This window comes from Bradyrhizobium sp. HKCCYLS1011, from assembly GCF_051167795.1.
Lineage (GTDB): Bacteria > Pseudomonadota > Alphaproteobacteria > Rhizobiales > Xanthobacteraceae > Bradyrhizobium.
Genome location: NZ_JBNPTT010000006.1, coordinates 229794 through 287074, shown reverse-complemented (window position 1 = coordinate 287074; position 57281 = coordinate 229794). Strand labels below are relative to the sequence as shown.

Annotated in this window: 50 protein-coding genes (2 of these 50 cut by a window edge); 28 read left to right on the top strand and 22 right to left on the bottom strand. The window is 63.1% G+C overall.

What is annotated here, in order from left to right:
• Positions 1–112, top strand: partial view of a hypothetical protein gene (locus ACQR1W_RS21795; RefSeq protein ID WP_008974541.1) — the 3' portion only. It extends 167 nt beyond the left edge of the window; 112 of the gene's 279 nt are visible here — the last part of the coding sequence; its start codon lies off the left edge, out of view; its stop codon occupies positions 110–112.
• Between the two features lie 557 nt (positions 113–669).
• Here ACQR1W_RS21795 and ACQR1W_RS21790 read toward each other — a convergent pair.
• Complete coding sequence (locus ACQR1W_RS21790) at positions 670–1104, bottom strand: cupin domain-containing protein (RefSeq protein ID WP_434852716.1); 435 nt, start codon at positions 1102–1104, stop codon at positions 670–672.
• Positions 1105–1391: 287 nt separating this feature from the next.
• The gene (locus ACQR1W_RS21785) at positions 1392–2045 is read right to left on the bottom strand and encodes a glutathione S-transferase family protein (protein WP_434852715.1); all 654 of its coding nucleotides are present in this window, start codon (positions 2043–2045) and stop codon (positions 1392–1394) included.
• A gap of 199 nt (positions 2046–2244) precedes the next feature.
• Between ACQR1W_RS21785 and ACQR1W_RS21780 the strand changes: the two genes are divergently transcribed.
• Positions 2245–3465, top strand: coding sequence for a polyhydroxyalkanoate depolymerase (locus ACQR1W_RS21780; RefSeq protein ID WP_434852980.1), 1221 nt, complete (start codon positions 2245–2247; stop codon positions 3463–3465).
• Here the strand turns inward: ACQR1W_RS21780 and ACQR1W_RS21775 are convergent.
• Positions 3455–4522 carry an AraC family transcriptional regulator gene (locus ACQR1W_RS21775; protein WP_434852714.1) on the bottom strand — a complete coding sequence of 356 codons (1068 nt, stop codon included), beginning with the start codon at positions 4520–4522 and terminating at the stop codon, positions 3455–3457. The two genes, ACQR1W_RS21780 and ACQR1W_RS21775, sit on opposite strands and share 11 nt — an antisense overlap.
• Before the next feature lie 123 nt (positions 4523–4645).
• On the opposite strand from ACQR1W_RS21775, the gene ACQR1W_RS21770 reads away from it, so the two are divergent.
• From ACQR1W_RS21770 to ACQR1W_RS21760, 3 genes are all read left to right on the top strand, one after another.
• Complete coding sequence (locus ACQR1W_RS21770) at positions 4646–5095, top strand: cupin domain-containing protein (protein WP_434852713.1); 450 nt, start codon at positions 4646–4648, stop codon at positions 5093–5095.
• 268 nt (positions 5096–5363) lie between these two features.
• Complete coding sequence (locus ACQR1W_RS21765; RefSeq protein WP_434852712.1) at positions 5364–6857, top strand: flavin-containing monooxygenase; 1494 nt, start codon at positions 5364–5366, stop codon at positions 6855–6857.
• Positions 6858–7059: 202 nt separating this feature from the next.
• Positions 7060–7854, top strand: a complete 795-nt coding sequence (locus ACQR1W_RS21760) for a substrate-binding domain-containing protein (RefSeq protein WP_434852711.1) — start codon at positions 7060–7062, stop codon at positions 7852–7854.
• On the opposite strand, the gene ACQR1W_RS21755 is transcribed toward ACQR1W_RS21760, so the two are convergent.
• The 3 genes from ACQR1W_RS21755 to ACQR1W_RS21745 form a co-directional block, all read right to left on the bottom strand.
• Positions 7855–8652: a transporter substrate-binding domain-containing protein gene (locus tag ACQR1W_RS21755; protein ID WP_434852979.1), complete on the bottom strand. Its 798-nt coding sequence runs from the start codon at positions 8650–8652 to the stop codon at positions 7855–7857.
• Positions 8653–8810: 158 nt separating this feature from the next.
• Positions 8811–9035, bottom strand: coding sequence for a hypothetical protein (locus ACQR1W_RS21750; RefSeq protein WP_434852710.1), 225 nt, complete (start codon positions 9033–9035; stop codon positions 8811–8813).
• A gap of 147 nt (positions 9036–9182) precedes the next feature.
• Positions 9183–10022, bottom strand: coding sequence for a cysteine rich repeat-containing protein (locus ACQR1W_RS21745; protein WP_434852709.1), 840 nt, complete (start codon positions 10020–10022; stop codon positions 9183–9185).
• Positions 10023–10425: 403 nt separating this feature from the next.
• Here ACQR1W_RS21745 and ACQR1W_RS21740 point away from each other — a divergent pair, with 403 nt between their 5' ends.
• The 3 genes from ACQR1W_RS21740 to ACQR1W_RS21730 are packed head-to-tail and all read left to right on the top strand — an operon-like array spanning position 10426 to position 15539.
• Positions 10426–11607 (top strand): efflux RND transporter periplasmic adaptor subunit, encoded by a 1182-nt coding sequence (locus ACQR1W_RS21740; protein ID WP_434852708.1) that lies wholly within the window; start codon positions 10426–10428, stop codon positions 11605–11607.
• A gap of 3 nt (positions 11608–11610) precedes the next feature.
• Complete coding sequence (locus ACQR1W_RS21735; protein WP_434852707.1) at positions 11611–14769, top strand: efflux RND transporter permease subunit; 3159 nt, start codon at positions 11611–11613, stop codon at positions 14767–14769.
• A complete protein-coding gene (locus ACQR1W_RS21730) occupies positions 14766–15539 on the top strand; it encodes a hypothetical protein (RefSeq protein ID WP_434852706.1) in 774 nt (257 codons plus the stop codon). The genes ACQR1W_RS21735 and ACQR1W_RS21730 overlap by 4 nt, the downstream gene beginning before the upstream one ends.
• A gap of 64 nt (positions 15540–15603) precedes the next feature.
• On the opposite strand, the gene ACQR1W_RS21725 is transcribed toward ACQR1W_RS21730, so the two are convergent.
• Positions 15604–16401 (bottom strand): ABC transporter substrate-binding protein, encoded by a 798-nt coding sequence (locus ACQR1W_RS21725; RefSeq protein ID WP_434852705.1) that lies wholly within the window; start codon positions 16399–16401, stop codon positions 15604–15606.
• A gap of 139 nt (positions 16402–16540) precedes the next feature.
• On the bottom strand, positions 16541–17734 hold the full coding sequence (locus ACQR1W_RS21720; RefSeq protein WP_434852704.1) for an MFS transporter: 1194 nt from the start codon (positions 17732–17734) through the stop codon (positions 16541–16543).
• A gap of 63 nt (positions 17735–17797) precedes the next feature.
• Between ACQR1W_RS21720 and ACQR1W_RS21715 the strand changes: the two genes are divergently transcribed.
• Together ACQR1W_RS21715 and ACQR1W_RS21710 are read left to right on the top strand one after the other, a co-directional pair.
• Complete coding sequence (locus tag ACQR1W_RS21715) at positions 17798–18598, top strand: helix-turn-helix domain-containing protein (RefSeq protein ID WP_434852703.1); 801 nt, start codon at positions 17798–17800, stop codon at positions 18596–18598.
• 82 nt (positions 18599–18680) lie between these two features.
• Positions 18681–20027: a malonyl-CoA decarboxylase gene (locus ACQR1W_RS21710; protein WP_008974669.1), complete on the top strand. Its 1347-nt coding sequence runs from the start codon at positions 18681–18683 to the stop codon at positions 20025–20027.
• A 743-nt stretch (positions 20028–20770) separates the two neighbouring features.
• Here the strand turns inward: ACQR1W_RS21710 and ACQR1W_RS21705 are convergent.
• The 7 genes from ACQR1W_RS21705 to ACQR1W_RS21675 all read right to left on the bottom strand — a co-directional run bounded on the left by ACQR1W_RS21705 (position 20771) and on the right by ACQR1W_RS21675 (position 28246).
• Positions 20771–21532, bottom strand: a complete 762-nt coding sequence (locus tag ACQR1W_RS21705; protein ID WP_434852702.1) for a sugar phosphate isomerase/epimerase family protein — start codon at positions 21530–21532, stop codon at positions 20771–20773.
• A 107-nt stretch (positions 21533–21639) separates the two neighbouring features.
• Positions 21640–22407 (bottom strand): transporter substrate-binding domain-containing protein, encoded by a 768-nt coding sequence (locus ACQR1W_RS21700; RefSeq protein ID WP_434852978.1) that lies wholly within the window; start codon positions 22405–22407, stop codon positions 21640–21642.
• Positions 22408–22434: 27 nt separating this feature from the next.
• The gene (locus tag ACQR1W_RS21695; protein ID WP_434852701.1) at positions 22435–22746 is read right to left on the bottom strand and encodes a c-type cytochrome; all 312 of its coding nucleotides are present in this window, start codon (positions 22744–22746) and stop codon (positions 22435–22437) included.
• Between the two features lie 138 nt (positions 22747–22884).
• Complete coding sequence (locus ACQR1W_RS21690; protein WP_008974664.1) at positions 22885–24603, bottom strand: pyrroloquinoline quinone-dependent dehydrogenase; 1719 nt, start codon at positions 24601–24603, stop codon at positions 22885–22887.
• A 1508-nt stretch (positions 24604–26111) separates the two neighbouring features.
• Positions 26112–26378 carry a DUF3297 family protein gene (locus ACQR1W_RS21685; RefSeq protein ID WP_434852700.1) on the bottom strand — a complete coding sequence of 89 codons (267 nt, stop codon included), beginning with the start codon at positions 26376–26378 and terminating at the stop codon, positions 26112–26114.
• Positions 26375–26854 (bottom strand): glutathione peroxidase, encoded by a 480-nt coding sequence (locus tag ACQR1W_RS21680; RefSeq protein WP_434852699.1) that lies wholly within the window; start codon positions 26852–26854, stop codon positions 26375–26377. The genes ACQR1W_RS21685 and ACQR1W_RS21680 overlap by 4 nt, the downstream gene beginning before the upstream one ends.
• A complete protein-coding gene (locus ACQR1W_RS21675; protein WP_434852698.1) occupies positions 26855–28246 on the bottom strand; it encodes an amidase family protein in 1392 nt (463 codons plus the stop codon).
• A 229-nt stretch (positions 28247–28475) separates the two neighbouring features.
• On the opposite strand from ACQR1W_RS21675, the gene ACQR1W_RS21670 reads away from it, so the two are divergent.
• Together ACQR1W_RS21670 and ACQR1W_RS21665 are read left to right on the top strand one after the other, a co-directional pair.
• On the top strand, positions 28476–29582 hold the full coding sequence (locus ACQR1W_RS21670) for a lactonase family protein (protein WP_434852697.1): 1107 nt from the start codon (positions 28476–28478) through the stop codon (positions 29580–29582).
• Positions 29583–29698: 116 nt separating this feature from the next.
• Positions 29699–30136, top strand: a complete 438-nt coding sequence (locus ACQR1W_RS21665) for a group III truncated hemoglobin (protein ID WP_434852696.1) — start codon at positions 29699–29701, stop codon at positions 30134–30136.
• 39 nt (positions 30137–30175) lie between these two features.
• Here the strand turns inward: ACQR1W_RS21665 and ACQR1W_RS21660 are convergent, their stop codons facing one another.
• Positions 30176–30433, bottom strand: coding sequence for a DUF6894 family protein (locus tag ACQR1W_RS21660; RefSeq protein WP_008974656.1), 258 nt, complete (start codon positions 30431–30433; stop codon positions 30176–30178).
• A gap of 303 nt (positions 30434–30736) precedes the next feature.
• Between ACQR1W_RS21660 and pqqA the strand changes: the two genes are divergently transcribed.
• From pqqA to ACQR1W_RS21610, 10 genes are all read left to right on the top strand, one after another.
• Positions 30737–30817: a pyrroloquinoline quinone precursor peptide PqqA gene (pqqA, locus tag ACQR1W_RS21655; RefSeq protein WP_012029362.1), complete on the top strand. Its 81-nt coding sequence runs from the start codon at positions 30737–30739 to the stop codon at positions 30815–30817.
• A 173-nt stretch (positions 30818–30990) separates the two neighbouring features.
• Positions 30991–31920 carry a pyrroloquinoline quinone biosynthesis protein PqqB gene (pqqB, locus tag ACQR1W_RS21650; protein ID WP_434852695.1) on the top strand — a complete coding sequence of 310 codons (930 nt, stop codon included), beginning with the start codon at positions 30991–30993 and terminating at the stop codon, positions 31918–31920.
• Positions 31921–31940: 20 nt separating this feature from the next.
• Entirely contained in the window at positions 31941–32696 is a 756-nt protein-coding gene (pqqC, locus tag ACQR1W_RS21645) for a pyrroloquinoline-quinone synthase PqqC (protein WP_434852977.1), read from the top strand.
• Positions 32697–32702: 6 nt separating this feature from the next.
• Complete coding sequence (pqqD, locus tag ACQR1W_RS21640; protein ID WP_434852694.1) at positions 32703–33014, top strand: pyrroloquinoline quinone biosynthesis peptide chaperone PqqD; 312 nt, start codon at positions 32703–32705, stop codon at positions 33012–33014.
• Positions 33011–34237, top strand: a complete 1227-nt coding sequence (gene pqqE / locus ACQR1W_RS21635; RefSeq protein WP_434852693.1) for a pyrroloquinoline quinone biosynthesis protein PqqE — start codon at positions 33011–33013, stop codon at positions 34235–34237. Before pqqD ends, pqqE begins: the two co-directional genes overlap by 4 nt.
• A complete protein-coding gene (gene pip / locus ACQR1W_RS21630) occupies positions 34230–35240 on the top strand; it encodes a prolyl aminopeptidase (RefSeq protein WP_434852692.1) in 1011 nt (336 codons plus the stop codon). Before pqqE ends, pip begins: the two co-directional genes overlap by 8 nt.
• A gap of 192 nt (positions 35241–35432) precedes the next feature.
• Positions 35433–36101, top strand: coding sequence for a hypothetical protein (locus ACQR1W_RS21625; RefSeq protein WP_434852691.1), 669 nt, complete (start codon positions 35433–35435; stop codon positions 36099–36101).
• Between the two features lie 345 nt (positions 36102–36446).
• Positions 36447–38246: an FAD-dependent oxidoreductase gene (locus ACQR1W_RS21620; protein ID WP_434852690.1), complete on the top strand. Its 1800-nt coding sequence runs from the start codon at positions 36447–36449 to the stop codon at positions 38244–38246.
• The gene (locus tag ACQR1W_RS21615; RefSeq protein WP_434852689.1) at positions 38216–40066 is read left to right on the top strand and encodes a 2-oxoacid:acceptor oxidoreductase subunit alpha; all 1851 of its coding nucleotides are present in this window, start codon (positions 38216–38218) and stop codon (positions 40064–40066) included. Before ACQR1W_RS21620 ends, ACQR1W_RS21615 begins: the two co-directional genes overlap by 31 nt.
• Positions 40063–41118 carry a 2-oxoacid:ferredoxin oxidoreductase subunit beta gene (locus ACQR1W_RS21610; protein ID WP_434852688.1) on the top strand — a complete coding sequence of 352 codons (1056 nt, stop codon included), beginning with the start codon at positions 40063–40065 and terminating at the stop codon, positions 41116–41118. Before ACQR1W_RS21615 ends, ACQR1W_RS21610 begins: the two co-directional genes overlap by 4 nt.
• A gap of 7 nt (positions 41119–41125) precedes the next feature.
• Here ACQR1W_RS21610 and ACQR1W_RS21605 read toward each other — a convergent pair whose 3' ends face one another.
• The 3 genes from ACQR1W_RS21605 to ACQR1W_RS21595 form a co-directional block, all read right to left on the bottom strand.
• Positions 41126–42451 carry a glycosyltransferase gene (locus tag ACQR1W_RS21605; protein ID WP_434852687.1) on the bottom strand — a complete coding sequence of 442 codons (1326 nt, stop codon included), beginning with the start codon at positions 42449–42451 and terminating at the stop codon, positions 41126–41128.
• Positions 42452–42821: 370 nt separating this feature from the next.
• Positions 42822–43775 carry an alpha/beta fold hydrolase gene (locus ACQR1W_RS21600; protein WP_434852686.1) on the bottom strand — a complete coding sequence of 318 codons (954 nt, stop codon included), beginning with the start codon at positions 43773–43775 and terminating at the stop codon, positions 42822–42824.
• 294 nt (positions 43776–44069) lie between these two features.
• Positions 44070–45356 (bottom strand): TMEM143 family protein, encoded by a 1287-nt coding sequence (locus ACQR1W_RS21595; RefSeq protein WP_434852685.1) that lies wholly within the window; start codon positions 45354–45356, stop codon positions 44070–44072.
• A gap of 163 nt (positions 45357–45519) precedes the next feature.
• Between ACQR1W_RS21595 and ACQR1W_RS21590 the strand changes: the two genes are divergently transcribed.
• Positions 45520–45933, top strand: coding sequence for a VOC family protein (locus ACQR1W_RS21590; protein WP_434852684.1), 414 nt, complete (start codon positions 45520–45522; stop codon positions 45931–45933).
• A gap of 176 nt (positions 45934–46109) precedes the next feature.
• Here ACQR1W_RS21590 and ACQR1W_RS21585 read toward each other — a convergent pair whose 3' ends face one another.
• The 3 genes from ACQR1W_RS21585 to ACQR1W_RS21575 form a co-directional block, all read right to left on the bottom strand.
• Positions 46110–47648: a SpoVR family protein gene (locus tag ACQR1W_RS21585; protein ID WP_008967735.1), complete on the bottom strand. Its 1539-nt coding sequence runs from the start codon at positions 47646–47648 to the stop codon at positions 46110–46112.
• Positions 47645–48919, bottom strand: coding sequence for a YeaH/YhbH family protein (locus ACQR1W_RS21580; RefSeq protein WP_008967736.1), 1275 nt, complete (start codon positions 48917–48919; stop codon positions 47645–47647). The genes ACQR1W_RS21585 and ACQR1W_RS21580 overlap by 4 nt, the downstream gene beginning before the upstream one ends.
• Positions 48920–49134: 215 nt before the next feature.
• The gene (locus ACQR1W_RS21575; RefSeq protein ID WP_434852683.1) at positions 49135–51078 is read right to left on the bottom strand and encodes a PrkA family serine protein kinase; all 1944 of its coding nucleotides are present in this window, start codon (positions 51076–51078) and stop codon (positions 49135–49137) included.
• A gap of 458 nt (positions 51079–51536) precedes the next feature.
• Here ACQR1W_RS21575 and ACQR1W_RS21570 point away from each other — a divergent pair, with 458 nt between their 5' ends.
• The 5 genes from ACQR1W_RS21570 to zwf all read left to right on the top strand — a co-directional run.
• Entirely contained in the window at positions 51537–52193 is a 657-nt protein-coding gene (locus ACQR1W_RS21570) for a hypothetical protein (protein WP_434852682.1), read from the top strand.
• A 56-nt stretch (positions 52194–52249) separates the two neighbouring features.
• Positions 52250–52699 carry a DsrE family protein gene (locus ACQR1W_RS21565; protein WP_434852681.1) on the top strand — a complete coding sequence of 150 codons (450 nt, stop codon included), beginning with the start codon at positions 52250–52252 and terminating at the stop codon, positions 52697–52699.
• A gap of 192 nt (positions 52700–52891) precedes the next feature.
• Positions 52892–55738 carry a bifunctional transaldolase/phosoglucose isomerase gene (locus ACQR1W_RS21560; protein ID WP_434852680.1) on the top strand — a complete coding sequence of 949 codons (2847 nt, stop codon included), beginning with the start codon at positions 52892–52894 and terminating at the stop codon, positions 55736–55738.
• Positions 55739–55885: 147 nt separating this feature from the next.
• Entirely contained in the window at positions 55886–56914 is a 1029-nt protein-coding gene (gene gnd / locus ACQR1W_RS21555) for a phosphogluconate dehydrogenase (NAD(+)-dependent, decarboxylating) (protein WP_434852679.1), read from the top strand.
• Between the two features lie 3 nt (positions 56915–56917).
• Positions 56918–57281: the start of a glucose-6-phosphate dehydrogenase gene (zwf, locus tag ACQR1W_RS21550; RefSeq protein ID WP_434852678.1), read on the top strand. It continues 1151 nt past the right edge of the window; 364 of the gene's 1515 nt are visible here — the first part of the coding sequence; its start codon is at positions 56918–56920; the stop codon falls past the right edge of the window.

Below are 57281 nucleotides of genomic sequence, written 5' to 3'. Positions count from 1 at the left end.
GGAGGCGACTGTCGTCGCCTGGCGCTTTCCGCGCATGGGCTTTGATTCGCGCCATGGACGGTCGGAGCGCACCAATGGCACGTTCGCGTCCGCTCGCGCATCATCCTATTGATTGAATCCGCGTCCCTGAGCGTCGCTCGGGGACGGTCTTGCCGAAAATATGGTTTTGAACGCAGGTTGGGCATCACGACGGGATAGGCCTAAAGCGCGATGAGATTGGGATGAACCGCCATCGCGCTTTAGGTTATTGTTTGAGCATGATCTCCGCGCAAACGCGTTCCGCGTTTGTGACGAGGGAAAACCGCTTCGCACTTTTCCGGATCATGCTCTAGCAGCGCCAATCATACCAGCTGACGCCGGCCATCCCGCCGTCAAATCCTGCCAATCGAAGACGCGATATCGACCATCGCTGCCGCAGCCACCACCGACACGATCGCGCGCCTGCGCACAGCCTGTCTCAAAACGCGACGCCGGGCTTGTCCGGCTTAATGTTTGGAACGCGGCCGGAACGAAACGCGGCCGAATCAGCTGCGACGCGCGGTACGAGACCTGTTCACGGCTAGATGTCGTGCCGATCTGCCGCGGCCTACCACATGCGGTCCACATCACGCCGATCGCGGGCTCGCGACCGGCGTCAAAGGTTAATCGCGATGAAGCATCGTCGACGCGCTAGCTCCACGGCGTCACGGGCGGCACCTTGTCGGTGGCGGGCGGCATCTCGACCGTCTTGAAATCGGCGGGGCTGACGATCTCCAGATATTCCATGTCGGGCGAGTAATCGAACAGGTAGTGCACGATGCCCGGCCGCTGGTGGACGACGTCGCCGGCCTGAACGAGGGTCGGCTTGTCCTCGTACATGAAGCGGGCCCAGCCCTTCATCATGATCACGATCTGGAAGTCGCAATCATGCCGGTGCCAGCCGGTGCCGTCGGTCGGAGGACAGCCGGGATTGGCCTTCACCAGATGGCAGATCACCTGGCCGCCGGTTGCATCGGCAATGCCGAGATCGCGGTAAAGGAAGAATTCGCGCAGGCCTCCGCCCGTGTAGTCGGTATCATCAGGCTTCACATGCGAGAACTTGGACAGCACGGCATGCTGATTCATCACGGCCTCCTCCGGTTGATACACGGGGACCCGCAGCCGTCGGCGTCCATTTGGATGGGCTGCAGCGGCCACCTCGCCCGAAAGCCTGTTTGCCTATGCGAAAAGTGCGCCAGCGCCGCGCGCACGTGGCGGTCAGCTTGCGAACCGGCGTGAAGCCGCTGATCGGAGAACCGATTTTGTGTTCGATGATCGCATCGGCCGGCCGGGCCGGCGCGGTCCGCGGCCGCGCAGAAAATACGCGGCCGGGTACAAAAATGAGCAGGCCTCTGCTCCGTGTGTAGCCGCGCTTAGTATTCGACCTCGAGCTCCTCGATCTCGGCCGGTTCGGCTTTGGCGGCCTCGATCCATTCCTGCATCTCCGGCATTGCCATGATCATGTCGGCATAGGCCTGAAGCCGCGGCTCGAGCTTGACGTCGTACGTCACGAAGCGGGTGACGACCGGTGCGTACATCGCGTCCGCCATGGTCCGCTCCCCGAACAGGAACGGCCCACCCGACAGCTCCAGACACTCGCGCCAGATCGCCGAGATGCGGTCGATATCGGCCTGCGCCCGCGTCCAGATCTTGAAGCCGGGGAAATGGGCCTTCAGATTAACCGGCAGCGAGGCGCGCAAGGTGGTGAAGCCCGAATGGATTTCGCCACAGATCGAGCGGCAATGGGCGCGCTGGATGCGATCGGCCGGCAGCAGGCCGGCCTCCGGGAAAGTCTCGTTGAGATAGTCGGCGATCGCCAGCGTATCCCAGACCGTCGCACCGTCATGGCGCAGGCACGGCACCAGGATTGAGGACGACAGCAGCAGGATTTCCGCGCGCGCCGACGGGTCGTCGGGCGCCACGACGATCTCGTCGAAGTCGAGGCCCGCGAATTTGGCGAGCAGCCAGCCGCGCAACGACCACGACGAATAATTCTTGCTGCTGATCGTCAACGTCGCTTTTGCCATGCCGCCTACCCTCTTTGTCGTCTTTGGTTCAGGGCCCGGTGGTCGGCTGGACCGACCATCGGCGGACGCCGATGAACGTCCGGAGCCCGATACTCCAGCGATTTCACGCAGCAAGCGACATGCCAGTTTTTGAGGCAGGACTCCCCGGCTCTGGCTCCGATATTGCATGCCAAGACATGAAGTGACGGACCCCGACCCGATGGCGCTGCTGTATCAAGCCTTCCAGAACCACATGGACCTGACCGAGCCCTGGCGCCAGGGGGCATCGGCCGCGCTGCGTTACCTCAACCTGATCCCGCCCGGCCTTTCCCATCGCGCCTGGCGGCGCCTTGGCGCGGCGCTGGAGCTGGTCTCGCGCTCCGCGCTGACCTATGCGCGCCCGGCCTACGGGATCGACAGCGTCATGGTGGGCAACCGCGAACTGCCGGTCAGCGAAGAGGTGACGTTCAAGACCCCGTTCGGCTCGCTCTTGCATTTCAAGAAGGACGGTGCGCCGGAGCAGCCGCGCATCCTGCTGGTGGCGCCGATGTCCGGCCATTTCGCCACGCTGTTGCGCGGCACGGTGAAGACGCTGCTGCAGGACCACGACGTCTATATCACCGACTGGTACAACCCGCGCGACATTCCGCGCGCGCACGGCCGCTTCGGCCTCGACGACTACACCGAGCACCTCATCACCTTCTTAAGCCAGCTCGGGCCGCGCCCGCATATGGTCGCGATCTGCCAGCCCTCGGTGTCCGCGCTCGCCGCCACCGCCATCATGTGCGAGGACAACCATCCGTCACGCCCGGCGACGCTGACCCTGATGGCAGGTCCGATCGACACCCGCGTCCAGCCGACCAAGGTGAACGAATTCGCCAAGAGCAAGCCGATCAAATGGTTCGAGGACCATCTGATCCACTACGTGCCGCTTCAGTGCCAGGGCGCGTTCCGCAAGGTCTATCCGGGCTTCGTGCAGCTCACCGCCTTCGTGTCGATGAATCTCGAACGGCACGTCAAGCAGCACATGGACCTCGCCAACCATCTCGCCAAGGGTGAGACCGAGAAGGCCGAGGTGATCAAGACGTTTTATGATGAGTACTTCGCGGTGATGGACCTGCCGGCCGAATTCTATATCGAGACCGTGCGCGACGTCTTCCAGGAGCATCTGTTGCCGCAGGGCAAGCTGACCTATCGCGGCCGCACGGTGAATCCGGCTGCGGTACGCCGCATGGGCCTGATGACGGTCGAGGGTGAGCGGGACGACATCTGCTCGATCGGGCAGACGCTGGCTGCGCAGGAGCTCTGCACCGGCGTCCGCAACTATCGCCGCGTGCACCACATGCAGGCCGGCGTCGGCCATTACGGCGTCTTCAGCGGCAAGAAGTGGAACAACGAGATCTATCCGCTGCTGCGCGATTTCGTGCACGTCAATTCGTGACGGCCGGCCTCAGCATCGCCGGAGCGTAGGCACGCCGCCGCGTCGCCGAAGGCGTCTCGCCGAACTTCGCCTTGTAGGCACCGGCCATGCGGCCGAGATGGGTGAAGCCGAGATCGAAGGCCATATCGATGATGTGCACCTCCGGTGGGGCATTCATCAATCGCGCATTCAGCTGCGCCAGCCTGAGGTCGAGCAGCATCTCCGAAATCGAGCTGCCGAAATGGCGGCGGAAGCCGCATTGCAGCGCCCGGATGCCGATGCCGACGGTATCAGCGAGGCGCACGAGGTCCAAAGGTTTCGTCGCATGCGCCTGCAGATAGTCCCACGCGCGCTGCAATCGGCGCGGCAACGCTTCTGACCGGCCGGAGAACCGCAGGACTGCATCCGACAGGTTGTGAGTTCGGCGAACGAGCAGGAGGTCGAGCAGCGACTCCCGCCAGTCCGCGGCCGCTACGGCCGACAGGATGCGGTGCGGCCCGATCCGCTCCGCCAAGCCAGCGAGTTCATGGATGCGCGCCGCCAGCATCGATCCGCAGCCTTCGGAGACATCGATTGCGGCATCGAAGGTGATCGGCTGCACCATCTTGCCGGACAAGGCTGCCGCGCGCTGCTCGACCAGCCGGCGGTCGACGAGCAGGATCAGCTGCGCGCAGTCGTCCCAGACCATCCGCGTCGGCAGCGTGGGCGACAACAGCGAGGCGACGTCCGGACGACTCTCGACCTCACGCGATCCTGCCCGGATACCGGCCGCCCCCGATAGGGGGAGCTGCACCAGGAAAAAGCGCTCGAGGCAGCCGGGGTCGATGGTGACGACCCCGCCATAGGCCACGTAGTTGATCGAGAAGCCGTCAAATGCTGCGCAATTGTGCACCGCGCCGAAGTGCTGGGCCGTCCGATCGACCGGCTGCAGCCGATGCGGGCAGAAAATGCGTCCTATCTGTTCGGCCGCCTGGTCGATGTCAGTTGTTGCAACGCGACAGAACTCCGGGAGTCGCGGGCTTGCGAACCCGCTATCAGATCGACCCGCGCCCGCTTCTGCAGACAACATCGCCGCCATCGCCTCTCACACGATCATTTTAAGCCTATAATAATCAGCTGCCGTGGTCGAGGGATTCGTTTTCCGGATAGACAGCGCGCCAACACCGTCCGATCCTCCAGCCGTGCATGAGGGAGACGAGCCATGACACCACTGGAGAAAGGCATCACGGCGGCCGGTACCGGCTATGGCGGCAAGCGCTGGAACATCCTGGGCCAGCTCTATTTTCCGAAGGCCATCACCGATTCCACCTTCGCCTTCGAGACCAACAGCGAACCCGGGCAGTTCGTGCCCGTCCATGTCCATCCTACCCAGGACGAGTTCATCCTGGTGCAGGAGGGCGTCCTCGATCTCAAGCTCGACGGTGTCTGGGTCAAGGCCCATGCCGGCGACCTGGTCCGGATGCCGCGCGGCATTCCGCACGGCTATTTCAATAAGTCCGACAAGCCGGCCCGCGCGCTGTTCTGGGTGTCGCCGATGCAGAAGCTGGAGGCGCTGTTCAACCGGCTGCATGATCTCACTGACCCGGCCGAGGTCGTCAAAATCTCGGCCGAACACGAGGTCGATTTCCTGCCGCCCGAGGCCAACGATTAGCCGACGACGACGCGCTGCGATCGACCTTGGGGGCACGACGTCCAGGTCGATTGCAGGCGTAACCAAAGTTACGTCCACGTGATGAAGGCAAGCGGCTAGATAGGCCGCAGCCTGCATCTGGTACGGCACGCCCTGCCCGTCCAGGCGGACGGGGACGGCCGTAAGCTTCGGTCGCGCCGGGCGGCCTCCGCAGTGCAAATCTCCACCTGCAGCCGCGCGGCAGACGAACGCTGCCAGCGGCCGGCTGCCTTCGATGAGGGTACCTGCCATGATCATTCGGAAGAACGTGTGCGTGATCGGTGCCGGGGTCTCCGGTCTTGCGGCGGCGAAGGCGTTTTCAAAGCGCGGCCACAACGTCACCATCATCGAGAGAAGCGGCGATCTCGGCGGCGTCTGGGAGCCGGCGCGCTCCTATCCCGACGTTCAAACCCAAAGCCCGAAAGAGCTCTACCGCTACACCGACAAGGCGATGCCGGAGTCGTATCCGGAATGGCCCAAAGGACCGCAGGTCCATGCCTATCTCGCCGACTATGCGCGAGACCACGGCCTCGATCGCATGCTGCGGCTGAACACAACCGTCCTGGCCATGCACCGCCGCACCGACGGCAAGCCGGGCTGGACGCTCGATCTCGCGGTTAAGGGCGGAGAGAACAGCCGCGCGGATTTCGACTTCGTCGCCATCTGCATCGGCCAGTTCAACGAACCGCAAACCTTGAGCCTTCCCGGCGAGGAGAGCTTCAAGGCCGCAGGCGGCCAGATCCTGCATTCATCACACTATAACGATGCGGCTCTCGCCAAGGGCCGCAAGGTCGTAGTGCTCGGCGGTTCGAAGTCGGCAACCGACATCGCTGTGAATGCGGTGAAGTCTGGCGCGCGCGAGGTCACAATCATCTATCGCGAGCCGGTCTGGCGCATTCCCTACTTCATCGGCGGCCTGATCAACTTCAAGCGCATTCTCTACATTCGCGCGCAGGAGCAGATGTTCGCAAGCTGGGGCATCGGACCACTCGCGCGGCTCGCGCATGCAATCGCCAAGCCCCTCGTCTGGGCCAATTGGCGCGGCCTGGAGACCCTGCTCAAGGCGCAGCTGAAGCTTGAGAAATGCAAGATGGTCCCCAAGGAGCCGATCGAGGTCGGCATCAACTGCTCGGTGCCGATCGCAACGCCCGATTTCTTCCCGATGGTTGCGGACGGCCGGATCAAGGCCATCCAAGGCACGTTCGACCATTACGAACCGCACACGATCGTGACGAGCGGTGGCGAGCGCGTGTCGGCGGACCTCGCCGTGCTCGCGATCGGCTACAAACTGGGCGTGCCGTTCCTCTCCGGCGCGGATCGCGCCAAGCTCGTCGACGCCGACGGACAATATCGCCTGTATCGGCTGATCGCCAATCCGGACCTGCCCGATCTCGGCTTCGTCGGCTTCAACTCCAGTTTCTGCACCGTGCTGTGTGCCGACATGGCGGCGAACTGGCTGGTGCGCTACGCGGATCGGCAGCTGGCGCATCAGCCGAGCGAACGCGAGATGCGCGACAACATCGAGATGATGCTGCATTTCAAGCGCGTCGAGCGGCCTGCGGCGGGAGTCTATAGCGGCCTGTGCGTGGCGCCATATCATTTCAAGCATTTCGACGAGCTGCTGGCCGATATCGGCACCGCCAAGCGGCACCGCAATCCGCTGGCCGAGATGTTCGCTCCGCCCAATGCCGACGCCTATGCTGCGTATCTCGCGTCGGCGCCCGACTACCGGGTCAATGCATGACAATGGGTGGCCAATTCGGCGAGCGCTGCGCTGGAATCCGGTTGCAGTTCGCCGATCGTGGCAAGTCATAGGCGATTTGATAGGACAAACTGCAAGGCTGACGTCCAAATCCACCCTGGTTCTTTCCCGAGAAGCGGGCTATGCAAATTGCGCGGCGCGATCAATGAACCGCACAGAATGCTTGTCCTCGGGAGGATACCAGATGAAATCACCGGTCCGCTTCCGCGCTCTCGTGCTTGGATTTGCCACTGCGGTCGCCCTCGGCAGCGTGGCGAGCGCCGCAGAGGTGCATGTGATGATCTCGGGCGGGCTGACCGCAGCCTTCAAGGCGCTGGCGCCGGAGTTCGAGCGCACCACCGGCAACAAGGTCACCGTCGCTTACGGGCCCTCGATGGGCACCACGGTCAATGCGATCCCGGTGCGGCTGGAACGCGGCGAGCCGGCCGATGTTCTGATCATGGTCGGCTACGCGCTTGGCGATCTCATCGACAAGGGCAAGGTCGCCGCCGACAGCCGTGTCGATCTGGTGAAGTCGCCGATCGGCGTCGCGGTCAAATCCGGCACGCCCCATCCCGATATTTCGACCGCTGACGCCGTTAAGCGCGCCCTGCTGGCGGCGAAAACGATCGCCTATTCCGACAGCGCCAGCGGCGTCTACGTCTCGACCGAGATGTTCGACAAGCTCGGCATCAAGGACGCGATGAAGGACAAGGCGCGGATGATCCCGGCCACCCCGGTCGGCGAGATCGTCGCCCATGGCGAGGCCGAGATCGGCTTCCAGCAGATCAGCGAGCTGAAGCCGGTGACGGGCATTGATATCGTCGGCCCGCTGCCGGACGAGCTGCAGAAGATCACGGTCTTCTCGGCCGGCATTGCCACCTCGTCGAAGGAGCCGGAGGCCGGCAAGGCGCTGATCAAGTTTCTGACCTCGCCGGCCGCCCGCGACACGATCGTCAAGAGCGGGCTCGATCCGATCACGCCGGCCGCCGGGCACTGATCACTGCGTCCGCAGCGGCGCGTCCTTCAGCCCGTTGTCGTCGAAGGCCTTGCGCAGCGCCCCGTTCGACTTGGCGTCGGTCATGAACTTGGTCACGAAGGCAAGCGCCTGGGGATGCTTCGGCGGCACGGCCACGGCCGTCGACGTCTTGGCGAAGGTCTCGTCGAGCACCTTCGTGCCCGGGAGCTTTTTCGCCATTTCGTTGAGCTGATCGCGCGACAGCGCGAAGGCGTCGACCTCACCTGCGGCGAGCAGGCTGAACGCTTCATCATAGGTCTTGAAGACCGTCACCTTCGCCTTCTTCAGATGCGCCTTCGCGCTGCGCAGGGTGGTGGTGTCCTCGATCGCTGCGACCTCGGTGCCGTCCTGGTCGAGTGTCGCGAAATTAGTCACGGTCGAACCCGACCTGATGATGTAGGTCGCATCGGCGATATCGTAGACCGGGCCGAACGCCAGCTTGCCGTCGCGCTCGGCGTCCTTCGGCAGGAAGGCGACGTCCCAGCCACCTTTGGCGCCCGCATCGGTGATCTCGCCCGAAGTGTGGTACTCGACATATTCGACCGGGACGCCGACCTGTGCAGCCATCGCCTTGCCGAGGTCGACCGGAACGCCGGCGTAGCCGTTCTCCATCCGCGTGCACCAGAACGCACCGCCGGCCGTGCTGGTCGCGATCGCAACCCGCAACTTGCCCGTCGGGGCGATCTCGTCCTTCAAGCTCGCAGCATATGCGCCGTTCGTTGCCGCCACCACGGCAGCAAACGCCAAGACCGCAGCGCCTAGGCCGCGCCACTTCAACAACATGGCCTCTCCCATCAGTTTGCACGGTGGAAACACACCGTCCACCATGGCGAGGGCCTCGTTAAATACAAATTACTTCGGCGACGTAAAGGCAAAAGCAACGCGCAGAATCTGCGCGTTGCCATCTCGAATTCAAATCAACCGATGCAGAAATTCGATTAAACGCAGCGGCGGACCGCGACACCGTTCACGATGACCGTTCTGCACGCCGCGACCGGGGGTCTGCGTACCACGACCGCACCAGCCGGACCGGCGCAGCCGGCACGAACGACGCCCCGCGCGCAGACCACCGCATTGGCGTCGGATGATGAGACCAGGGTCACCAGGGCAACAGCGAAAATACCGCTTAGGATCGAAATAGCCGTACGCACATCTAGCTCCATAATGATTGCTTCTATCCACCCTCGTTGTCGAACATGCGTCGACAGGGACGCACTGACAACTGTGACAAATTGGGTGGATCTCAGTTTCTGAAACACGCTCCGAGGGCAGCGCGGCTGCCGCCCGCGAAGCTCGCAAATTTACGGGGATTATCGTGCTGCGAATTCCGCGAGCATGCTTCTGCAGGCCGGCGACAGCGAGGCCGCATTGGTCGCAAGGCAGCGGGCAATCCGGCCACCGCCGGGCTGAACCGCGCTACATAGTGCCCGCGCGTCCGGCCCGCATGCTGCGTTAACGATCCTGAGCTCCTCGAGCGGCCGCAAGGGCCGCAACACCAGAACGGGTGCCGCAGGTGCCGGTGCGCCGCCGGCAGCCGGCGCGGCTGCGGCCGCTGCAGGTGCCGCGGCACCACCACTCGCAGCCGCCACCGCCTTCTCACAGGCCGGCGACAGCTTCGCCTTGTTCTTCTCAAGGCATTGCAGCGCGGCGGCGCCGCCCGGCGCCACGCCAGCACAGACGCTGGGATAATCGGACCGGCAGGCGCTGCGGATCGCCGCGACCTGCGCCTTGCTCGGCTTGCCGGCCGGCATGGCAGCTGCCGACGACGCCGGCTTCGATGCGGCGGCAGACGGCTTGGCGGGCTCGGTCGGCGCCGCGGTCTCGGCCGCTGCAGGTGCGGCCTCGGCGGGCTTGCCCGCCTCGGTCGCCGCCGGCTTCGTCTCGGATTTGGGTTCGGTCGCGGCGGTCACCGCTCGTACGGCGCTCTGGCATGCTGACGACAGGCCCGACATGTTCTTCTGCAGGCATTGCAGCGCCTCTGCCCCACCGGGGGTCACGCTGGAGCAATGCGCCATGTAGTCCGAACGACACGAGGATTTGATGGCGCTGCGCTGCGCATTGGTCGGTGCCTGTGCGTAGGCTTGAGCCGCGGTGAGCGCGGTAACGACAACCATCGAAAACAGCGAGATGTGTTTGAAGCTATTTGTCATCGAGAAAAATCCTTGCAGTTGAAATTTCCACTCTGCCGGCGATCACGTGAACAAACGGCGGCAGCTAATGAAGCAAACGTTGCACGCATCAGCCCGCGCGGCTGGCGCGAGGCGCCGCGGACATTTGATGCATCATGACCAGTTAAGCTGCGCCCTGCGGCCGCCCTTGGCAACTGTGAAAAAATGGGTGGATTGCTGTCATTTCGGACTCATCGGAAACGTCATGCAGTCCTCATTTGCAGCGATGGGACGTTGCAATGGACACGCAATCCACGATCTGTATCTTTATGTATCATTCTTGCTTTGCGGTTTCGCTGCACGATGATTGTTGCTATTCAGACCGCTGTTTCGATAGTTCATTTCATCGACCTGTCGATGTTCACGACAACCGGATCACGGACTGATGCCGACGCCTTCGCCAGCACGCTCCCACTCCCTCGCGCAACGGCTGTCCCGCGCCGCCTTGTTTGCGCTCACCTCCACACTGCTGGCCGCCTGCGAGCAGAATACCTTCCAGCCGCCACCGCCTCCGAAAGTCGACGTCGCACAGCCGGTCCGGCACGCAGTCACGCGCTATCTCGAAGCCACCGGCAATACCGCACCGGTGAAAAGTGTCGATCTGGTCGCACGCGTACAGGGTTTCCTGCAGTCGATCGACTACAAGGACGGCGAGGCCGTGAAAGACGGTGCCACGCTGTTCACGATCGAGCCGGAGACCTACAAGCTCAAGCTCGACCAGGCGCAAGCCGCCGAGGCCGGAGCGCAGGCCTCGCTGAAGCAGACCGAGGCCGACTTCAGGCGGCAGTCCGATCTGGTGGCGCGGCAGGCGGTGTCGCAGGCGACGCTCGAAAATTCGACATCGGCCCGCGACAACGCGCAGGCCAACCTGCAGCAGGCCCAGGCCAATACCAGGATCGCGCAAGTCAACTACGGGTACACCAAGGTGACGGCGCCGTTCGACGGCGTCGTCAGTGCGCATCTGGTCTCGATCGGCGAGCTTGTCGGCGTCGCCTCGCCGACGCAGCTTGCCACCATCGTCTCGCTCGATCCGATCTATGTGAACTTCAACGTCAACGAGCAGGACGTGCTGCGGATCCGGGCCGAAGCCCGGCAGCGCGGGCTGACGCCATCCGACTTCAGGCAGATCCCGGTGGAAATTGGTCTGCAGACCGAAGACGGCTACCCGCATGAGGGCAGGCTCGACTATGCGGCACCGACCATCAATCAGTCCACCGGCACGCTCGCGGTCCGCGGCATCATCCCGAACCCGAACCGCGTGCTGCTGCCCGGCTATTTCGTCCGCATCCGCGTTCCGGTCGAACGCGTGCCCGATGCGCTTCTCGTGCCGGACACCGCGCTCGGCAGCGACCAAAGCGGCCGGTACGTGCTCGTCGTCACGGGCGACAATACAATCGAGCAGCGCAAGGTGACGATCGGCCAGCGCGATGGCGCGTTGCGCGTCGTCGAAAGCGGGTTGAAGGCGGAGGACCGCGTGGTGATCGCGGGGCTGTTGCGTGCGATCCCCGGCCAGAAGGTCGATCCGCAGCTGAAGACGATCGAGCCACAGGCCTCCGCCGGGAAATAGGCCATGATCTCCAAATTCTTCATCGAGCGTCCGGTCCTCTCCAACGTCATCGCGATCCTGATGATGCTGATCGGCGCGGTCGCGCTGTTCAATCTTGCGATCGCGCAATATCCCGATGTGGTGCCGCCGACCGTGCAGGTCACGACGCGCTATCCCGGCGCGAGCGCAAAGACGCTGATCGATACCGTGGCGTTGCCGATCGAGCAGCAGGTCAATGGCGTCGAGGACATGTTGTACATGCAGTCCTATAGCGGCGCCGACGGCACCTACACGCTGACGGTGACCTTCAAGATCGGCACCGATCTCAACTTCGCGCAGGTGCTGGTGCAGAACCGCGTCTCCAGCGCATTGTCGCAATTGCCGCAGGCGGTGCAGAACCAGGGCGTCACCGTGCAGAAGCGGTCGACCTCGATCCTGCTGTTCGTCACCCTGACGTCTCCGGATGCCAGATACGACAGCCTCTATCTCAGCAACTACGCTACCATCAATCTGAAGGATGAGCTGGCGCGGCTGCCGGGCGTCGGCAACGTGACCGTGTTCGGGTCCGGCCAATATTCGATGCGCATCTGGCTCGATCCGAGCAAGCTGCAGGTGCGCGGCCTGGTGCCGCAGGACGTCATCCAGGCGGTCCAGCAGCAGAGCCAGCAGGTCGCGGCCGGCCAGGTCGGGGCGCCGCCGACGCCGCCCGGCCAGGCCTTCCAATATACGCTCAACGTTGCCGGCCGGCTCGACGATGCCAAGCAGTTCGAGGACATCATCGTCAAGACCGGCAACAATGGTGACGTCACGCGGCTGCGCGATGTCGGCTCGGTCGAGCTCGGCGCACAGACCTACAGCCAGATCTTCTCGCTCAACCGGCAGCCCGCCGCCGGCATCGGCGTATTCCAGTCGCCCGGCGCCAATGCGCTCGAGGTCGAGCAGGCCGTCGAGAAGAAGATGGCCGAGCTCGCCAAGGCGTTCCCGCCGGGCGTCCAATACGACACGCCGTTCGACACCACCAAATTCGTCAGTGCCTCGGTTCACGAGGTCTACAAGACCCTGATCGAGGCCGGCCTATTGGTGCTCGTCGTCATCCTGGTGTTCCTGCAGGACTGGCGGGCGATGCTGGTCCCGACCACGACGGTGCCGGTCACCATCATCGGCGCGTTCGCGGCGATGGCCGCGCTCGGCTTCACCATCAACATGTCGACCCTGTTCGCCATCGTGCTCGCGATCGGCATCGTGGTCGATGACGCGATCGTCGTCGTCGAGGGCGCCGCACACAATATCGAGCGCGGCATGAACGGCCATGACGCCGCGATCCGCGCCATGGATCAGCTATTCGCACCGATCGTCGGCATCACCTTGGTGCTGATCTCGGTGTTCCTGCCGGCGGCGTTCCTGCCCGGACTCACGGGGCGCATCTACGCGCAATTCGCGCTGGTGATCGCGGCGACCGCGCTGCTCTCTGCCATCAATGCCGCGACCCTGAAGCCGACGCAATGCGCGCTGTGGCTGCGCCCGCCGGTACCGCCGGAAAGCCGCAACGTCTTCTACCGCGGCTTCAACAATGTCTATGGGCGGTTGGAACGGCGTTACGCGGCGCTGATCGGCCGGCTGGTCGCGCATAGCAACACCTCCGTAGTCGTCGCACTGATCCTGATCGCGATCGGCGGCTACGGCCTGTCGCGTGTGCCAACCGGCTTCCTGCCGATCGAGGACCAGGGCTATCTGATCGCCGCCGTGCAGCTGCCCGACGGGGCGGCGCTCGAGCGTACGCAAAACGCCTTGGAGAAGGTGAGCGAGATCGCCGGCCAGACGGCGGGCGTGGCGCAGGTCGTTACCATCGCCGGCATTTCCGCGCTCGACAACAGCGCGAGCCTGGCGAATGCCGGCGTTGCCTATATCGTGCTGAAGGACTGGGATTCCCGCGGCAAGGGCGAAGACCTGCGCTCCTTGGTGTACGGACTGAACGACAAGATGGCTGCAGTGACGGAGGCGCGCGTCGTCGTGCTGCCACCGCCGCCGATCCAGGGCATCGGCAATGCCGCGGGCTTTGCGATGCAGGTCGAGCTGCGCGACGGCAACGCCGATTACGCCAAGCTGCAGGCCATGACATCGGCCATGGTGGCCAACGCCCAGAGCCAGAGCGCGCTGCAGCGGGTGCAGTCGCCGTTCCGCGCCCAGGTGCCGCAGTTCGACGTCGAGATCGACCGCATCAAGACGCAGACCCTGCACGTCACCACGGACGCGGTGTTCTCGGCGCTCTCCTCCTATCTCGGCGCCTCCTTCGTCAATCAGTTCAACAAATTCGGCCGGGTGTTCCAGGTCTATGTACAGGCCGACGCCAGCGCGCGACTGACCGCGGGCCAGATCGAGAACCTGATGGTGCGCAATCAGAACGGCGACATGGTCCCGCTCGGAACCGTCGCCACCATCCGGCCGAGCGTCGGCCCCTCCCTGATCAGCCTGTACAATCTCTATCCGTCGGCCACCATCATCGGCCTGCCGGCGCAAGGCTACAGCTCCGGACAATCGCTGAAGCTGATGGAGCAGGTCGCAGACAAGACCTTGCCGCCCGGCGCGGGCTACGAATGGACGGCGATGTCCTATCAGGAGAAGGCGGTCTCCAACCAGATCTATCTCACCTTCGGCCTCGCGCTACTGCTCGTCTATCTCGTGCTCGCCGGGCAGTATGAAAGCTGGTACGCACCGATTTCTGTGATCCTCGCTGTCCCCCTGTCGCTGCTCGGCCCGATGGCGGTGTTGAGCGCGCTCAAGATCGACAACAATCTCTACGTCCAGATCGGACTGATCCTCCTGATCGCGCTGTCGGCCAAGAACGCGATCCTGATCGTCGAAGTCGGACTCGAGCTGCATGGCCGCGACGGCAAGCCGCTGCTGGAATCCGCCATCGAAGCCGCGCGCGCCCGCTTCCGCCCGATCCTGATGACGTCCTTCGCCTTCATTCTCGGCGTAGTGCCGCTGGTGCTCGCCACCGGCGCCGGCGCCAGCGCGCGCAAATCGATCGGCATCACCGTGTTCTCGGGCATGCTGGCCTCGACCTGCCTCGCCGTGCTGTTCGTGCCGGCATTCTTCGTGGTGGTGCAGCGGTTCGAGAACTGGCTTGCCGCGCGGAAGAAAAAGCCGGGCGCAGCGGCGGCAGCCGCGCAGGGATCGTGACCCTTCCTTCGATGCGCGTGGTGCTGCTCGCGGTTCAGATCGTCGTGGCGGGGCTCAGCCTCGCGAACATTATATATTTCCGGCTGAACAATCTGCTGGCGCCATCGCAGCCCGAGGCCGCGACCTCCAGCGCGGTCGTTGCGATCGTCGGGCTGACGATCGCTGCGATTGGCGTCAGCCGCAAGGCCACGGCGCCGCGCCTGCCAACCATCTTGGCGCTTCTGATCGTCTTGACCGGAGCCGCAGGTTTCGTACCGCGCCTGACCGCGGTCTACGAAGCCGATGTCGCAGCGCGGCTGCGCGAACGTGATGATCAAAACGCCGAACAGATCATGCAGAACGACCTGACGCGATGGAGCACCGAGATCGACGCACGCCTCGCCGAACATCGGGTTCTGAGCGGTGACGAGGCCTGGGCGCTGCTCGACGCGATCAGGGCATCCGGCCTGCGCTATCGCGGCCTCGTCAACCGACGGCCGGAGGCGATCGCGCTGTTGCAGAAGGCGATGGAGGGCAAGGTCTTCGACCCGAATGTGATAGTGCAAGGCAAGCGCCCAGTCGACACCGCGCCGCGGCCGCTGTTTCTGCAATTCTACACGGAGACGATCGAGATCGGAAAGCGCGTGCATGCGGTGCGCGCTGCCGACTGGCAACTCATGCAGATGCTCGCCGTCGGCGCAGACCTGACACGGCCGGAAGCGGCCGCGCTCGCTGCCGACCTCGGCAGGACGGCAAAGCCGGGGGCCGGCGACTTCATCACGCTGGACTAGTTGATAGTGTACGACGCGGCGGATGCCGGCGCATGACATCAAGCACAGTGCTTCGCGAAATCTCCTACTGCACGCGCAAGGGCGTGTCCTTCAGCCCGTTGTCATCATAGGCCTTGCGCAAGAGGCCGTTTGATGCGGCCTCCGTCATGAACGCGGTGACGAAGCTCAGCGACTGTGGATGATCCAGCGGCACCGCCACGGCGGTGACCGTCTTCTTGAAGGTCTCGTCGAGCACGCGCGTGCCCGGCAGCTTCTTGGCCATCGCATTGAGCTGGTCGCGCGACAGTGCAAAGGCATCGACTTCGCCTCGCTGCAGCAGGCCGAAGATTTCGTCATAGGTCTGGTAGCCAGTGACGTGCGCGTTCTTCAGATGCGCCACGGCGCCACGCATGGTCGTGGTGTTGTTGACCGCTGCGACCTTGACGCCCGCCTGATCAAGCGTCGCGAAGCTCGTCACGGTCGAGCCGGCCTTCACGATATAGGTCGCATCCGCGACCTCATAGATCGGACCGAACGCCATTTTGGTCTCGCGCTCCGGATCCTTGGGCAGGAAGGTGACGTCCCAGGTGCCTTTGGATGCGGCATCGGTGATCTGCCCCGAGTTCTGGTGAACGACGTAGTCGACGGGCACGCCGAGCCTCGCGGCCATGGCTTTGCCGAGATCGACCGGGACGCCAGCATAGCCGCTTTCAGTCGTTGTGCACCAAAACGCGCCGCCGGCCGGACTGATCGCGATCGCCACCCGCAGCCGACCGGTCGGCGCGATCTCATCCTTCAGGTCACCGGCGTGCACACCAGCCGCTCCGGACATGATGCCGGCAACGGCCAGCGTTGCGGCCCACAACCAGCGCCACTCGCTCATGAAGCCTCTCCTTGCAGACCGGAAAGCCGGCTATCGTGATGACGATGCATCTCATACAAACGCGCCATGGCGGTTCGAGGCAAGACGCACGCACAGTCAAATCGGCGCGACATTCGACGGCAGCCCGTTCATGCGCTCGTCACTCCGCAGCCGCTTCCCGCAGCGCGACCCGTGGCGTCCTGATCTCCGGCGGCAGGATCAGCGCTGCGGCGATCGCAAACAGGCACAGGCCGGCAAAGGCGTGCAGCATGGTCGAGAACCCGCCGTGCTCATAAAGCCAGGCGACTAGCCCGACCGATGCGCCAGCGGCAGTGAAGCCGACGAAATAGCGCACCGCATAGGCGCGCGAGCGCCATTCCTCGGAGGTGTATTTGCCGACCATGGCATCGTTGACGGTGACCTGTCCGAAGGCGCCCATCACGATGCCGATCGAGACCAGGATCAAGGGCAGATCGGAGAAATCGGCGGCGAGATACAGCAGCGGCGCCAGGATGAACGACAGCGGCAGCGCGACGGTTTTCAGCGCGTGCCGGTCGAGCAGCCGGCCGATGGTGTATTGAGTCATCGCGCCGAACACATAGACGCCCGCCGCGATCAGGCCGAGCAGCGCCGGGCTCTGCGTCAGGTCGGCCAGCCGTTCGGCAAACAGCTTTGGCAGTGCCACCGTGACCGCGTTGAAGGTCGTGGAGATCGCGATGACGACGATCAGCAGCGCCACCACCACCCGCCACATATGCTCGCGCGCGACCCGGGCCTGCGCGGCGGCCTGCCTCGCGCCGCGGCGGTCCTCATGGACGACCGTCAGGGCAAAGACCGCGCCGATCAGCATCGTCACGACGCCCGGAATGATGAAAGCGAACCGCCAGCCGAGATATTGACCGATCACGCCGGTGACCAGCGCCGAGGAGGCCACGCCGAGATTGCCCCACACGCCGTTGATGCCCATCTCGCGTCCGAGCTTCTCGGCATAGGAGACGATCATCGCGGTGCCCACGGGGTGATAGATCGAGGCGAACAGGCCGATCGCGAACAGGGTCGCACCGAGCTGCAAGGGCGTCTGGACCAGCCCGACCGCGACCATCGCGGCACCGATCCCGAGATAGAAGATCAGCATCATATGACGGCGGCTCCAGCGGTCGCCGAGCCAGCCGGTCAGGAGCGAGCCGGCGCCGAAGGCGATGAAGCCCGGGGTCGCGTAGGGCAGCAGTTCCGCATAGCTCATGCCGAGCGCCGGCCCCATGATGACGACGGCGGCGGCGAAAATCAGCATCGCGTAGTGATCGATGAAATGACCGGCGTTCACGAAGCCGATCACCTTGCTCGGATGGTTCATAGGACGGGTGCTCGTGTTGGCGTGAAATCGGTTATAGTCGCTTCCCATGACGGGATGCCGCCAATGACCATCGTCGACGCGCCAATCCGAGCCCTCGTTCCCGACCGCCGCGCCATCCAGGCCGGCGTGCACCTGGTCGCACGCAGCTACAGGAAGGGCGCGCGGCTCGACCCGCATAGGCATCGCGAGGCCCAGCTGGTCTATGCCGCAAGCGGCACCATGCAGGTCACCACGCCGAAGGGCCGATGGCTGGTGCCGCCGGACCGCGCGGTGTGGGTGCCGGCCCATCATGCACACGCGATCGACATGCTGTCGGACTGCGAGATGCGCTCGATCTATTTCGACGACGATTGGTTGCAGCGCGAGATGAGCGGGACGCGGCTCGACCAGGAATTCGTGGTGCAGGTCTCGCCGCTGTTGCATCACGCCATCCTGGCGCTGTTCGAAGCTCGGAAAGACCGCGAACGTGCCGACCTCCTGGTCCGGCTCGCGATGCTCGAATTGCGCGGCGCGGATGATTCCGCGACCTTCATTCCCCTGCCCCAGGAGCCGCGCTGCCGGCGCGCCGCCAACATCGTCCTGGCGGCTCCCGCCGCCGCCTACGACATCGAAACGCTCGCCGGCCAGGTCGGCACGTCGGCGCGGACGCTGTCGCGGCTGTTTGCCGCAGAAACCAAGCTCAGCTTCAAGGCCTGGTGCCAGCGGGCTCGGATCGCCGCCGCAATCGAGCGGCTGTCGACCGAGCGTCATCTCACCGTCAAGCAGCTGGCATCCGAGCTCGGCTATGCCAGCTGGCCCGCCTTCTCGCACGCCTTTCGGCAGGTGACCGGCAAGTCGCCGACCGACTTCGTCCGGCGCTCTTGACCAATTGTTATGCTTGAATGTGACAAGCTTTGCCATAAATCAATGTAAGATCGATTAGATCGCCCGGATTCGACGAGATCAGATGGCCAACGCCTTTTTCACCGACCTGCTTGCCACCATCTCCGACCGCGGGCGCACCCTTCTTCGCCGCGGCGATCCCGCCGTCGACAAGCATGACGCGCAAAGCCTGACCGAGCTCTGCCAGGCGTTGCTGTCCGGTGCCGGCGAAGCGTCGGGGACCGCGATGGCGCGCGACGTGCTCGACGGCTATCACGATCTCGATGCCGACGGGCAGAAGGCGTTCTTCACCGCGCTGGTGCACGATTTCGGGCCTGATACGGCGAAGCTCGCCAAAGCCATCGAAAGCTGGCGCGCGGAGCCGACCGATAAGGCCACCAGCGAGCTGCATTTTGCCTCCGAACCGCGCCGGCAGGAGCTGATCCGCCGGCTCAACCGCGCGCCGGGCGGCACCGGCGAGTTGGTCGCGATGCGGACCGATTTGCTCGGTCTGATGAAGGCCAATCCGGAGCTCGCCGCGCTCGACCGCGACGTCGTCCATCTCTTGAGTTCTTGGTTTAACAGGGGGTTTCTCGTGTTGCGCCGGATCGACTGGTCCACACCCGCCAACATCCTGGAACAGATCATCCGCTACGAGGCCGTCCACGAGATTCACGATTGGGACGATCTGCGCCGCCGCCTCGATCCGGTCGACCGTCGCTGCTACGCGTTCTTCCATCCGGCCATGCCGGACGCGCCGCTGATCTTCGTCGAGGTGGCGCTGACCGAAACCATACCTGGCGCGATCGCGCCGCTGCTCGCGGTCGACCGGCAGCCGGTGCCGATCGATCGGGCGCGCACGGCCGTGTTCTATTCGATCTCCAACACCCAGCGCGGGCTCGGCGGCATCTCCTTCGGCAACTTCCTGATCAAGCAGGTGGTCGAGGAGCTGCGCCGCGAGCTGCCCAAGCTCGACACCTTCGTGACGCTGTCGCCGGTGCCCGGCTTCATGGGCTGGCTCAAGCAGACCACCGAGATCACCGACGACGACCGCGCGGTGCTGGCGCTGCTGGAGCAGCCGAAATGGTTCGAGAATGCCGAGACGGAAGCGCAATTGCGCGCCGTGCTCGAACCGCTGGCAGCGTACTACTTCCTCAAGGCGCGCACGCCCAAGGGCAAGCTGATCGATCCCGTCGCGCGCTTCCATCTCGGCAACGGCGCGCGGCTCGAGCGCATCAACTGGCTCGGCGACCTCTCGCCTAAGGGCCTGCGCGAATCCGCCGGCATCATGGTCAACTATCTCTACCGCCTCGATGACATCGAGAAGAACCACGAGGCCTTTGCCAATGAGGGCGAGGTGGTGGCCTCCAGCGCGGTGAAGAAGCTGATCAGGACCGAGGGCCGCCGCCTGTTGGATATGCGGCTGTCGTAGATCGCCGGGCATCTCTCTCCGCATCGTCATCGTGAGCGAAAGCGAAACGCGGGACTACCCGCGTCGGATGGCGCATTCCCTCTCTCCCACATCGTCATTCCGGGACATCGCGAAGCGATGGGCCCGGAATCCATTTCGCGTCGAGTCTCACCGTAAAATAGATTCCGGGCTCGTGCCTCCGGCACGCCCCGGAATGACAGAGAGCTTGCGGCGCGAACAGTGCAAACTGTGACTCCGCAAACGTGATTCCGCAAACATGACTTGGCCTTCTCGCAACGCTTGAGCGTCCGAGCTTTGCAAAACGTCACCCTCGAAAATTCAGAGGGCGCAGGGAAGACCGGGTGCTTGGCCACACCCATGGCCCCCGTGCGTGAGAAAATGCACGGGGCAGGAACCACAGGTACGACCGGGCATTCCGGCCTTCCCTGCGCGATGGTTTTAACGGTGTCCTTCGTGCTCTCCCTGGGGATCGGGCTTTCTTGCCCCCATTTTGCGACAACGCGCCTTCAGCGCGTTGCGCAAGACCTCAGCGTCGAGAGGCCAGGACCACACGACTTCTCCGTCCGTGTCGACGCCGGTCGTCTACCGGTGCCTCCACGTCCATCGCATCCCACCCCGACGTTCGTGACGACGCGTCCGTCCCTCTTCGATGAGGCGGGATGTGCACATAATTGCTGATTTTCAGAAATTGTCAAGTGAAAGATTTTTGGCTCAGAGACGATCAGGTGTGCCTTATCACAAGACTAAGGTGTGCGCGGTCGAATGAAGCTGCTCGACATGTATGGCTGGCTCCGAAGAAATGTGATGCTTGCCTCTATGCTCCCCAGCGGATCGCTTGAAACATCCTGCTCGACGAAAAGATGGCGCACGCCGCTCTGGGACGCTGCTGCGAGTATGCTGGCGAAGTCGATCGTACCGTGGCCCAATTCGGTGGTCGAACCATCTTCCGCCATGTCCTTGAGATGAAGGAGTGGAAAGCGCGACGGATTTGCTCTCAAGACGCGCGCAGAGTCGAGATGTCCCTTGGTTGCCCAGTAAACATCGAGCTCGAACTTGACGAAGCGCGCGTCCGTGCGGCTGAGCAATACGTCATATGGCCGGATGCCGCCTGGCAAGTCCGCAAATTCAAAGTCATGATTGTGATACGCCAGCGTCAGGTCGGAACGCGATGCTCGCTCACCGATCGTGTTCAAATCATCGCAGATCCGCATCCAGTCGTCGGACGTCTGCCTTATCGACGGATCCAACCATGGACAAACGACGAACCGGCTGCCGAGCAACTCGGCGATCTCGAACGACCGTCGGGCATCGTCCCGCAGGCTGGCGTAGTCAAGATGCACGGATGGGGCTGCAAGACCGAGGCGCCGCAGGAGTTGACCAGTGCGGCTGACGTCGACACCGAGAATGCCGGCAAACTCCACCTCGCGATATCCGAGATCGGCAACTGTCCTCAGCGTCCCCTCAAAGTCGACCTTCAGCAGGTCACGGACCGTGTAGAGCTGCAACCCTTCCTTCCACAGCTCTCGAGGGGATGCTGGACCAATTTGCATCATCACCCCAGCCGCGATGCATCCTAAGACGTGGCGCCTGCTTGGTTGCGCCGGCATAGGGTCTACCTTGGTGCCTGCAGGACGACTCCGTAGCGCTCATAGATCCGACTAATCGTACCGTTGGTGCGGAACCGGTCCAGAGCTCCGTCGATGGCTTCGCGCAAGCGGTCATCGGGGCGCACCATGCCAACGGCAACATTCCAGTTGAGGTCCGCCTCGCTCTCGTCGAGCTCGAGGATCCGTACCATCTTATCCGGATGCGTCAGATTGAAATAGCTGGCCGCGGTGGGGGTGACCGCTGCCGCATCGATCTCATGATTGGCAAGAGCTTCGAGGCTGTCGACCTCGAAACCGAAGGTCGACGTGGGCACGTGGCGCCGACCGAGGGTCATGGCGGCCATCGATCCGACCAGGACGCCGACTTTCGAGTGTTCGTCCAGGCTCTTAAAGGAGGTGAGGCGGCTTCCAGGTGGAACCGCCAGCACAACGCCCGTGCGGTAATACGGCTTCGATATCCTCAGGTTGGTTTCGCCTTGGGCCTCGCGATCGGCAATCACGTCGAGCACGATATCACAGCCCGCGCTGCGCATCTGGTATTGAGTGATGATCCAGTCGGGCCTGAGCGAGACGCCAAGCTCGCGCGCGAACGCATTGCCCAACTCGATCTGAAACCCAGGAGGGTCACCGGCCTTGTTAGCGAAAGGCAGCGAGTTGGGGTGGGCGCACAGGCCGAGCACACCGGAGTCGCGGATCGCAACGAGAGAACGGGCCTCTGCAAGATGGGTCAGCCCTAGCAGGGCGCCGACCACGAGCGGAAGACAGGATTTCATGGAATTCACCGTGCAGCTCAATGTGGCCTAGCCTTGATGTGGCTTCAAGGCGCGGATGTATTTGATGATTTCGTCGATCTGGGCATCGCTGAACACTACGCCGAAGGCAGGCATCGCGCCTTCCTTGCCGTGCTTGATTCGATTGCGGATGAACTCGTCATCCCGCTTGGTGTCCATGAGCTGCGGCCCTTTCCCGGCGGCGCGACCACCATCAGAGTGGCACCAGCCACAGGTCGTCGCGAACAACTGCCCGACATCAAGCTCTTCGTTTTGCGTGGGCGGAGCAGGCTGCTGCGCGCTCAAGGTGGAGATCGTAACAAGCGCGGCAAGTGTCGGCATAGCCAACATCGTGATCTTCCAAGCCAATCGCATACCGGGCGAACCTACCTTTTAGGAGTCCAATACGAGCCGAGCTTCATGAGCTCCGCATGAATGGAGGGAGCGGCTCACACCCCTCCCTCCCGACGTCACGAGGTTCTATTTCAGACTGTAGACGACGAGCGCACCGTCGTCGCGGGGCATGCTCTTGTAGACGCCGCCGAACGTCGGCGCGTAGTCATCCGAAGCCATCCCGCCGAAGCCGGCGACCACCGCGATGTACTGCTTGCCGTTGGCGGCATAGCTGATGATGCCGCCCTGGTGGCCAGTGCCGTCGCCGTGGCTCCACAATTCGGCACCGGAGTCGGCATCGTAGGCATGAACGGTGCCGCGCGAATCCGGCACGAACACCAGATTGCCTCCGGTCGACAACACGCTTCCGAGCGGCGGCTCGGGGAAGCGGACCTCCCACTTCTTGGCGCCGGTGATGGGATCGCGCGCATCGAGATGACCATAGATCTCACCGCCGGGCGGTGGCGCGATCTTGAAGTCGGCTCCGATGTTGAGCTGGGCCTGAGGAGCAACGATTGGCGTTGTCTTCTGAACTTCCAGCGTCATGCACCATTCCTGGCCGAGCTTGTAATAGAGGCCCGTCTTGGGGTTGTACGATCCGGAGTTCCAGCTCACTCCACCAGATATGTGAGGGCACAACGGCTCGGAAACCTTGCCGGCGGAGAAGTCGCGACGGCCGATCAGCTCACCCGTCTTGGGATCAATGTCCTTGACGAAGTTGCTGTTCTGCGTGATCCGCCAGACGTTCTTGACGCCAAGATTGCGGTCATAGACGAAGATATATCCGCTCTTGTTCGGGTGGACGATGTACTTCTGCCCATCGCGATCGAGCATCACGAACTCGCCGACCGCGCTGTCGAAGTCCCAAGCGTCGTGAGGCAGTTCCTGGTGATAAGTCTTCAGCTTGCCCGTATCGATATCGAGCGCAATCACCGAGGTGGTGTAGAGATTGTCTCCCGGGCGCGCCCCCTGCGTCTTGTAATCGGCTCCTGACCAGTCGTAGAGCGGCGCCGGGTTGGCCGTGCCCCACAGGACTGTATTGTTTTCAGAGTCGTAGGTGCCGGGCATCCAGCCTCCGCCGCCGCCCGTGCGCCACGAGTCATTGCCCCAGGTCTTCATGGCATCCTCGGTGCCGGCAACCGTCAGGAATTCCCATTTCTTCTTGCCGGTGGCGGCATCAACGCCGAAGATCGGGCCACGGCCCGGCCATTCGCCGCCTTGCGCGCCGATCACCACCGTTCCCTTGGCGTAAAGCGGTGCTCCGGTGAAACCAACGGTCAGCTTTTGGGAATCGAGCAGTTTGGTGTCCCACATGACCTTTCCGGTCTTCATGTCGAGCGCTATGAGCCGGCCATCCATTGTTCCCACGTAGACTTTGCCCTCACCAATGGCGACGCCGCGATTGTAGGGGGAGTGGGTCTGCCGCGCGATCAACGCCTCGTCCAGCTCAGGGAAGTAGGACCAGATCACCTCACCGGTAGCGCCGTTCAGCGCAAAGGTGCGGCTATAGGAGCCGGTGTAGTAGAGCACCCCGTCAGCCGCGAGAGGCATTGATTGCAACCCTCGCGTGGAACGTCCGGGGATGTGGATCCAGGCAACACTCAGGTTGTTGATATTACTGGCATTGATCTGTGCCAGGGGGCTGTAGTGATACGATTTGTACGAGCCATGATAGGTCAGCCAATCGTTCTGACCGGCGGCTTCGATCCGCGCCGTGTCGACGGATTGCGCAAACGCCGATGACGCTGTGAGCAGCGCACCGATAACAAGAACAGGCAAACAAGAATAACGCCACTGCTTCTTCATGTAGACTTCCTCCCGCTTTTTGGCTTGCGACTGAGTTAGCTGCGACGACTATTGTCGTTCGCATCGCGGCGCTTCTTCGTCATCACGTCAGCTGCCCGCGCAATTTCCTCCCGCTCGATTCACAAGGAGCTACGCCTTCCGGACTGACTGCTGTTGCGCCCCGTCCGGTGGCATAGAGTACGCGGGATCACATGTTGTGCAACGTTGGAATGCGCGCACGGCAACTTAGTGAACGTCAGGAGTACTTACCGAAATCGACATGCTTGCCGCTGACGGAGCCGTGTTGAGCGACAAAAAAATCCCCCGTGAAGGGGGAGTACTACTATTGTCACTGCTTAACCTGCGTCATCGGAATAGCTAGCAGTCAGGCATTCCTGCTGGGCGCGAGGAGGCATTGGCGTTGGCACTCGTGCCGGACGTCGGAGCCGTGGAAGTGCTAGAGCTAGAGCCTGGCGATGTTGTTGAACCAACGGTGGTATTTCCAGATGGTCCGGTCGCAGTGGTGCCACTTACGTCGCGAACCACCTTGTTGGCCACGTCCCAGCATTGTTTGAGATCGTGACCACTCGCCCCACCCGTCGAAGTTCCTTGTGCGTTGGCGAATGCCCCGACCGCCAGCAATGCGCAGCTGATCGCCCCTGCGAGATACATCTTTCTCATCATTGGGATTTCCTCCTGGTGCGGCCGGCTTAAGTGCCGACGCCTCTCAATGCCGACACGACATTCAGCGTTCCTCCGGATCAAAGCATGAAGCTGGCAAGGAAAGTCTTCGCGCCTTTGTCATTGCGGCACTGCGGCGAAAATGAATTCTCGACGGGCGAAGATCAGTCGAATAGGTGCTTCTCGTCGACCTCTGGTCTCATGGCGAAACACGAGGAGAGCCGAACGTCTGCTGCCAGCGGCGGGCAGTCTCGCGCCTTGCGGTCTGATCGCGTTGTGTCCCGCCGCGATCTGACACGCACTAGAACATCGTTTCCATGAAATCGGCTGTCGAGTATGGATTTAGCTCTCGCCATCTCCAACGGTGTCATGCTCCGCGGAGGCGGAGCATCCAGTACTCCGCGGCAGAAGAGATCGAACAGAGGCGTCACGGCGTACTGGATCGTCCGCCGGAGCCTGTCATCGGGCTCGCCGTAGGCGAGATCCGGTGGCGGACGATGACAGCTGGGGCTGTATCGATAGGACCGAGACTTTAGAAACGGACGTCTGGTCACCCTGCCGCGCATACGGCCGCAAACGGAGCACAGCCTGCGGAAGATTTTCCGTCAGCTTGAGCCTGACAGAGAAGTCTTGGACCGTGCCGGGTTTCCCGCATCTTTTCCACCAGCCCAACTCGGCGTGGAAGTAATAGACGGGCGCCTCAGTCGATCACAACCGTCTCTGAATACTGGATCGTCCGCGAAGGCGCCTTCGCGGACGATGACAGTCGAGATGATGCATCCAGATCACTTGTTACGATCTCGCGTTTTGCGGCCGCAACTTACCCTGCGCTGCACTCGAGAGAGCGATCAGGATGATTCCTTGTCGCGGAAATACGGCTCGACGGGCCCGTGCACCTTGATGGTCAGCGGATTGCCGTAGCGGTCCTTGGCGTTGCCGGCGGGGACGCGGATCCAGCCTTCGCTGACGCAATATTCCTCGACATTGGTCTTCTCGACACCTTTGAAACGGATGCCGATGTCGCGCGCAAGGATCTCCGCGTTGTAGTACGGGCTCTTCGGATCGACCGACAGACGGTCCGGCAGTTCATTCGCAGTGGTCTTGGTCTCGCTCACAGCAGCGCCTCGATCTGTTTCTTCAATGCCTCAGGTTTGGTGGTCGGCGCGTAGCGCGCCACCACGCAGCCCTCGCGGTCGACCAGGAATTTGGTGAAATTCCATTTGATCGCCGCGCCCAGCAGGCCGCGCTTCTCCCGCTTCAGGAACTTGAACAGCGGATGCGCGGCCGAGCCGTTGACGTCAATCTTCGCGAACAGCGGGAAAGTCACGTCATACTTGCCCGCACAGAATGCGCCAATTTCCGCAGCCGAGCCCGGCTCCTGGGCGCCGAACTGGTTACAGGGAAATCCCAGCACGGCAAAGCCCCGGCTCAGATACTCCCGATAAAGGGCTTCGAGACCGCGATATTGCGGCGTGAAGCCGCAGGCGCTGGCGGTGTTGACGATCAGCAGCACCTGCCCCTCGAACCGCTTCAGCGGCACCTCTTCGCCACCGAGCGAGGTCGCGGTGAAATCGTAGATGCTGGTGGCCATCTAGCTCACCGGATCGATCGGCGACGGCGGCATGCCGCCGGCTTCGATCGCCTCGCCGGCGGCAAGGCACAGGTCTTCGCGGAAGCGCTGCGACACCAGCTGCACGCCGACGGGCACCCGCCCGACCAGGCCGGTCGAGACCGTCAAGCCGGGGAGTCCGAAGAAGGGAATCGCAATCTGCGTCAGCTGCGCGTGCCAGACGCGCTGGAACGATGCCTCATCCTTGCGGTCGAACTGGTCGGGGAACGGCAGTTCGCCGGACACTGGCAGCAGCAGCACCGGATGCTGCTCGAGGAACATGAGCCACTCGCGGGTCAGGGTGGCGCGGCGGGTCAGCGTCTGCGACAGGTCGAACGGATGCACCTTGGCGCGGTTGCCGCGCAGGCAGGCCAGCGCGCCGGGGTCGCCCTCCTTCTCGGCGAGCGCGAGCTGCGCCTCATAGCCGTCGCCCAGCCAGAGCCTGGTCTGGAGCTGAGCTGCCTCCTGCATCGGCGGGGTGTCCTTGAGCTCCTCCACGATCCAGCCGGCGCGCTCCAGCCGCTTGGCGGCATCGCGCAGCGCTGCCTGCACCTCCGGCACCGGATTGAGCCCGTCCGGATCGACGCAGAGTGCCACCCGCTTCGGCAGCGGCGGGCCTTCCAGTGGCACCGGCATCCACCAGGGATCGCGCACATCGCGCGCGGACATGGCGGCCAGCGCCAGCCGGAGATCCTTCACGGTGCGCGCCAGGGGGCCGGAGACGGCGCTGATCTGCGGCCCGATTGGACGCTCCGGCAGCGCGGCGTTGAAGGCGGGAATGCGCCCGACGGTCGGGCGCAGGCCGTGGATGCCGCAGGCATAGGCCGGGTAGCGGACCGAGCCGGCGATGTCGGTGCCGTGGCCGATATGGCCGATACCGGCCGCGGTCGCCGATCCCGCCCCGCCGGAGGAGCCACCTGGCGTGATCGAAGGATCGCGGGGATTCTTGGTGTCGCCGTGGACGAGATTGCTGGTGAACCAGCGGTAGGACACGGCCGGCGTGTTGGTGCGCCCCAGCAGCACCGCGCCCGCTCTGACCAGATTCTCAACCACCGGATTGTTGGCTTTCGCAATCACGTCCTTCTGCAGCTTGAGCCCATTGGTGGTGGCAAAACCGGCCTGGTCGACATTGACCTTGATCGTGACGGGAACGCCGGCCAGCGGCCCCGGATCCTCACCCCGCGCCAGCGCAGCATCGGTCCGATCGGCCTGGGCCAGCACCTCCTCGGGACGGTGGTCGATCACCGCATTGATCTTGGGATTGACCGCATCCAGCCGGGCCAGCGCCGCTGTCGCAGCCTCCTTAGCGGAAACCTGCTTGGACTTGATGAGTGCGGCGAGGTCGGCAGCCGGCAGGCGCCAGAGGTCGGTCATGGGCAACTCCGTGATGGCACCGTTTTCTAGCGCCAGAGCGAGCCAGTAACCAGGGCGGCGGCCGGTCCTTTGCGGCGTGCGGCCATGCGCGCTGCGGATGGACGGCCGGGCGAGCTGCTGCTCGGCGTCCAATGCTATTGCTGAATTGATTCATGCGGAATCAATCTTGGCCAGGGCTGACGATCAAGATTAAGACCTTGAACAAACAAATAAGCCTGGGGGAAACAACATGCTCGGATCTGGCACCGCACTCGCAACGACTCTGATCATCGCCGCTTTCGCAACTGGGCTGGCGCCGCGGACATCCCGCGCCGAGACCTTCGCCTATATCGGCAACGCCGACAGCAACGACATCAGCGTGTTCCGGCTCGATCCCGCCACCGGCGAGATGGCTCCAGTGCAGACAGCCGCCTTCCCCGGCGTCGAGAAGCCAGGCTCGTCGACGCCGCTGGCGATCAGCCCCGACCATCGCGTGCTGATCGCGGGCGTCCGCTCGCAACCTTATCTGGCCGTCAGCTTCGCCATTGATCCCAAAAGCGGCCAGCTCAGCCCTATCGGCAGCGGCCCGCTGGCCGACAGCATGGCCAATATCGCCTTCGACCGGTCAGGCAAATTCCTGTTCAGCGCCTCCTATGGCGGCAACAAGGTCGCGATCAATCCGGTGCAGGCGAACGGCGCGGTGGCAGCACCTGCCCAGGTGATCCCGACTGGCCCGAACGCGCATGCCTTCCTGCCCGCGCCCGACAACCGCTTCGTGTTCGCGACCAATCTCGGCTCCGACCAGGTGCTTAGTTTCAAGTTCGACGCGACAACCGGCGCACTGACGGCGAACGAGGCGGGCACGGTGAAAACGCCTGAAAAATCAGGTCCGCGCCACTTCATCTTTCACCCGAACGGCAAGTTCATCTACCTCTTGCATGAGTTGAACGCCGACGTTGCCGTCTATGCCTATGATGCTGAGAAAGGCACGTGGCGCGAGACGCAGCGCACATCGGCCCTGCCCTCCGGCCTTTCGGGAAAGCCTTGGGCCGCAGATCTCCACATCACGCCGAACGGCCAGTTCCTCTACGCCTCGGAGCGTACCTCGAACACCCTGGCCGCGTTCAAGGTCGACGCCGCCAGCGGCCATCTCACCACGATCGGCAGCGTTCCGACCGAGACCCAGCCGCGCGGGTTCAATATCGATCCCAGCGGCCGCTATCTCGCAGCCGTCGGGGAACTCTCCAACGGCATGAGCCTCTACAGCATCGATCAGGCCAACGGTGCGCTGACCAAGCTGAAGTCGTATGCCGTCGGCAAGAAGCCGAACTGGGTGGAATTCGTCACCCTGCCCTGACACGGGCGGCGGCAGTCCAAGGAACGATCGGGCGGCCGGTTGAATTGGCCGCCCGGCGGCGGTTTCAATCGGCGTTGTAATTACCTATATACAGCGTAATTACCTATATACAGCGCATGAGCACGACCACGACGCCCAGCCGCCACCCGCTTGCAGTCCAACATCCTGAAATCGACGAAAATTCGATCCGTCTCCTGGTCGAGACCTTCTATGGCCGCGCGCGGCAGGATGCGCTGATCGGCCCGATCTTCAACGCCACGGTACAGGATTGGGACGAGCACATCGGCAAGATCGCCGACTTCTGGTCATCGATGCTGCTCAAGACCGGGCGCTATAACGGCGCGCCCATGCGCCCGCATTTGCTGCTGTCGCTGCAAGGCGCCCATTTCGATCGCTGGCTCCAGCTGTTCGAGGCCACCGTGCGCGAGCTGTTCTCGCCCGAGGTCGCCGAGCTCTTCATCATCCGCGCCCGCCGCATTGCCGACAGCTTCGAGATGGGGATTGCGACCACGCGCGGCGAGATCGTCCGTCCCCGGCATGCGGTTTCCGGATGAAACCCACCCGGAGGAAACGGCGAGAGGCCTCCGTCTGCCTCAATGCCGCGTCATCGACTGGGCCGGCATGTCGAAGATCGCCTCGGAGAACGGAAACTCCAGGACGATATCGCCTTCCTCATCGGTGACCTCGATGACCGCGGACAACAACGCCGCGTTTGCACCTTCGGTGCGAAAAAGTTCCCGGATCATATCACGTGCGACTTCCCAGGCACGATCGGGATTGCGCAGCATTTCGCCGTCGGTATCAGAAACCAGCTCATCGCCGATCCGGGTGTTGAAGAAGTATCGGGGCATAGGCAGATTCCAATAAGGTCGCGCTTTTTGGACGGGACGTCTTGAACAACTCACGACTGGCTTATGCGGCGGTTCCGCGTCAGCCTACGAAGAGAACCGGACGCGGTTGCGAACCGATCAATCACGAATTCGTTCTTTTGACAGCCTTGTTTCCCTGACATCGATACTCGTTCCCGTCTGCGACATCGCACTGCAATAAATGGGCCGGACTGGTCCAAACAAAAAGATTCCACTGGCGAACTTTTCTTGACACGGTAGTTTAATGTTGAGGACGAGAAGCGTCCCGAGAAGAAGGAGAGGACAATGGCCTGGAAAGCACCCAAGATTGTTGAAGTGCCGGTCGGCATGGAAATCAACATGTATGCCTGCGCCGCTCGTAAATAAATTGCGAGTGTGACGTCAACGTCTTGAGGGTGGACGCCCAAGGGCTGCGCATTCTCCAGCCCGATGCGCTGGGTCCGGCGTCCACCCTCGTCCCCAATCCAGCCCGTGCGTGCTTCGATTTGTGTACTTCGATGTGCGTTCTTTGATTTGAGTGAGCTGCCAGGAGACGGGTCATGCTTCGCATCGTCGTCCTGGGCGCCGCCGCCGGCGGCGGAGTACCGCAATGGAATTGCGGCTGCGCGGTGTGCCGGGCCGCCCGGACGGATCATCCCGAGATCAGAAACAGTCAGGCTTCGATCGCCGTCAGCGGCGACGGTATCCATTGGTTTCTGATCAATGCGTCGCCCGACCTGCGCCAGCAGGTCACCCGCGCGCCCCAGCTTCATCCCCGGCCCGGCGTGCTGCGCCACAGCCCGATCGCCGGCGTGATCCTGACCAATGGCGAGATCGACGCGGTCACCGGCCTGCTGTCGATGCGCGAGAGTTCGCCCTTTACCATCTATGCGCACGCTAAGGTGCTTGCGATCCTCAAGTCGAACAGCATCTTCGATGTGCTGAAAGAGGAGAACGTGCGCCGTGTGAGCATCGATGTCGATATCCCGTTCATGCCGCAATTGCCGGACGGGTCGCCGTCCGGACTTGAGATCACCCCGTTTGCGGTCTCCGGCACCAGCGCATGGTATCTCCGCGGCAAGGAGCATCCCGGTGGAAGCGCCTCGACCGGCGACACCCTGGGCCTGAAGATTGTCCATCAGGCCAGCGGCAAGTATGTCTATGTGATCATGGCCTGCGCCGACGTCGACGAGGCGTTGAAGACGCGGCTGAGGGATGCGCCTCTGGTGTTTTTCGACGGCACCGTATGGCGCGATGACGAGATGATCCGTGCTGGGCTCGGCGACAAGACCGGCCAGAGCATGGGACATATCGCGATGTCCGGAGAGAGCGGCGCGATCAAGCAGCTGGCGGACATCGGGATCGGCAGGAAGATCTTCCTGCATATCAACAACTCGAACCCGGCGTGGCTCCACGCCTCACAAGAGCGGCAGACATTGGAACGCGAGGGATGGGAAATCCCCGCCGAAGGGATGGAGATCGTGCTGTGAGTGAGGTGAACTTGAGTGGAATGACGGCGCTGTCGATCGGCAAGAATGTGACGCTGAACAGCGCCGGTGAATTGGAAGCGGCGCTCCGCCATATCGGCGCGACGCGCTATCACAACCTGCATCCGTTTCATAAGCTGTTGCACGGCGGCAAGCTCAACAAGGGCCAAGTGCAGGCCTGGGCGCTGAACCGCTACTACTATCAGTCGACGATTCCGATCAAGGACGCGGTGGTGATCTCGCGCTTCCGCGACCGCGCCACCCGGGTCGAGTGGCGGCACCGGATCGAGGATCATGACGGCGACGTCGGCAGCGAGGGCGGCATCGAGCGCTGGCTCAAGCTGACGGAAGGACTTGGACTCGACACCGCTTATGTCGAGTCGACCGAAGGCATCCTGCCGGCGACGCGCTTTGCGGTCGAGGCTTATGTGCATTTCTGCCGCGACCGCTCGCCGCTCGAAGCGATCGCCTCGTCGCTGACCGAGCTGTTCGCGCCTGGCATCCATGAGGAACGCATCTCGGGCATGCTCGAGCACTACAACTTCGTCAACAACGATACGATGAGCTACTTCAAGCGGCGGCTGACCCAGGCGCCGCGCGACGCCAATTTCGCGCTGGCCTACGTCAAGGAATATGCGACGACGCCCGAGCAGCGCGCCGTCGTCTGCAACGCGCTGATCTTCAAGACCAACGTGCTGTGGGTGCAGCTCGACGCGCTCTACCACGCCTATGTCGACGGCCACATTCCACCCGGCGCGTTCGTGCCGAAGGGGAGCTGAGTCGAGATGGCAGCGCCACGCAACATCCAAGTCACCGAAGGCAGTCGCGTGGCGCTGCCGCGGCATACCAAGCTGAGGTATGACGAGACGCGGCAGGTGTGGGTGATCCTCGCGCCCGAACGCGTGCTCGCACCGGACGAGATCGCAGTCGAGGTGCTCCAGCTTTGCGACGGCGTGCGCGACGTCGCTGGAATCGTGGACGAACTCGCCGCCAAATATGCCGCCCCGCGCGACACCATCGCGACCGATGTGGTCGCCATGTTGCAGGACCTCGCCGACAAGGGATTTCTGACCGAGGTTCGGGAGAAGACCTCATGACCGAACTCACCGACACCAAGCCGCAGGCCGACGGCAATGACGGGCTGGCCGTCCTCGAGCGCCGTGGCTCGGTCGCCGAGACCTATGGCATTCCGCTCGCCGTGCTGGCCGAACTGACCCATCGCTGCCCGCTGCAATGCCCCTATTGCTCCAATCCGTTGGAGCTCGACCGCGCAGGCCAGGAGCTCACCACCGCGGAATGGAAGAAGGTGCTGTCCGAGCTCGCCGAGATCGGCGTGCTGCAGGTGCATTTTTCCGGCGGCGAGCCCACGGCACGCAAGGACCTAGTCGAGCTGGTGCAGCATGCCAATGATGTCGGCCTCTACACCAACCTGATCACATCGGCCGTGCTGCTGACACGCGAGCGTCTCCAAGCCTTGGCGGATGCCGGGCTCTGCCATGTCCAGATCAGTTTCCAGGCCACCGAGGCCGAGCTTGCCGACCGCGTCGGCGGCCATCGCGGCGGTCACGCCAAGAAGCTCGAAGTCGCCCGCTGGACGCGCGAGCTCGATCTGCCGCTCACCGTGAATGCGGTGATGCACCGGCAGAACCTGCATCAGCTCCCGGACATGATCCAGATGGCGGTCGATCTCGACGCCGACAGGCTCGAGGTGGCGAACGTGCAATATTACGGCTGGGCCTTGAAGAACCGCGCCAGCCTGATGCCGACCTACGCTCAGCTCGAGGAGACCGATCGCCTGGTCGCCGAGGCGCGCGAACGATTGAAGGGCATCCTCACCATCGACTACGTGGTGCCGGACTACTACGCGCTGCGGCCGAAGAAATGCATGGGCGGCTGGGGCCGGCAATTCTTCAACATCTCGCCATCCGGCAAGATCCTGCCCTGCCACGCCGCCGAGAGCATCACGGGCCTCGAATTCGAGTCGGTGCGCTCGAATCATTCAATCGCCTGGATCTGGCAGAACTCGGAAACCTTCAACCGCTATCGCGGCACCGGCTGGATGAAGGAGCCGTGCAAGACTTGCGAATTCCGCGAAATCGATTTCGGCGGCTGCCGCTGCCAGGCCTTTGCGCTGACCGGGGACGCCGGCAACACCGACCCGGCCTGCACCTTGTCGCCGCTGCATGAGCGCATCTTCAAGCAGGCGGAGGCCGACGCGGCGTCCGGCCAGGACCGCTTCCTGTATCGCAACTTCGCCGGCGGCAGCTGGGAAGGCGGCGCTCAGGACGGCGAGGCGGCCGAGCGCGACCACAATGCCTGACGCCGAAGCAGGCAAGCCTTCGGCGCGGCGCGCCGATCCATTCGCTCCACTGACTTCGGAATGGCTCGGCGTCTCCGGCGGCCACGAAATCTACGTCGAGAGCGTCGGCCGCGCCGGCGGGATTCCCGCGGTCTATCTGCACGGCGGCCCCGGCTCCGGCTGCCAGCCGGATCATCGGCGGCTGTTCGATCCCGAGCGCTTCCATGCCGTGCTGTTCGATCAGCGCGGCGCGGGGCGCAGCCGGCCGGCGCGCAGCCGTGAGAGCAACACCCTGCCCGACCTGATCGCCGACATGGAGCTGATCCGGGAAAGGTTCGGTTTTGCGCGCTGGATCGTGGTCGGCGGCTCATGGGGCGCGACCCTGGCCTTGGCCTATGCGCAGGCGCATCCGACCCACGTTGCCGGCCTGGTGCTGCGCGCAACCTTTCTCGGCACCCGCGCCGAGGTCGAGACCGCATTCGACGACACACTGGCGCGGTTCCATCCCGCGCTCCATCGCGACTTCCTCGACGTGCTTCCCGAGGCCGAGCGCGGTTCGCCCTGTGCTGCCTATTGGCGGCGTATCCTCGATCCGGATCCTGCGATCCACGGGCCTGCCGCGCGCGCCTGGCACGACACCGAGCGCGCGCTCTCGGAAGTGAGGCCGTCCCGCGTCGGGCTCGACAAGGCCGCGCTGCAAGCCGGCGGGCCGCTTCCGGCGACCCCGTTCATGGAGGCGCATTACTTCCACAACGATTGCTTCATGGCGCCTGAGCAATTGCTGCGCGAGTCCGGCCGGCTCGCCGGCATCCCCGGCATCATCGTGCAGGGGCGGTTCGACCTGCTCTGCCCGCCCGCCACCTCGGCCGCGCTCGCGCAAACCTGGCGCGAGGCCGAAATCCGTGTCGTCGAAGCCGCAGGTCACAATCTTTATGATCCCGGCATCCGCGATGCCGTGATGAAAGCGATCGCGGATATGGCGTCGCGCGCGACTTTGCGACAAGATAGGAACGACATGGCGTGAGGCTCTCACCCTCCCCTGGAGGGGGAGGGTCGATCGCGAAGCGATCGGGGTGGGGTGATGCTCCACACTCCGACCCAAGTTCACCCCACCCCGTCTCACATTTCGCTGCGCTCATGTGAGCCGACCCTCCCCCACCAGGGGAGGGTGGAGACCGTGCCGCGCGCGAACACCTGCAACGATAAGGATTCTGCAATGCCCATCGCCGGAAAAGGCATGCTGCTGACGTCGATGGACATCAACGCGTCGGATGAAGCCGAGTTCAACCGCTGGTACGACCGCGAACATCTGGAAGAGCGGGTCGCGATCGACGGCTTCATCGAGGCGCGCCGCTATGTCGCCGAGCAGGCCAGCCCGAAATATCTCTGCCTCTATTCGACGGAGACGATCGAGGTTCTCGACAGCGCAGCCTATCGCGCACGGCTCGCCGCCCCGACCGAATGGTCGAAGGCGACGATGGCGCAATTCAAGAACATGATCCGATCCGTGGCGCGGATCACGATCTCCAAAGGCACCGGCCGCGGCGCTGTGCTCGGCGTGATCCGGCTGCGCCCGAAGGCAGGACAGGACGAGGCTTTGCGACGCGCCTTGCACGTCGAGCTCGATCCGGCCGATCTCGACGGCATCATCTCGATGCATCTCTTGGAAGGTGACGCTGCGCTTTCCGGACCGACTGCCGAGCTGCCCGTCACCACACGCGGCGCCGACTGGTTCGTCCTGATCGACGGCACCGAGAGCCATGCCATCGCCACGCTGATGACGACGCGCTTTGCCGCCATCGACGGACCATTGGCGACCCAGATTTCAGTCGGGATTTACCGCCTGATGTGGGACTTGAGCCGCGCCGACATCACGCAAAGCTGATTGCGCGTTGTGATGGATCAATGACGTCAAGCCGATAGCAGCGCATCATACGCTGCGGTGCGACATATTGTGCAGAGAGACGTGGCGGCGGAGCGGCACAAGTGCGGCGCAGCACGAGCGCCGCAGCATGCCTGTTTGCGCAAATTTGCCTTTGTGCCCGCCTTGGAATGGCTCTAGTCTAATAGGACAATCATATTGAGCCATTTCAAAAACAGAAGGGCGGCAGCGAGAGTATGACGACCGGAAAAACAGGTCACGGCCTGCGATCCGTCTGAGCTCAACAGCTAGTCACCCTCAGGTCAGGAAGGCCGCGCGCTCGTGGTTCATCGCGTGGACAGGGTAGGAATGAAACCGACTGATATTTCGGCCCCCGACTACTTTCACAAAGTGGTCGATTGCCAATGGGCCTGTCCCGCACACACCCCCGTCCCGGAATATATCCGACTGATCGCCGAGGGTCGCTACAGCGATGCCTACATGATCAATTGGAAATCGAATGTGTTTCCGGGCATTCTCGGGCGCACCTGCGACCGTCCATGCGAGCCGGCGTGCCGGCGCGGCCGCGTCGAGGACAGCCCGGTGGCGATCTGCCGCTTGAAGCGCGTCGCCGCCGACTTCAAGGACGACGTGAAGCAGCGCATGCCGCGACCCGTGCCGAAAAACGGCAAGCGCATCGCGCTGGTCGGTGGCGGGCCCGCCTCGCTGACGGTGGCGCGCGATCTCGCCCCGCTTGGCTATCAGTGCACGGTGTTCGATGCCGATCCGAAGCCCGGCGGCATGATGCGCTCGCAGATCCCGAAATTCCGGCTGCCCGACAGTGTTGTCGACGAAGAGACGGACTACATCCTGAAGCTCGGCGTCGAGTTCAAAGGCGGCCACCGCATCGACAGCCTGAACAAACTGCTTGCGGACAAGTATGACGCTGTTTTCATCGGCTCCGGTGCGCCGCGCGGCCGCGAGCTCGACGTTCCCGGGCGGAAGGAAGCCGCCGCGAACGTCCATATCGGCATCGAATGGCTCGCCAGCGTCTCGTTCGGCCATACCGACAAGATCGGCAAACGCGTGATCGTGCTCGGCGGCGGCAATACCGCGATGGATTGCTGCCGCACCGCGCGCCGGCTCGGCGGCACCGACGTCAAAGTGATCGTGCGCTCCGGCTTCGAGGAGATGAAGGCCTCGCCCTGGGAGAAGGACGACGCCATGCATGAGGATATCCCGATCCTCAACTATCTGGTGCCGGTCGCGTTCAACCATGACAATGGCAAGCTCACCGGTGTAACCTTCCAGAAGGTCCGTGCCGAATATGACGCCAAGGGCCGCCGCAACCTGGTGCCTTCAGGCGAGCCGGACCAGACGTTTGCATGCGACGACGTGCTGGTCGCGGTCGGACAGGAGAACGCGTTCCCGTGGATCGAGCCGGATTGCGGCATCGAATTCGACAAATGGCACATGCCGGTGGTCGATCCCAAGACATTCGCCTCCACCAATCCGAAGGTGTTCTTCGGCGGAGACGCTGCATTCGGCCCGAAGAACATCATCTGGGCGGTCGCGCATGGACATGACGCTGCGCTGTCCATCCATCGCATGCTCTCCGGCGAGGACATCGCCGAGCGGCCATTGCCCGAGGTGCACGTCACCTCGCAGAAGATGGGCATCCACGAATGGAGCTATGACAACGACATCTCGCCCGACCAGCGCTACAAGGTGCCGCATCGCGACAAGGTGGTGGCGCTCAAGGATATCCGCGCCGAGGTCGAGCTGGGCTACGACGTCAAGCTTGCGCTCGGCGAGGCGCATCGCTGCCTGAACTGCGACGTGCAGACCGTGTTCTCGAACACGCTCTGCATCGAGTGCGATGCCTGCGTCGACATCTGTCCGATGGACTGCATCACCTTCACGCAGAACGGCGAGGAGGCCGATGTCCGGCAGCGGCTGAAGGCGCCGTCACCACATCCGGACCAGAGCCTCTACGTATCGAGCGATCTGAAGACCGGCCGCGTGATGGTGAAGGACGAGGACGTCTGTCTCCATTGCGGCCTGTGCGCCGAACGCTGCCCCACCGGTGCGTGGGACATGCAGAAATATTTCATCGAGATGACTCACGCAGGTAACGCATGCCCCAGCAAGCGCCGCTCAGCAGCGTAAACGACTTCGTCGTTCGCTTCGCCAACGTCAACGGCTCGGGCTCGGCAAGCGCCAACGAGTTGTTCGCCCGTGCCGTGCTGCGCCACGGCGTGCCGGTCAGCCCACGCAACATCTTCCCATCCAACATCCAGGGGCTGCCGACCTGGTACGAGGTAAGGGTCACCGAGGCCGGCCATCTCGGCGCCCGTGGCGGCGGCACCGACCTGATGGTCGCGATGAATCCGCAGACCTGGGACAAGGACGTCGCGGGCATCGTGCCGGGCGGCTATCTGTTCTACGATTCCACCAAGCCGATGCCGTCGACGAAATTCCGCGGCGACATCACCGTCATCGGCGTGCCGCTGACCGCGATCACCAATTCGACCTACACCGATCCGCGCCAACGGCAGCTGTTCAAGAACATCATTTATCTCGGCGCGCTCTGCGCGCTACTCGACATGGACCCGAAGCTGATCGAGCAGCTGATCGGCGAGCAATACAAGGGCAAGGAAAAGCTCCTGTCCTCGAACGTGCATGCGCTGCATCTCGGTCGCGACTGGGCATTGCAGAACCTGAAATGCCCGATCGGCCTGCGCATCAGGAAAGCCGACAAGGTCGGCGACCGCATCTTCATCGAAGGCAACAACGCAGCCGCGCTCGGCGCGGTCTATGGCGGCGCCACCGTCTGCGCGTGGTACCCGATCACACCGTCCTCGTCGCTGGCGGAGGCTTTCGGCAATCACTGCAAGAAGCTGCGGCACGATCCCAAAACGGGCAAGGCCAAATATGCCATCGTGCAGACCGAAGACGAATTGGCGTCGATCGGCGTCGTGATCGGTGCCTCCTGGAATGGCGCGCGCGCCTTCACCACGACCTCCGGCCCGGGCATTTCCCTGATGACCGAGTTCATCGGCCTGTCTTATTTTGCCGAGATCCCGGCCGTGATCATGAACGTGCAGCGTGCCGGCCCGTCGACGGGCATGCCGACCCGCACCCAGCAATGCGACGTCATCGCCTGCGCCTATGCCTCGCATGGCGACACCAAGCATATCCTGCTATTCCCCGAAGATCCGGCCGAAGCCTTCGAGTTCGCGGCAACCGCCTTCGATCTCGCCGAGCGGCTGCAGACCGTGATCTTCCTCATGCTCGATCTCGACATCGGCATGAACCAGCGGCTGTGCCGGCCGCTGAAATGGGACGATGCGCGGCAGTATGACCGCGGCAAGATCATGACCGCCGAGATGCTGGATGAGGGCCGCGACTTCGGCCGTTACCTCGACGTCGACGGCGACGGCATTCCGTATCGGACCTATCCCGGCACGCACCCGACCAAGGGCTCCTACTTCACCCGCGGCACCTCGCGCGACCGCTACGCCAGATATTCCGAGGAAGGCGCCGTCTACGCCGACAACATGCAGCGGTTGATCCGCAAATTCGAAACCGCCCAGGATCTGGTGCCGCGGCCGCTGCAGGCCAACGCCGCCAAGCCGACCCGCTATGGCGTGATCTATTTCGGTTCGACGGCGCCGGCGATGGACGAGGCGATCGAGCTTCTCGAAGCCCGCGGCCACCTGCTCGATCGGCTGCGCATCCGCGCCTTCCCGTTCCATTCGAGCGTGGCGAGCTTCCTCGCCGAGCACGACTTCGTCTATGTGGTCGAGCAGAACCGCGACGCGCAGCTGCGCCAGCTGATCGTCAACGAGAACGGCATCGATCCGGTCCGGCTGGTGCCGATCCTGCACTACGACGGCACGCCGATCACCGCGCGCTTCATTGCGGACGCGATCGGCGATCACCAGGATCATCTCAAAGTCACACCGCTGCGCAAGGCCGTGTCATGACCTACATCGCTAAACCGAAATTCCATCATCCCGGCATCAAGACCAACGCGCTCGGCTTCACCCATCGCGACTACGAGGGCAAGATCTCGACGCTGTGCGCCGGTTGCGGCCACGACTCGATCACCGCCTCGATCATCGAGGCCTGCTTCGAGCTGTCGATCGAGCCGCATCGGGTGGCCAAGATCTCCGGCATCGGCTGCTCGTCGAAGACGCCGGACTACTTCCTCGGCAATTCGCACGGCTTCAACTCGGTGCATGGCCGCATGCCGTCGGTGCTGACCGGCGCCAATCTGGCCAATCGCGAGCTGATCTATCTCGGTGTTTCCGGCGACGGCGACTCCGCCTCGATCGGCTTCGGCCAGTTCGCGCATGCGATCCGGCGCGGCGTCAACATGACCTACATCGTCGAGAACAACGGCGTCTACGGCCTGACCAAGGGCCAGTTCTCGGCGACCGCGGATCGCGGCTCGAAGTCGAAGAAGGGCATCACCAACACCGACAACGCCATCGACCTGGTCGGCATCGCGCTGCAGTTGGGGGCGACCTATGTCGCCCGCTCCTTCTCCGGCGACAAGAAGCAGCTGGTGCCGATCATTGCCGGCGCGATCCAACACAAGGGCGCGGCGTTCATCGATGTCGTCAGCCCCTGCATCGCCTTCAACAATCACGCCGGCTCGACCAAGAGCTACGACTATGTGCGCGAGCACAATGATGCCGTGAACCGGCTGGACGTGTTCACCGGGCGCGATCCGATCACGGTCGATTACGCACCCGGCACGGTGCAGATCGTCGAGCAGCACGACGGCTCCCGCCTCGCGCTGCGCAAGATCGACGCCGATTACGATCCGCATGACCGGCTCGGCGCCATGACCTTCCTGCAGAAGCACGCCGCCCAGGGGCAGATCGTCACCGGGCTGCTCTATGTCGATCCGGACTCAGAGGACCTGCACAGCCACCTCAATACGGTGGAGCAGCCGCTGAACCGGCTCGAAGCCGCGGACCTGTGTCCCGGCTCCGCTGCGCTCGACAAGATCAACGCAAGCCTGCGCTGATCGGCGGCTAACCGGCCGACCGCCTTGCCGGGATCTCAGGCGTCGTCTGCTCGTCGACGACCTGATTGATGATGCGAAGGATTTCGGAGCGCGTATCGTACTTCGCGAACTCGCGGGCCATCTTCTTGGCGCGGGCGCGATGGTTCGGCTGATCCAGCACGGCCCGAACCGCCTCGCGCACGGCCTGCTGAGTAGGCTGGTTGGTCGCGAGATTGATGCCGACGCCGGACCAGCCGATACGCATGTTCACGTCCGCCTTGTCCTCGGTCAGACCTGCGCTGACGATCGGCAGCCCGTAGCTCATCGCCTGGTTGACGCTGCCATAGCCGCCATTGGTGACGAACACGTCCGCCTTCGCGAGCGCCCACTCGAATGGCAGATAGCGGGAGACGCGCGCGTTGGACGGGATCACGCCCGGAATCGTGTCAATCGGCCGGCCGCCGGTGGTCACCATCACCAGCAGATCCTTTTCGTCCGCAAGCGCCGCAAGCGTCGGCGCGACCAGAAGTCCGAAATCGTGATTGGCCACCGTCCCCTGCGTCACCAGGACCACCTTGCGCGAGCCGTCGAGGTCATCGGCCCAGGGCGGCAGCGGCGCCTGGTTGGGGACGATCGGCGGACGGCCGACGAAATGAACGGTCGGCGGCAGCTTGCGCGGAAATTCGAAGCTCGGCACCGTCAACTGCAGATACGCATCGGCGAGCACCGAGACGGAATCGAACATCGCCATCTCGAGTGGGCCGAGGCCCAGTTTCGCCAGGATCGCATTCAACCGGCGGCCACCGGGCTCGCTGACGATCCGATCGTAATCCCTGGCGATATCGGCGTAGCGATCACGCTCCGCCTGGGTCGTGGCATGCGGCAGCCCGAGAAAATGCGGCGCGCCGTCATCACGGGGCGAATGCAGGATCGACGTTCCGCACAGCACGATGGGCGGCCGGTCCGCACGCGGACCAAGCAGCATCGGCAACACGCCGAAGATCATGTCATCGCCGACGATGACGTCAGGCTGATACTCGCGCAACGCCTGCAGCAATCCCTCATGCTGTGCCGGAATGCGATCGATGAACAGCCGCTGCAGGGCCACGCTCAGCCACTCCGGACCGGGCTCGATATCTTTCAGCTCCGGTGCGATCGCAAGAAGGTCATTCGGATCGATGTCGGCGTTACCTGGAAAGACCCTGAATGTCGCGCCACTAGCCTCGACTCGCTCGCGAAGCTTGCTTGCGGTCAGAATCGACACGTCATGCCCGTCCTCGATAAGGCCATGCGTGATTGCAAGCAGCGGATTGAGATGGCCCGTCGCAGGCGTCGAAGCAATGAGAACTTTCATCAGATTCTCCTACCGTGAACGTCGGCACGCAAGATCGGCTCACGCCGCGCTTCCGTATCGATCTGACGGAGGAGATTGTCGCCGCATCGCTACAATTGGACTGCCGGCCGCGGGAAATGCGTTACGTGTGACATCGAATTGCGACCGCGGACATAATCGCCGGCATACGCGAATGCCTTCTCGCCATCATCCAGGAAGCGGCGACAGCGCTGACGACGCGGAGCGCGACCGCCAGATGATAGGCGCGGACATCATGTCGGCGGGGCTGAGATAGAAGCCCGCGACGACGCCCAGCACCATGAGGCAAGCTTGCGCAGGACGGATGCGCCAAGTCCGCTTGATCGAGCGGAAACAGCTTACGCTACCGGGGTCAAAGCCCGCTGAGGAATTCCTCGATGGCGGCATTCGTCTCCGCGGGCGCTTCCTGCTGGACCCAGTGACCGACCTTCGGGATGATCACCGATCCGCGGAAATCGGTGCAGGCTGCGCCGGGGTCCGCATAGCGGTCCGAACCGGGGATGATACGCCGGACAATATCGCGCTCGCCTGCAATGAAGTACGACGGCTGCGTGACCGGCTTTCCCTTGATGGCAGTGAGCTGGCCGGGATCCAAGCGCTGGGCGCGATAGCGGTTCAGAGGCCCTCGAAAGCCGGTCTTGCGGAACGCACTGACATAGACATCGAGATCGGCGGTGCTCATCCAGGCCGGAAAGGGCTGAGGGTCGATCATGCCATCGAAAAATTTGGCATCGGCCGGCTTGTCCGCGAACCAGATATCGGGGCGCGCATCGCCGGAGGCGGCGAAATAGATCTTCCGCAGCGACGCTGGAATGTCAGCCTCCAGCTCAGCCTCTGCCACGCCCTCGGCTTGAAAATAGCTCTGGTAGAAGAAGCGGCCAGCGTAGATTTTCGTCGCTATGTCGACAAACGACAGGTCGCCAATCGGCGTGAAGGGCACGCTCAGCCCGATGACGGCCGTGACGATGCCGGGATGGAGTAGCGCCGAGGTCCAGACAATCGGCGCTCCCCAGTCGTGGCCCAACAGAATGGCCTTGCCGCCACCGAGGTGATCGGCCACCGCCGCCACGTCGCTCGCGAGATTGCGCATGGTATAGGCTTCAACGGGCTCCGGCCGCGAGCTGTCTCCATAGCCCCGCACGTCCATCGCGGCGACCGCGTAGCGACGTTCAGAGAAGTGGCGAATCTGATGCCGCCAGGAGTACCAGAGCTCAGGCCAACCATGAACGCATAGGATCAGAGGCCCCTTGCCCTCGATCGCGACGTTGAGTGCGATGTCGCCGTTGTGAACGGTCGTGAAATCCATATTCGCTACTCCCTTCATGAAGCGTGGAGCACTCGTGATGCCGGAACCCGTCACGCCCCCGCTGCGCGTCGATGCGACGGTCCTTCACTTTCCTCCCATAAGCTTGGCGGCGACTCTCCGCTTGCGCCACACGTCTGCAATGATCGCACAGGAGCCTGCTGTCTCGTTGCTACCGCGTCAATACGATGCAAGGAGATTCGTTGCCTCTGAAACGTCATTTGATTCGGACGGCCCGAACGTCCATCACGCGCGGCTGGGAGAGCGACGCGGCGCAGATAGCCAAACACAAGAGCTTCAGGACGGGGAAGGCAGAAGTCGACCCCAGACGCGCTCGAGCTGCGCGATGGCATCCGGGAGCGCGATAACGGAAACCGCGTCGGCGGTTTCGGTCAAGAGCCGCAGCTCTCGCAGCTTCGCCAGCGCGGCATCGACGTTGAACGACAGACCGAGGCTGAACCGCTGCAGCAACAGGTCCTCGATGCGCGTGCGGAGTGCGTCGTGCGTGAGTTCGCCCGGCGCAGAAACGAGGCCGCAATAGGCGAGCAGCGCCTCCTTCCAGTCCTGCTCCTCCGCCTCGCCGATGAGATAGTTGAAAATGCCGGAGTTGTTGTTGACGTTGCGGTAATAGATGTTGTCGGTGAGCTGCTTCTGGTGGATCAGCGACTGGCGATGGAAATTGCCCCATTGCCTCAGGATGAAGGCACCCAGCGCGAACAGGCCGCTGAGCGCGGCGAGCGCCTGCTGAGTGTCGTTGTCATGCAGCGTGCCGCTCAGCCCGAGATAAAAGCCGGCCACGACGAACAGCACCGTCAGGGTTGAGGCCAGCTTGAGCAGGATCGGTACCCCGCCGACCAGCGCCGGCACGCCAAGGGTCAGCTGTTGGCGAATCCCCATCACCACGCGGACGTTCGGAAACAGCGCCTCGAGGTCCCAGCGCGGGATGTGGCGGAAATATTTGAACAGCACGGCGCCGCCGCGGACCTTGCTGGCGCTGCCGCGCGCGCTCAACAATGACAGGCGCGGCTCCGCACCGACGACATCAGGCCTGGTCGCAACCATCAGCACGACGTCGTCATAGACCTCGATCTCGAGGGAACGCCGGCGCAAGCCGAACAGAGCCGGAATCGAGATGGTCTCCCGATGATGTCCACGCCGAAACATCCGGACATCCCGATAATCGGTCAGCGGCGCCTTGATCTTGACCCGCACCAGCGCGTGCTCGGTGAAGGCGCGCAGGATCTCCTCGTGCTTGATCTCGACGAAATTGGCCTCGGTGAGAACGCGCACGAACTCATCGCTCAAACCGCGGTAAGCGGCATCGAGCGCGTCGGCCGACAGATGCGCGGCCCGACCGATGTCCGGATCGAAATAGAAATAGGTCTGGCGCAGCCGGTCGAGCTCGTCGAAATATTGCTGATGCAGGATCGCACCCAGGATGTGGGCGAATTGCCGAAGCTCGCCCGCCAAGGCATCGTCCAGGGTGAAATGGGTAATCAGCCCGTCGAGAATGTCCGACTTCCGTAAGGGAATGAAGCGATCCCGCGGCCCAGGGGTGGGCGCATCATTATTCGGTTCAGTCACACCGTCCCTGCCCAAGGTTTGCTCTTCTTTTCACGGTCCGCCGGGGAGATCAGACCCTTAGCCTGCTTGCTCCTTCCTAGCTTGCCAACATAGCGAACTTGCGACGGCGGGTTCTACCTGCAAAGCTGCCTGAGAAACCTGAAGATAACGGCAGGACTAGTACATGCCCGACGCCGGCTCACCGTTTCCCTCCGCTTTCGCGGCCATTGGCGCGATCGACTATACGGCCATTCTGGTCCGCGACATGGTGGCCATGCGCAGGTTTTACGAAGACGTCCTTCGTTTCCGACTCTCGCGGGAATTGTCATCGAACTGGATCGAATATCGGATCGGGCCAAACACGCTGGTGCTGGCACGGCCGAGCCGAGTCGCTGGAGACAGGTCGACGCCTGAGGGCAGCGCTTCGCTGCAGCTTGCCTTCAAGGTATCTCTGGCCGACGTGGACCAATGCGCAGAGGAGCTCGCGGCGAAAGGTATCGCGCTCGTCGAGCCGCCGACCGACCAGCCGTTCGGTCACCGCACGCTGTTCTTCCGCGATCCGGACGGAAACTTATTGGAGGTGTTTGCCGAAATCTAGTTCGTCCAGTCGCGATGGACGGCGGCCATATGCGACTGTCCGTGGGGCGGGCAAAGGCGCGAAGCGCCGTGCCCACCATCTGCCAGCCTGCGCGGACCTTGGTGGGCACGCTTCGCTTTGCTCGCCTTTCGGATTTCCGACCTACTATTTGGCAGCTTCACAGAGCGGCCGCCGCGTCAGGCGGCCGCCGGTTGTATCCGCGGATTGAGCACGTACTCCTTGAGCACCTTGTCGGTGGCTGCGTCGACTTCGGTCAGCGAGACGTCGTAGGTCCAGAGATCAGCGAGATGCTGGAGGACGCGTTTGGCGTCGGTCTCGTTGAGCTGGGCGCCCTTGACCACCGTATGACGCAGCATCAGCCGGCGGTCGCCGGCGAGGTCGACATCGATCACCTCGATGTTGGGATCGATATAGCCGACATCGTACTGCCTGGAGAGTTCGCGGCGAATGCGGCGGTAGCCGCGCTCGTCGTGGATCGCATCGACGCGGATGCCGGCGCGCTCGGCCGGGTCGTCATGCAGATGGAACAGGCGCAGCCGCCGCATCAGATGCGGGCTCAAGAACTGGCTGACGAAGCTTTCGTCGCGGTAGTTGGCCCAGACGTCGCGCAGCACGGCCATCGCATCGCCGCTTCCGGCGATATCCGGGAACCACTCGCGGTCCTCGGCGGTCGGCTCGGTCACGATGCGCTCGATGTCCTGCATCATGGCGAAGCCGAGCGCGTAAGGGTTGAAGCCGGAGAAGCGCGGATCGTCGAACTCCGGCTGGAACACCACGTTGGTGTGCGACTGCAGGAATTCGAGGAAGTTGCCGTCCGTCAGCCGTCCCTCCTGGTGCAGCCGGTTCATGATCCGATAGTGCACGTACGTCGCCGTGCCTTCGTTCATGACCTTAGTCTGGCCCTGCGGATAGAAGTACTGCGCGATATGGCGCACGATGCGAATCAGCTCGCGCTGCCATGGTGCGAGCCGGGGCGCGGTCTTCTCGAGGAAATAGAGCAGGTTCTCCTGCGGCAGGCCGAGCAGCACGCGTCGTCGCTCGACATTGAGCACAGCCCTGGTCTTGGTGGGCCCGCTCGGCACGGTGCGCCAGAGATCGTTGAACGCGGCCTCTTCGTAAAGTCGGCGTTTGCCGGCACGCTTCTCTTCCTCGCGCAGATCGAGCTTCTTCTTGCCGGGATAGCGGTCGACACCATGCGACATCAACGCATGCGCGGCGTCGAGCGTATGCTCCACCGCGACGCGGCCGTGCCGCTCCTCGCATTGCACGACATAGCCACGGGCGAATTCGAGATAGTCGAGAATGCCGTCGGCATCGGTCCACTGCTTGAACAGGTAGTTGTTCTTGAAGAAGTGGTTGTGCCCGAATGCCGCATGCGCGATCACGAGCGTCTGCATCGTCGCCGTGTTCTCCTCCATCAGGTAGGAGATGCAGGGCGAGGAGTTGATCACGATCTCATAGGCGAGACCCATGAGCCCCTTGCGATAGGAGGCTTCATGGAAGGCGAAGTGCTTGCCGAACGACCAATGCTTGTAGAACAGCGGCATGCCGACCGAGGAATAGGCATCGAGCATCTGCTCGGCGGTAATCACCTCGATCTGGTTGGCGTAGGTGTCGAGCCCGAGTTCGCCGCGCGCAATAGTCTCGCAGGTATCGTGGATGCGCTGCAGGGTCGAGAAATTCCAGTCCGCGCCTTCGAACAGAAGCTCGCTCATGAGGCGGCCCTCTCCTGGGTCTTGCGCCGCTGGAACAGATCATGGAAGACCGGGAAGATCTCGCTGCGATCGCGCACCTTGCGCATCGATAGCGGCGCCCCCCCGGCGCGCAGCCGCTCATAGAGCGACCACAGCGCCGAATCCGGCATTTCAAAAGAGTAGGTGCCGGACTCGCCGACCTCGAGATAGGCGAAGAACTGCGACACCGGCAGGATGTTGCTGGTCAGGATGCGGGCGACATTTTCGGAGTCGGAGGTCGCATTGTCGCCGTCCGAGGCCTGCGCAGCGTAGATGTTCCAGTCGGACGGGCTGAAACGCGACCGGACAATATCGTGCATGCATTGCAGCGCGCTCGACACCAGGGTGCCGCCGGAAGCCGGGCCGTAGAAGAAGGTCTGCTCGTCGACCTCCTCGGCGCGGTCGGTGTGGCGGATGAAGACGATCTCGACGTGCCGGTAGCGCCGGGTCAGGAACACGTAGAGCAGCATGTAGAACCGCTTGGCGAGGTCCTTCATATGCTCGGACATCGAGCCCGAGACGTCCATCAGGCAGAACATCACGGCTTGCGCGATCGGTTTCGGCACCGTCTCGAAGCGGCGATAGCGGATGTCGATCGGATCGATGAAAGGGATGCGCTTGGCTTTGGCTTTCAGGGCCTCGATCTTGGCCAGAAGCTCCGCACGGCGCCCCTCGTCCGTCTCCTCCTCAAGTTCGGCTTCGAGCTCCGCAATCTCCTGCGGCCGCGGCCGCCGCAGCGCGACGCGACGGGCGAGCGCGCGGGTCACCGTGCGGCTGATCGAGATATTGGCCGGCGAGCCGGAGGTCGCGTAACCGGCGCGCTGCAGCCCCTCGCTCTCGGCCTCGGCAAACTTGCGCTTGGCGAGGTCGGGCAGCTCGAGGTCGTCGAGGAACAGGTTGACGAATTCCTCCTTGGTCAGCACGAAGCGGAAGGCGTCCTCGCTGTCGCCCTGTCCGGGGGCCGATTTCCGGCCGCTGCCTTCGCCGGACCGCGGCAGGATATCGCCCTCGACGAACTTCTTGTTGCCGGGCAGCACCATGTCACGGGTGCCCCCTTCCTTGCGAAGGCGCGGCTCGTCCATGCCGTCGAGCGGGATGCTCACCTCCCCGCCCTCAAGCACGTCCCGGATGTCGCGGTCCTGCGACGTCTTCTTGACCGCGCCCTGCACCAGCGCCTTGGCCCTGCGCAAAAATCGCTGACGATTCTCCAGACTTTTGCCGCCGGGATTCAGGCGCCGATCAATGATGTGCATGACCACCTTTCCATACACCTCCTGGTGCAGCGGATTTGCCGTCTACTCACCCTCATACTCGCTCCTGCCGCGATATCGTGGTGCAGACGCCAAATCCAAAGCTGCACCAGCGACATTAGCTTCACGAGCGTTCGCTTGACGAGAATTCCCTGACCCCAACATTCGCTCAAATGCCTCCCAGACGGGAAGCGAAATGTCGGACGCCGGAACCCTCCTCAGCCGGCCTGCTTCACGCGCATATACCATTCGACCAGGCGGCGAACCTGCCGCTCGGTATAGCCGCGCTCGACCATGCGCGCGACGAAGTCGTCATGCTTCTTCTCGGTCTCGCCATCTTTCTTGGTCCCGAAGGAGATGACCGGCAGAAGATCCTCGACCTGGGAGAATATCCGTTTTTCGATGACTTCGCGGATCTTTTCGTAGCTGGTCCAGCCAGGATTTTTGCCGCCGTTCTGGGCCCGCGAACGCAAAGAGAACTTGACAACCTCGTTGCGGAAGTCCTTCGGGTTGGCGATCCCGGCCGGCTTTTCGATCTTGGTCAGTTCCTGGTTCAGCAACTCGCGATTGAGCAACTGTCCCGTATCGGGATCCTTGAAGTCCTGATCCTCGATCCAGGCGTCTGCATAATCGACGTAGCGGTCGAACAGGTTCTGGCCGTAATCGGAGTAGGATTCCAGATAGGCCTTCTGGATCTCGTGGCCGATGAACTCGGCGTAGCGCGGCGCAAGGTCGGCCTTGATGAATTCGAGATAGCGCTTCTCGAGTTCCTCCGGCAGCTGCTCGCGACGGATCGACTGCTCCAGCACATACATCAGGTGCACGGCGTCGGCCGACACTTCGGCCGTATCGTGGTTGTAGGTCGCAGCAAGAACCTTGAAGGCGAAACGGGTGGAGACGCCGTCCATGCCTTCATCGACTCCGGCGGCGTCACGATATTCCTGCACGCTGCGCGCTTTCGGATCCGATTCCTTCAGGCTCTCGCCGTCATAGATCCGCATCTTGGCGTAGAGCGTCGAGTTCTCGTGCTTGCGAAGGCGCGACATCACCGAGAAGCGGGCCAGCGTGTCCAGCGTCGCCGGCGCGCAAGGAGCGGCGGCGAGTTCGGAGCCCGAGATCAGCTTCTCGTAGATCTTGCGTTCTTCGGTGACGCGCAGGCAGTACGGGACCTTTATCACGCAGATGCGGTCGATGAACGCCTCGTTGTTCTTGTTGGTCTTGAAGCTCTGCCACTCCGCCTCATTGGAGTGGGCCAGGATGATACCGCTGAACGGGATCGCACCGATATTCTCGGTGCCGATATAGTTGCCTTCCTGCGTCGCGGTCAGCAGCGGGTGGAGCATCTTGATCGGCGCCTTGAACATCTCGACGAATTCGAGGATGCCCTGGTTGGCGCGGTTCAGTCCGCCGGAATAGCTGTAGGCGTCCGGATCGTTCTGCGCGTAGGTCTCGAGCTTGCGAATATCGACCTTGCCGACCAGCGAGGAGATGTCCTGATTGTTCTCATCGCCGGGCTCGGTCTTGGCGATCCCGATCTGGCGCAGCCGTGACGGCTGGATCTTGGCGACGCGGAACTGCGAGATGTCGCCACCGAACGCTTCCAGCCGCTTGTAGCACCACGGACTCATCAACCCGGTGAGCCGGCGTCGCGGAATGCCGTACTTCTCCTCCAGCATCGGCCCGAGCGTGTCGGGATCGAACAGCCCGAGCGGCGATTCGAACACCGGGCTCAACTCGTCGCCGGCTTTGAGCACGTAGATCGGATGCACCTCCATCAGCTGCTTCAGCCGCTCGGCGAGCGACGACTTGCCGCCACCGACCGGTCCAAGCAGGTAGAGGATCTGCTTGCGCTCTTCCAAGCCCTGCGCGGCGTGGCGGAAGAATCCCACGATACGTTCGATCGTATCTTCCATTCCGTAGAAGCCGGAGAACGCCGGATACGCCCGAATCGTCCGGTTCAAAAAGATACGGCCAAGGCGTGGGTCCTTGGCCGTGTCGATCATCTGAGGCTCACCAATCGCAGCTAGTAGTCGTTCAGCGGCATTCGCATATCGCATCGGGTCGGTGCGACACGATTCAAGATATTCCGCCATCGACATGTCGGTCTGGCTTCTAGCCTCGAACGACCTCGCGAACGCGTTGAACAACGAATCGTTGTACATGATCCCTCTCCACGTAGGTTCCGCTGCACTGCTGCAACGAGGCGAGACCAGACTACGTTCCTCCTGATCTCGACACCGACTCAGTGTGAAGCGCGCCAGCCCCTATTGGGCACCCTCTTGACCCTCTTCCGCAACGCAAAGCGCAAGCAGCACCTGCCCTATCAACAAGCAGTTCGCTCAATAGTTCGGCAAAATCGGGCCGTAGCCGTCATTTGTAAACCATTGTCTCTGCTTCGCAACATCCGCAATACTCCGGCACCGGGCTCTTCCTGCGCCGCACAAGACATTGTGAAGCCACGCAAACTCCGCGTTTTTGCGGAGCGAACCAGTGTCCCATCGAGACGTGAACCGGCGGTGAACGCAGATCTTCCCGGAAGCGACGAAGATTTGGAACGAATCTGCCATCGCGTGGCGTGAGACTGCCAGCGCGCGGCAGACGCATGTTGCGGAAGATCAGGATGAAGCTGCAATTCGCGCACACGCTCGCCTCTATCGCCGCGGTGAGCCAAACCAATCTTGCAGCCCCGGCTCGCGCCGACGAGACGATCAGCAAGAGCCAAGCCGACGCTTTCGACGTCCGCGTCTTTGCGAAGCCGCCGGGACGAAAAGCATATGCCTGTTTCATGCGGCACTACGATGCCGATCATCTCGCGCGCCATCCGAAGCAGAAAGTCGCGGCGATGCAGCTCTTGATCACAGCCGAGATTGCGGACCGCGACAGCGCGCTCGCCTATTCGTTTCGCCTTGGCATCAATGATCGTGACCGTCCCGGCGACTTCGATTCCAGCGGCGCTTGCGATCATGCGCTTGCCGAGAACGCGCACCATGAGATCCGCGACAGCTGCCCCATGGATTGCGAAGGCGGCGGCATCGAGGTCGCGCTGTCGAAAGACGACAAGTCGGCGATCGTGCGGCTCGCACGCATCACGATGTGGCAGCGAGACAACAAACCCGACACTGCTAAGCCCGACATTGCGAAGCCCAATAGTGAGGCGAGCGATGCGCTGGTCGCCGGCAGCGACGACAAGATCTTTCTGCTCGACCGCACCGACCCCAGCGATTGCGCAGGCCTCGTCACCGATCGCAAGGAGCTTGCAGCCCTCAGGCACAAATAACATCATCTCAAGACAAAACATGTGATGTTGTTTTTGGCATTGCAAGGAGAGCGACCATGCATCGGCGCAATTTAATCCGCAGCGCGCTGTCTGCCGTTGGCGGCATTTTCGTGGCGTCGCGTGCGACGGCAGCAACCGCCGCGGCCGCTGACGACAGGCTGAAGGTGGTTTATCACCTGAACGAGATCGAAAAGGTGTCCTTCGTTCTCGGCAACATCCAGAACCATTATGACGGCGTCGGTGGCCCCGATCACGTCACCATTGCGCTCGTCGTGCACGGCACCGCCTTGCGCGCTTTCGTGGCGTCCGGAGCGGCTCACGATGTCGGCCGCCGCGTCGGCCAGTTTTCCAAAATGGGACTCGAACTCGCCGCCTGCGGCAACACGATGAAGGCGCAGAACATCGGTCTGTCGGACCTGCTGCCCGGCTTCGTCGAGGCCGAGAAAGGCGGCGTGGTCCGCATCGCCGAGCTGCAGTCGAAAGGCTATCTGTACATCAGACCGTGAGGCGCAAGCGCCGACGCGCGGAGCCCGCGAACCGTGCATGGGTGGCCGCCGGCTTTTCACAGGGATCAAACCGATATGAATGGCGTTATCCAGGGTGGTGGCGCATAGTCGTTCATATTGGGGTCTTACCGGTCTGGCACCCTGCCCAGCCTGGAACCCGAAAAAGCAAGCCAGCGCACATAGATAGGCATCATGAATCCCGTCAAAGCACTCGAACAGCATGGCCAGGCGGTCTGGCTGGATTTCCTCGCCCGCGGCTTCATCGGCAAGGGTGATCTCAAGCGGCTGATCGACCAGGACGGCGTCAAGGGGGTGACGTCCAACCCGTCGATCTTCGAGAAGGCGATCGGCAGCTCGGACGAATATGACGCGCCGATCGGCAAGGCGCTGAAGAGCGGCGACCGCCCGGTGGCGGCCCTGTTCGAAGCGCTCGCGGTCGAAGATATCCAGCATGCTGCGGACGTGCTGCGCCCGGTCTACGACCAATTCGACGGCAATGACGGTTTCGTCAGCCTCGAAGTTTCGCCCTATCTGGCGATGGAGACCAAGGGCACGATCACCGAGGCGGAGCATCTCTGGAAGGCCGTCGACCGCCGGAATTTGATGATCAAGGTGCCGGCCACCGATGCCGGTCTGCCGGCGATCCAGTACCTGATCTCAAAGGGCATCAGCGTCAACATCACGCTGTTGTTCTCACAAGCGGTGTATCGTCAGGTCGCGGAAGCCTACCTGGCCGGGCTCGAGGCCTATGTTGCCGATGGCGGCGATCCGTCGCATGTCGCGAGCGTCGCATCCTTCTTCGTCAGCCGCATCGATACCATGGTCGACAAGCAGCTGGACCAGAAGATCGCCCAGGCCAACGATCCGACCGAGAAGAAGCGGCTGGCCGGGCTAAAGGGCAAGATCGCCATCGCCAACGCCAAGATGGCCTATCAGGACTACAAGCGGCTGTTCGCGGGCGAACGCTGGGAGGCGTTGGCGGCCAAGGGCGCCAAGCCGCAGCGGCTGCTGTGGGCCTCGACCGGCACGAAGAACAAAGAGTACAGCGATGTTCTCTACGTCGAAGAGCTGATCGGACCGAACACCGTGAACACGGTGCCGCCGGCAACGCTCGACGCCTTCCGCGACCATGGCAAGGTGCGCGACAGCCTGGAGGAGAATGTCGAGGAGGCGGAAGCTGCGCTCGATGAGCTGGAAAGGTCCGGCATATCGCTCGACCAGATCACGGCCGATCTGGTGGTGGACGGCGTCAAGCAATTTGCCGATGCCGCCGACAAGCTCTATGGGGCGGTGGCGTACAAGCGCGCCACCGTGCTCGGCCTCGAGGTCGGCAAGCAGACGGTCACAGCGACAGCAGAGCTTGGCAAGAAGATCCAAAAGGCCACGGATGAATGGCGGACGGACGCCAAGATCCGCCGCCTCTGGCGCAAGGACTCCTCGATCTGGACCGGCCACGACGAGCGTAAATGGCTGGGCTGGCTGACCAGCGTGGCCAAGGCCAATCTCGCCGACTACGAGGACTACGCAGCGCGTGTGAAGGGGCAGAAATTCTCCGACGCCGTCGTGCTCGGTATGGGCGGCTCGAGCCTCGGCCCCGAGGTCCTGGCCCAAACTTTCCCCAAGAAATCAGGCTTTCCGAAGCTGCATGTGCTCGATTCGACCGATCCGGCGCAGGTCCGCGCGATGGAGAAGGCGATCGACATCGAAAAGACCGTCTTCATCGTCTCCTCGAAGTCCGGCGGCACCACCGAGCCGAATGCGATGAAGGACTATTTCTTTGCCCGCGTCGCCGAGGCGATCGGTGCCGCCAAGGCCGGCCACCGCTTCATCGCCGTCACCGATCCCGGCTCATCGCTGGAAAAGGCGGCCAAGGCCCAAGGCTTTGCCCGCATCTTCTATGGCGAGCCGAGCATCGGCGGCCGCTACTCGGTGTTGTCGCCGTTCGGCCTGGTGCCGGCGGCGACGGCCGGCATCGATCTCCGCAAGCTGATCACGCATGCGCTGTCGATGGTCCGCTCCTGCGGCCCCGACGTGCCGCCGCACGAGAACCCGGGCGTGCAGCTCGGGCTTGCGATCGGGCTCGCCGGCCTCGAGGGCCGCGACAAGGTCACGCTGTTCTCCTCGCCCAAGATCGCGGATTTCGGCGCCTGGGCCGAGCAGCTGATCGCCGAATCCACCGGCAAGGAAGGCAAGGGTCTGATCCCGATCGATGGCGAGCCGCTCGGCGAGCCCGCGCTTTACGGCAACGATCGCTTCTTCATCGATATCCGCACCGAAGGTGAAGAGGACGCCGCGCACGAGGAGATGCTGACGGCGCTGGAACAGGCGGGCCATCCGGTGGCGCGCATCGTGATGAAGTCGATCGATCATATCGGCCAGGAGTTTTTCCGCTTCGAGATGGCGACCGCGGTTGCAGGCAGCGTGCTCGGCATCAACCCGTTCGACCAGCCGGATGTCGAGGCTGCCAAGATCAAGACGCGCGAGCTCACCGCTGCCTTCGACAGGACCGGTGCGCTGCCCGAGGAAGAGCCGTTGATCACGGTGAAAGGCTGCGAGCTCTACACCGACCCGCATAACGCTGACGCTCTGCGCGAGCATGGTGCCGACGGGACCCTGGCCTCCTGGCTCAAGGCGCATCTGTCCCGCGCCGGCAAGGGCGACTATGTCGCACTGCTCGGCTATATCGAACGCAATGAAGGCAACATCGACGCGCTGCAGACCATGCGGCTCAAATTGCGCGATGCCAAGCATGTCGCGACCTGCGCCGAGTTCGGCCCGCGCTTCCTGCACTCGACCGGCCAGGCCTACAAGGGCGGCCCCGACAGCGGCGTGTTCCTGCAGATCACGGCTGATGACGACAAGGATCTGCCGATCCCCGGCTGGAAAGCCAGTTTTGGCGTGGTCAAGGCGGCCCAGGCCCGCGGCGATTTCGACGTGCTGACCGAGCGCGGCCGGCGCGCGCTGCGGGTGCATCTGAAGGGCAATTTGAAATCGGGGCTGAAGATGCTGGATGCCGCGATTACCGACGCGCTGAACTAAAGCGTGATGAGATTGGGATGAATCGTCATCGCGCTTTAGATTGTTGTTTGAGCATGATCTCCGCGCAAACGCGTTCCGCGTTTGTCGCGAGGGAAAACCGGTTCGCACTTTTCCGGGTCATGCTCTAGGCAAAAGGGAAGTTTGTACATGCAGCTTGGCATGATTGGTCTCGGGCGGATGGGTGGCAACATCGTCCGCCGCCTGATGCGCGCGGGACATTCCACCGTGGTCTACGACCGCGATCCGAAAGCGGTCGCAGCGCTCGCTGCCGACGGTTCGCTCGGCGCCGGAGGGTTGGAGGAGTTCGTCGCCAAGCTCGACAAGCCCCGCACCGTCTGGGTGATGCTGCCGGCCGGCAAGATCACCGAAGCCACGATCGAGCAGCTCACCAAGCTGATGGAGTCCGACGACGTCATCATCGACGGCGGCAACAGCTTCTGGCAGGACGACGTGCGCCGCGGCAAGGCGTTGAAAGAGCGCGGGATGCATTACGTCGATGTCGGCACCTCCGGCGGCGTCTGGGGGCTTGACCGCGGCTATTGCATGATGATCGGCGGCGACAAGGCGGTGGTCGATCGGCTCGATCCGATCTTCGCCGCGCTTGCTCCCGGAGAGGGCGAGATCCCGCGCACGCCCGGCCGCGAGAAGCGCGACGCGCGCGTTGAACGCGGCTACCTGCATGCCGGCCCGGTCGGCGCCGGCCATTTCGTCAAGATGATCCATAACGGCATCGAATACGGCCTGATGCAGGCTTATGCCGAGGGTTTCGACATCCTCAAGAATGCCAGCAGCGAGGCGCTGCCCGCGGATCACCGCTTCGACTTCGATCTCGCTGATATCGCCGAGGTCTGGCGCAGAGGCAGCGTGATCCCGTCCTGGCTGCTCGATCTCACCGCGATCGCGCTCGCCAAGCAGCCCAGCCTCGAGAAATATTCCGGCTTCGTCGAGGATTCCGGCGAAGGCCGCTGGACGGTGAACGCCGCGATCGACGAGGCCGTGCCGGCGGAAGTGCTGACCGCCGCGCTGTTCGCCCGCTTCCGCTCGCGCCAGGAACACACCTTCGCCGAGAAGATTCTCTCGGCGATGCGGGAAGGTTTTGGCGGCCACAAGGAGCCCGAGCAGCATGCCGATCCCGCGCGTCAAGCTGCACCCGAGATGGTCAAGCCGAAGGCATGAGCGATGGCGAACGGATCATATGAGTATCAAAAGCCGGACTCCTGCGCCTTCGTGATTTTTGGCGTCACCGGCGATCTCACGCACCGTCTGGTGATGCCCTCGCTGTACAATCTCGCCGCCGCCAATCTGCTGCCGGAGCGCTTCTGCATCGTCGGCATCGCCCGCGGCGGCATGCCGAGCGAGAAGCTGCGTGAGAACCTGCTGGAGGGATTGCGCAAATTCGCGACCCGTCCGGTCGAGGACGAGATCGCCAAGCGGCTCCTGCAATGCGTGACCTCGATCGAGGCCGATCCGAAGGATCCCGACAGTTTCGACCAGTTGAAGTCACGGTTGGAAAAGCTGGAAGCCAACCGCGAGACCGGCGGCA

Excerpts from the sequence above, each read along its gene's own strand:
- ACQR1W_RS21790 (WP_434852716.1), bottom strand. The coding sequence starts at position 1,104 with ATGAATCAGCATGCCGTGCTGTCCAAGTTCTCGCATGTGAAGCCTGAT.
- ACQR1W_RS21785 (WP_434852715.1), bottom strand. The coding sequence starts at position 2,045 with ATGGCAAAAGCGACGTTGACGATCAGCAGCAAGAATTATTCGTCGTGG.
- ACQR1W_RS21780 (WP_434852980.1), top strand. The coding sequence starts at position 2,245 with ATGGCGCTGCTGTATCAAGCCTTCCAGAACCACATGGACCTGACCGAG.
- ACQR1W_RS21775 (WP_434852714.1), bottom strand. The coding sequence starts at position 4,522 with ATGGCGGCGATGTTGTCTGCAGAAGCGGGCGCGGGTCGATCTGATAGC.
- ACQR1W_RS21770 (WP_434852713.1), top strand. The coding sequence starts at position 4,646 with ATGACACCACTGGAGAAAGGCATCACGGCGGCCGGTACCGGCTATGGC.
- ACQR1W_RS21765 (WP_434852712.1), top strand. The coding sequence starts at position 5,364 with ATGATCATTCGGAAGAACGTGTGCGTGATCGGTGCCGGGGTCTCCGGT.
- ACQR1W_RS21760 (WP_434852711.1), top strand. The coding sequence starts at position 7,060 with ATGAAATCACCGGTCCGCTTCCGCGCTCTCGTGCTTGGATTTGCCACT.
- ACQR1W_RS21750 (WP_434852710.1), bottom strand. The coding sequence starts at position 9,035 with ATGGAGCTAGATGTGCGTACGGCTATTTCGATCCTAAGCGGTATTTTC.
- ACQR1W_RS21745 (WP_434852709.1), bottom strand. The coding sequence starts at position 10,022 with ATGACAAATAGCTTCAAACACATCTCGCTGTTTTCGATGGTTGTCGTT.
- ACQR1W_RS21740 (WP_434852708.1), top strand. The coding sequence starts at position 10,426 with ATGCCGACGCCTTCGCCAGCACGCTCCCACTCCCTCGCGCAACGGCTG.
- ACQR1W_RS21735 (WP_434852707.1), top strand. The coding sequence starts at position 11,611 with ATGATCTCCAAATTCTTCATCGAGCGTCCGGTCCTCTCCAACGTCATC.
- ACQR1W_RS21725 (WP_434852705.1), bottom strand. The coding sequence starts at position 16,401 with ATGAGCGAGTGGCGCTGGTTGTGGGCCGCAACGCTGGCCGTTGCCGGC.
- ACQR1W_RS21720 (WP_434852704.1), bottom strand. The coding sequence starts at position 17,734 with ATGAACCATCCGAGCAAGGTGATCGGCTTCGTGAACGCCGGTCATTTC.
- ACQR1W_RS21715 (WP_434852703.1), top strand. The coding sequence starts at position 17,798 with ATGACCATCGTCGACGCGCCAATCCGAGCCCTCGTTCCCGACCGCCGC.
- ACQR1W_RS21710 (WP_008974669.1), top strand. The coding sequence starts at position 18,681 with ATGGCCAACGCCTTTTTCACCGACCTGCTTGCCACCATCTCCGACCGC.
- ACQR1W_RS21700 (WP_434852978.1), bottom strand. The coding sequence starts at position 22,407 with ATGAAATCCTGTCTTCCGCTCGTGGTCGGCGCCCTGCTAGGGCTGACC.
- ACQR1W_RS21695 (WP_434852701.1), bottom strand. The coding sequence starts at position 22,746 with ATGCCGACACTTGCCGCGCTTGTTACGATCTCCACCTTGAGCGCGCAG.
- ACQR1W_RS21690 (WP_008974664.1), bottom strand. The coding sequence starts at position 24,603 with ATGAAGAAGCAGTGGCGTTATTCTTGTTTGCCTGTTCTTGTTATCGGT.
- ACQR1W_RS21680 (WP_434852699.1), bottom strand. The coding sequence starts at position 26,854 with ATGGCCACCAGCATCTACGATTTCACCGCGACCTCGCTCGGTGGCGAA.
- ACQR1W_RS21675 (WP_434852698.1), bottom strand. The coding sequence starts at position 28,246 with ATGACCGACCTCTGGCGCCTGCCGGCTGCCGACCTCGCCGCACTCATC.
- ACQR1W_RS21670 (WP_434852697.1), top strand. The coding sequence starts at position 28,476 with ATGCTCGGATCTGGCACCGCACTCGCAACGACTCTGATCATCGCCGCT.
- ACQR1W_RS21665 (WP_434852696.1), top strand. The coding sequence starts at position 29,699 with ATGAGCACGACCACGACGCCCAGCCGCCACCCGCTTGCAGTCCAACAT.
- ACQR1W_RS21660 (WP_008974656.1), bottom strand. The coding sequence starts at position 30,433 with ATGCCCCGATACTTCTTCAACACCCGGATCGGCGATGAGCTGGTTTCT.
- pqqA (WP_012029362.1), top strand. The coding sequence starts at position 30,737 with ATGGCCTGGAAAGCACCCAAGATTGTTGAAGTGCCGGTCGGCATGGAA.
- pqqB (WP_434852695.1), top strand. The coding sequence starts at position 30,991 with ATGCTTCGCATCGTCGTCCTGGGCGCCGCCGCCGGCGGCGGAGTACCG.
- pqqC (WP_434852977.1), top strand. The coding sequence starts at position 31,941 with ATGACGGCGCTGTCGATCGGCAAGAATGTGACGCTGAACAGCGCCGGT.
- pqqD (WP_434852694.1), top strand. The coding sequence starts at position 32,703 with ATGGCAGCGCCACGCAACATCCAAGTCACCGAAGGCAGTCGCGTGGCG.
- pqqE (WP_434852693.1), top strand. The coding sequence starts at position 33,011 with ATGACCGAACTCACCGACACCAAGCCGCAGGCCGACGGCAATGACGGG.
- pip (WP_434852692.1), top strand. The coding sequence starts at position 34,230 with ATGCCTGACGCCGAAGCAGGCAAGCCTTCGGCGCGGCGCGCCGATCCA.
- ACQR1W_RS21625 (WP_434852691.1), top strand. The coding sequence starts at position 35,433 with ATGCCCATCGCCGGAAAAGGCATGCTGCTGACGTCGATGGACATCAAC.
- ACQR1W_RS21620 (WP_434852690.1), top strand. The coding sequence starts at position 36,447 with ATGAAACCGACTGATATTTCGGCCCCCGACTACTTTCACAAAGTGGTC.
- ACQR1W_RS21615 (WP_434852689.1), top strand. The coding sequence starts at position 38,216 with ATGCCCCAGCAAGCGCCGCTCAGCAGCGTAAACGACTTCGTCGTTCGC.
- ACQR1W_RS21610 (WP_434852688.1), top strand. The coding sequence starts at position 40,063 with ATGACCTACATCGCTAAACCGAAATTCCATCATCCCGGCATCAAGACC.
- ACQR1W_RS21605 (WP_434852687.1), bottom strand. The coding sequence starts at position 42,451 with ATGAAAGTTCTCATTGCTTCGACGCCTGCGACGGGCCATCTCAATCCG.
- ACQR1W_RS21600 (WP_434852686.1), bottom strand. The coding sequence starts at position 43,775 with ATGGATTTCACGACCGTTCACAACGGCGACATCGCACTCAACGTCGCG.
- ACQR1W_RS21590 (WP_434852684.1), top strand. The coding sequence starts at position 45,520 with ATGCCCGACGCCGGCTCACCGTTTCCCTCCGCTTTCGCGGCCATTGGC.
- ACQR1W_RS21585 (WP_008967735.1), bottom strand. The coding sequence starts at position 47,648 with ATGAGCGAGCTTCTGTTCGAAGGCGCGGACTGGAATTTCTCGACCCTG.
- ACQR1W_RS21580 (WP_008967736.1), bottom strand. The coding sequence starts at position 48,919 with ATGCACATCATTGATCGGCGCCTGAATCCCGGCGGCAAAAGTCTGGAG.
- ACQR1W_RS21575 (WP_434852683.1), bottom strand. The coding sequence starts at position 51,078 with ATGTACAACGATTCGTTGTTCAACGCGTTCGCGAGGTCGTTCGAGGCT.
- ACQR1W_RS21570 (WP_434852682.1), top strand. The coding sequence starts at position 51,537 with ATGAAGCTGCAATTCGCGCACACGCTCGCCTCTATCGCCGCGGTGAGC.
- ACQR1W_RS21565 (WP_434852681.1), top strand. The coding sequence starts at position 52,250 with ATGCATCGGCGCAATTTAATCCGCAGCGCGCTGTCTGCCGTTGGCGGC.
- ACQR1W_RS21560 (WP_434852680.1), top strand. The coding sequence starts at position 52,892 with ATGAATCCCGTCAAAGCACTCGAACAGCATGGCCAGGCGGTCTGGCTG.
- gnd (WP_434852679.1), top strand. The coding sequence starts at position 55,886 with ATGCAGCTTGGCATGATTGGTCTCGGGCGGATGGGTGGCAACATCGTC.